Source organism: Novosphingobium mathurense, from assembly GCF_900168325.1.
GTDB lineage: Bacteria > Pseudomonadota > Alphaproteobacteria > Sphingomonadales > Sphingomonadaceae > Novosphingobium > Novosphingobium mathurense.
In genome coordinates, this window is the sequence record NZ_FVZE01000006.1 from 1 (window position 1) to 55,561 (window position 55,561).

Sequence of the window (55,561 nt, forward strand, 5' to 3'; positions counted from 1 at the left end):
ACGACCTGCTGCCATTCAACTTCGAAAGACACGACTGACCCGCCGACGTCGTTGCGGTGGCCTGTCTCGTCCAGCGTCAACTATGATGGCCGCACTGCCTCCGGAAGCAACGTGCTACGAAATGCGCGCTTACTTCCATTTTGCCTTCGGCGGCTTCTCGGATCCGCTGCGCGCCCCAGCACAAGTTCGAATCGTCCCACTTTATGTCCTGGCGGACCCGGACTGCGGCGTTGTAAAAACCTTCGCGTCGACGATGATATATCCATTCTCCAGGTGTCGGGTAATCGACACGAGGGACGCCGCGAAAGGCAGGGTCCCTGTCGGAGGCGAAGATTGCAGCATGATCGCCGTATTGCAGATCAATTCCGGCCGCTACGATAGGCGGGCTGGACTTTAGCATATCGTAGAGTTGCCGTTCGCGAATCGTCAGACAAGCATACTCTTCGCCCGTCGAAGTGAATTCGCTTGGGAAACTCGAAGCCTTGAAAACATGAGTACGTGATCCCCCCGAAAAATGTGAGTTGGAGGAGAGGATTGCACTTTGAGCCATAACGCCAATGGAGGTGAGATCGTCACGTAAGCCAATCTGCTCGTAGTCGTAGACCATCAGCAGATGATTCTGGCCGAAAGATAGACCGGCAAGCTCTGCAGCTTGCGTGAGGTTCCAACCTCGAGATCGACGAAATCGAAAGATTAGCCCTCTATTCAGCGCAGCGAGCTGCTGTACTTGGGCTCTTAATAGATTGGGGTCGTCAGCCCATTGCACTACCGGGATGCGACGCTCGTCACTTCGAATGAACTGACACCAAGCCTGGTATCCATTCGCGGGGTCGTGAAGTGCAGTGACTTCTGAGCGACCCAATGCGGCCCAGTCAGCACGATCCTGCCTTTTGTAAATCTTGTCAGACGGTGGGGCCGGCAGGGCGAGGTCCATTCCTATCTGGCGCTCTCCATAGGCCTGCGCCATATGATCGGTCGACCTTTGAATCGGACTGCCTTCCCCTTTTTTTGGATGGGGCCACGCTTGGACGCGAACGATTGGGAAGATCGAGTCCTTTATCGGCTCCGCCAGCCTGCTAAGCGCTTCGGCCTCGCTTTGTCGAATAGTCAGGCTCGGAAAATATTTTGCAGTAAACAAAAGGCACTCTCTCCAAGGTATTGCGGTCTTAGGTGAGCACGCCCAAGCGAATATTCATGGCCGCTGGAGAAACCTGCAACGCTTCTGCAAGTTTATTAACATCCCTTTCGCCGTCGCGCATAAGCTGGGTAATCAGATGCCACGGCATTAAGATTTCGGCTGCCAAGGCATTCGCCTCAAATTCTCGCCTTTCGGAGAGACCGCTCCGATAAAATGTATCATCGACCAATTCATTGCCAATGACATCCCTGTGGAGAACGTAATGCGCGATTTCATGGGCAATAGTAAAACGCTGTCGATTACGGTGCTCGTGCCGATTGACTTTGATAGTCCAAGTCTGGCGATCATCCTTATCCAAGACAAGCATTCCCGACACAGCAAGCGGCAGATCACTGATAACCACCTTGACGCCGAGATCATTTGCGATGGCCCCTAGTTTAACCGGTGCTTCCACTTGATGACGAGCGATCGCTTCGGCTGCATAGGGGGGCAGTTGGGGAATGCTCAGTCGCGCCATTCTTCATCTCGCACTTGATGTTCCGGGGCTGCGTCGGATTTCACGATCGACGCGCCCAAGGCATCTTGCACCGCATCCCGGGCGCGGGTTTCCATTGCTGCAGTGATGGCGGCGTCCACTCGCTGGGTAAAATTCTCCGATTTGAAATAGCTGTCGCTTCCACTCTTCGAGGTCTCAACTGAAATCTGTTCTGCTATGCTGCGAAGGGTCTGGAAGCCCCAGATAGCTGCGACGGCGACGATGAATCCAATAAAGGTCACTATTAGTGAAACGACGGTGAGGAGAATCGCGATCAGGTCCTTGTATTCCCAATCGCCAGGCCGAATGATCGACGCACCCTGAAGGTCGAGCAGCAATAGCAGCAGTCCAAACATGAGGACATTTGCCGCCAAAACAGTTCGCTTTAACCACCGCATATCTCTCGATAAGATACGACAGCGGCTTTGTCGATATGTTGGCGTTTATCCATTTCGGGTCAGGCTGCCAACGTATCCGTCCAATTCCCGCAGGGCACCATCGAGACTTTGCGATGACAATCGCTCGGATAGGAGCGCCGACGTATCGGCTTGTTGCTCCGGTTCTTGAGCAAGCTTCTCGCTCCAAGGCGTGATCTGGTCGATAATGGTCAGGATTTCTGCGAGCGCTATCCTAATGCGCGCTTTGCCCGGCACGCCGTTTTGATGGGGGCAAACCGAAATCGGTCTTATCTATACGTATTTGTCTGCTGCCTGGGCGATCAGTGCAAATGCCGCGAATGCTGCGCCCCATTTGCTCCATCGTGATTGATGACGCAGAGTCGCAATCAGATCATAGCGATGGTTATCGTCAAGAATTTGGATCCCCCCAAGGTCTGGTTCGACACCTTTACGGAGGGCTCGCTTTGTACGTCGCTTCAGTTCTGTTTCGCGAGACACACTCAGAGCTGAGTAGAACCAAAGTACTGCCGAAATGACGCCAAAGATCGCAGACAAATCCGAAAGATTGATGTTGCTCATGTGTCCCTTGTAACAGCCTCTGTTATTCTCATCGTGGACATCGCACCTTGCGAGTGACGAACCGACCAAACCGGGCTTCCGTCACATACGTGACGCATGCGAGTGTTCCCAGAATTTACCACTCTTGCGAACGGCCGGTTGTCCGGCCGCGGGCCCTCCGGTCTTGCCTTAAATCGAGTTCCAACTCTTTGGCTTCACCGAGGGCCCACAAACCTATGCGTCTGTCGTAGACGCAAGCACGACATTAATTGATGCGGCAATCGTCCAGCATGGCGGTGCCGACGGTTTCACTTACGCTCTGGCAAGTAAGCGATACCTGCTGACCCTTGGAGAGCGAAGCGGCCTTGGCCTGGCTTTCCTGATCAAGCTTGGCCTGGGGGCCCATGAACTGGTTCGTGCCTTCCAGAACAAGGAAGGGCTTGTCCGCGAAGTCCAGCTGGATGTTGGCGATGGTCGCGCTCACGTTCAGGACCCTTTTGCCGTACTTCAGCTGCGCAGCGGCTTCGTTGGCCTCGTACGCCTCGGCAAGTTCTTTCGCAGTGACCTCAAGTGCCGGCGTGTCCGCCGCAGCAACGTTGTCGGCTGATGCGGTCGAGGATCCTGACTTGTCATCCGGGCTCAGGATAGCGCCAAGAATTCCGAGGCCGACAATGGCGCCTACCACGATGAGGCAGCCTTTGCCCAAGCCCTTACCTTTCCCCTTTGCGGGGGTGCCTTCACTCATTCAATTTCCCCTGTGCGAAATTTCCGAGTGGTCGCTATGTGCGGTATAAACGGCTGTCCACATTGATTTTTCTGTGCGGCGCTGGATGCCGCTGTTGTGCGTTCAATGTGACAAGGTTTTAATCCGAACCAGGTCTCCCAAGGCCCTTTTGCCGGGGAAACCAAAATCATTTCACTTGCCCCTTTCCTACACGATCCGCTTCAGGCAGATGAGAACAAACAAGGAACAAAGAGGAAGTGAGTTGTGGGTCGCGATGTCATCCGTCTGACGCCTGGGTGCGAGTTTGGTTGCTTGCAGTGCCGAGTCAGGTGCGCGACCCTTGTTCGGCTTCGGGATGAGCTTTGGCGAGAACTTGAGGATCTGCTTCGCCAGCAATCGATACAGCCGCGACTGGATCGAGCAGAACAGGTCCGATCGCTGCGAGCCCAGATGGAAGCCGTCGAGCTAGAATTTCAGCGACTTCGTCCTTTGACGCCCCATCTGGAACCATCACCAGCAGACTGCGGAACATATCGCGCAGGGCAGCTTCACTAGGCAGAATAACTGGCAAAGTGACGCAAAATTGAGTTGGTTTTTGAGCTTCGATCTCTCGGGCTTCTGGTTCAACTTCGCCGTCCGTCAAGCCGGCCAGCTTCATGACCTCCGCAGGATCAACCTTATAATCGGACAGAACCGCAGCAACTCTGCGAGTGAAGTCCATGGGTAGAAACGGCTTTTTGTACCCGCCTTCGCTTTCGTAACGAGCGTAAGTCCCTAGGGGCATATCCAAAAGTTCCGCCATCCTCCGCACTGTGATGCGGGGGGCTGCTGACTTTCTTAACTCTCTCAGTTTGATCGTGACACTCGACATGCGCGCATTGTCCGAATTTCCCGAACACCGTCTCAATCTATTTTTGAGTTGATTATTGTTCCGAAAAGTGGAACAAGACCGACATGAATCTGAGTGAATCACTGTTCGAGTTGTTCGATGGAATCCGGCCCATGGCGCGAGCGTTGGGTGAAAGCCCGGCAACCGTTCACGGTTGGAAGCGTGAAGGGCGCATCCCGGCGTCGAAGCAGCCGCTGGTGCTGGAGGTCGGCCGTAAACTCGGCTTGCCTGTCACTGCAGAGCATGTCGTTTTCCCCCTTGGCCGCCCGGATCTCTCCGCTCCAGTTCTTGTAGCTTCCGAACGGCTCGCCGTCGTTTGCAATCGGCAGGCTGGATTGCAACGAAAGGGACGGCGTCGATGACCAAGGTCCGCGATCCCCTCACGTTCGCAGCGGCCATCAAGGGTGTGCTGGAGTATATCGGGAAAAGGGAGGCGTCACGCGTCACGAGGCGCGCCGGGCGCACGCTCGATCACTGGAGTGACAGCACGAACAAGGGGCTGCCCGCGCTCGACAAGGCTGTGGCTCTGGACCGCGCCTATCTGGCTGCTGGCGGCGGCTATGCTCCCATTCTGGAAAGCTACATTCGCCAGCTGGACGTATCGCTGGTGGAACTGATCGCCTGCCGCGCTGCCCTGGCCGATGACGTCGCCAACGTCTCGCGTGAGATCGGTGAGGCGATCAGCTTTTGCATTATGGCCGCGCAGCCCGGCGCGTCGCCCGCCGTGATCCAGCGCGCCATCGTAGAGACCGAGGAGGCTGACGCGCTGCTGCCGCGCCTGCTCGGTCGGCTGAAATCGTTCATGCCCGGCAATGGGGCCGCGCGCGAAACCATGGGGAATCATCGGTAATGTCAGGTCGCCCTGCGCAACTTCCACACGTCACCTGCCCGGCCTGCGGCGGGAAGGCGTTTGCCCGCTCGGTGGGCAAGAACACGCCGCTTTACCGGGAGATCTACTACCATTGCCGCAATCCGGATGCCTGCGGGCATCAGTTCGTGGTCGGCATGGAACCGATCCGCACGACCCGGCCAAGCCGCTTTCCCCGTCCCATTGCCGTGCTGCCCCAAAGCCAGTGGCACTCCGCGGCGAATGACCGCGCTGCCAATGACGACGGGCCGCCCACCGAACCTCAGGCCGGATCGATGAACGACCGATAGCCTGATCGCCGCCTGACCCACTGCCAGATCCGAAACAACAACCCGGCGCACCCCATCGCCGGGAACGCCCCCGCTTTGCCTTTTTCCACCCCCGTAACGGGAGATTGTCCATGCAGAATTCCAAGCAAGCAGTTGGCCGCAGCGCTCCTGTGCCGCCAGTGCGACAGTCGTTTTCGTTCACCTGCACCTGTTGCGAACAGACCGAGCTTCGGCCCACGCCCGAAGCGCCCGCCGACTGGTCCATCGAGTACATCGACGACAACGCCTACATCTTCTGCCCGCCCTGCGCGATCGACCTGCCCAGGGGGGATCTGCAGTGAGCGCGCCGCAGCACTTCCCGGTGCAAGACTGCACCGAGGTGGACCTGATGTGGGATGCCCGCAGGGGCCTCGTCTTTCTGGAACACGACTCGGAATGTGCCGCGTTGGCCGCGAAACTTGCCGCGCGAACGGCGCGCCATCGCTTCCTCTTTCCCCTCTGCCTGCTCGGCGCGGCGGTGTTCGGCGCTAGCTGCGTACTCGCCCAAGCCATGAAGTGGATCGCCCTGTGATTTCTGCCCGTGAGGAACAGATGACCATCCCGGTCCAAATCGAAGAATCGCGGCGACCGGTGGACGACCGCCTGCGGCTGCTGGTGGAGCGGATCGAGCGTCTCGAGGAAGAGAAGAAGGGCATCGGCGAGGATATCCGCGATGTCTACAACGAGGCCAAGGCGGTCGGCTACGATGTGAAGATGATGCGTCAGATCGTGCGCCTGCGGAAGATGAAGCCGGACGATCGCCGCGAGATGGACATGATCCTCGACACCTACCGTGCCGCGCTGGGGATCGACTGACCATGCGCCGCGCACCGAAGCCTGCCGTCCACCCGATGGACTGCCGTTGCCGCACTTGCGTGCCCGTACAGCGTGCAGCTCGGGCCGCCCCGGCGATCCGGGCTGCTACCCGCGCGCTGGTGCTGGTGGCGGCGCTGATCGCCGTTCCGTTCATCGTCGCCCACGCTCTGGCCTGCGCCAGGGCAGGGCGGGGATGATCCCCATTCCGTCAGCCGCCCGAACAAATGCAGGGCGGTGACTTACCGAAGGCGCAGCGCCCATCGTGCAGGGGCCATCGTCTTCCGAAGAGGAGCCCCGCGAAGATGACCCGCAGTGCACCATCCAGAAGCCGGTCCCTGATCCGGGAATCGGACCTGCGCCGATTCGCCCGCATATCGAGCGAGGAAGGGGTGACGATCCGCAGTCGCCTCGATCCCGATGGCGGGGTCACCATTACGATCAACCCTGCTGCAGCGGCCCCGGCCATCGCGTCCGACAGTCTGGACGCGCGCCTCGATGCGTTCGGGGCATCATGAAGCAGCGCTATCCCTACGTGACCTCGTTCCGCGATCGCCATGGCAAGCGCCGGTGGCGGTTCCGCAAGAAGGGCTGCCCGGCGCACTATTTCAAGGCGCCTTACGGCACTCGCGAATTCGAACAGGAATATGCCGCCTGCCTCAAGGCGGAGCCGCTGCCGATCGGCGCAAGCCGGATCAAGCATGGCAGCGTGTCGGACGTCATCGCGCGCTACTACACCGATAATGCCTTCCTCGATCTGAGGGGCACGACGCAGGTCGTCTATCGCGGTGTGCTTGAGCGGTTTCGCTCGGCGTTCGGCGATGATCCCATGCAGGAATTCGATGCCGAGCGAATCGCGCGGCTGATGGTGTCGATGCGCCACAAGCCGCATGCCGCCGCGCGCCTGCGCAAGCTATTGAACCAGCTCTTCATGGTCGCCCGGCGCGCGCGGCTCGTGCCGCCGGGCTTCGATCCGGTGAAGGACACGCGGGCCCCGAAGGCCGAAAGCGAAGGCTATCACCGCTGGACCGAGGTTGAGCTGGAGGCCTTCGAGGCCAAGCACCCCTTGGGCACCAAACCGCGCCTGGCGTTCGCCCTGCTGCTCTACGGCGCACAGCGCAGCGGTGACGTGCGCCTGATGACGCACAGGACGATAGAGGACGGCCGCATCCGCCTGGCGCAAAGCAAGACCAGCGCTGCCGTCGACGTGCCCGTCGTAGAGCCGCTGGCCAGGGCCATCGCTGCAGGCCCCCTCGGCGGAGAGACGATCTTGGAGAACAGCCGGGGCGAACCGTACTCGGCCAAGGCGTTCTACCAGATGATGAAGAAGGCCTGCATCGCAGCCGGCCTGCCGCACTGCTCGCCCCACGGCCTCAGAAAGTCCGCCGCCCGCCGCTGCCGCGAGGCCGGTTGTTCCAACGAAGAGGGCATGGCGATCACCGGTCACAAGACCGAACGAGAATACCTCCGCTACGCCGGCGACTCAGTCCGAGCCGCCCGCGCCGACGCCGCAATGACGAAGGTAATGGCTAACCATCGCAAAAGGTTAGTCACCGACCCCAGCGAAAACACCGGGAATTAGCCAAAATGTCAGGAAAAGTGGATGCCCCGCGAGGATTCGAACCTCGATAGACGGAATCAGAATCCGTAGTCTTACCATTAGACGACGGGGCAACGAGGGGGCGCCTCTAGCTTGCAGGTCCGGAAGGGTCAAGACCTCAATTCAAGGAAATTTTCGGTCGGGCCTATTTGCCGGTGAACTGCGGCGGGCGCTTTTCGAGGAAAGCATCGATGGCTTCCTCGTAGTCGGCCGTTTCATGGGCGAGCGCCTGCATCGCTGCGGACATTTCCAGTACTTCGTTGAGGCGCATGTTCTGTGCATCGGTAAGCAGGCGCTTGGCCAGACGCAGCGATCGGGCCGGGTTTGCCGCGATCTTCCCGGCCAGCGCCATGGCCTCATCCATCAGGGATTCATGCGGGACGACGCGCGAAACGAGGCCCATCGCCTTGGCGCTGTGCGCATCGAGCGTCTCGCCGGTGAAAAGCAGTTCGGCGGCATTGGCGAAGCCGACCGCGCGGGGCAGTGCCCATGCACCGCCATCGCCCGGGATCAGGCCCATCTTGATGAACCCGGCAGAAAATCGCGCCTTTTCCGAAGCAATGCGCATATCGCAAAAGCACGCAAGGTCGTTGCCGAGGCCAATGGCGAAGCCGTTGACCGCGGCGATCATCGGGACTTCGCAGTCCTGGAAGGCGCGCGGAATGCGCTGCACGCCGCGGCGGTAATTGACGCGCGTGGCGGTGGGCGAATCGAGCCGGCCGATGCCCTTGCGGTCCTTCATTGCCTGCAGGTTGCCACCGGCCGAGAAGGCCTTGCCCGCGCCGGTGAGGATGCCGACGCTGATGTTTTCGTCGGATCCCAGGTCCTCCAGCGCGGCGACGAAATCTGCGCAGTCCTCCAGTTCGCCGATCGCATTGAGCCTGTCGGGACGGTTCAAGGTCAGGACGGCAATGCGTCCTTTCTTCTCGATCTTGACGAAATCGCCCATGTTCAATCCTCTGCTCGTCGAATGCGGCACCCGAGCCCCATCGTCCGGTCGCGATGTTGGCAGAAGCGCGTGCTGCGCGCGATACCCCTTCTCGAAGCGCATCGCCTGTCGGAAGCATCCCTGGACAGGCCGGTCAGCGTGCCGGAGGCTGGCCCAGATTTGCTCGCGGCGACTGCCTCGGGGAAGCTCTCTTGCCCCTTTGGTTACGGCACGTTAGCATTGGCGTCAGGTGCCCGCCGGTTTGGCGGGAAGATATGAACGAGATTTGATACCATGGCGGAGCAAGATCCGCCGGCCGCGAAAGTCAAAGTGTCGGGTCGCCCGGGAAGGCGGCGAAAGGGACGTAAGGGCAAGTCACGCCCGAAAGTCGCCGGCACGGCCAAGGGGAAGGTGCGCCCACCGAGCGCACGCCAGCCCGAGGCAGGCGCAGCGCCGCGCGAAGAGAACGACAAGAACGAGCAGGCGTCATTGCGTCGGCAAACGGTGCGGCAGGTTTCCCAAAAGCCTCATCTCCAGCGTGCGTCCGGTCCCCGACCGGGCGGCGGACGCCAGTCCTATGCCGCCATCGATCTGGGGACGAACAACTGCCGCCTGCTGATCGCCCGTCCTTCGGGCGAGAACTTCACCGTGATCGATGCCTTCAGCCGCGTCGTTCGCCTCGGTGAGGGGCTGGCCCAGTCCGGCCGGCTCTCCGACGAGGCGATGGACCGGACTCTGGCGGCCCTGCGCGTCTGTGCCGACAAGCTCATGCGGCGCAACGTCTATCTCGCGCGTTCGGTCGCCACAGAGGCCTGCCGCCGTGCCGAGAACGGGCCGGAATTCATCGAGCGGGTGCGTGAGGAGACCGGCATCGCCCTCGACATCATCAGCGCGCGCGAGGAAGCGCGGCTGGCGGTGCTGGGCTGCCATGTCCTGCTTGAATCGGGGCTGGGCCCGGCGATGATCTTTGACATCGGCGGCGGCTCGACCGAGCTTGTCCTGATCGAGAGCACCGGCACCGTGCCGCGCATTCTGGACTGGCAGAGCGTGCCCTGGGGCGTTGTCTCGCTGAGCGAGAGCTGTGGCCCGGAAGGCACGAGCGAGGCCGATCGGCTCAACCGCTATCGGCATATGCACGGCCTTGTGGCCGAGAGCTTCGCCGGATTTTCCGAGCGCATCTCGGGCGCGCGCAAGTCGGTTGCGGGTAGCGGAGAACTGCGCCTGCTGGGTACCAGCGGTACCGTGACGACGCTGGCGAGCGTGCACCTGCAACTGCCGCAGTACGACCGGCGAATGGTCGATGGCCTGATCGTCCCGGCCGAATCGATGCGCGAGATCAGCACGCGCCTTTCGACCATGGCCGTCGAGGATCGCCGCGAGCTCAACTGCATCGGTCGTGAGCGTGCCGATCTCGTCGTTGCGGGCTGCGCCATTCTCGAGGCTATTCTCGATCTCTGGCCGGCGGCACGCCTGGGCGTCGCCGATCGCGGCATTCGCGAAGGCATCCTGCGCAGCCTGATTGCATCCAATGGTCATGGCGGCCCCCACGCGGGGCAGGTCATTGCCGCAAGTGAAGGAAACGTACAGCAAGTGGAAACCGGTCGATGAGCCGTTCGGGACGCGATCCGGGCGAAAAGCTGCGCACGGCGAAGAAGCGCTCGACGAGTTCGGCACGCTGGCTGCAGCGCCAGATCAACGATCCGTACGTCAAGAAGGCGAAGGCCGACGGCTATCGCAGCCGTGCGGCCTACAAGCTGATCGAGCTCGACGAGAAGTTCGGCCTGTTCAAGGGGGTGACCCGCGCGGTCGACCTCGGCATCGCGCCGGGCGGATGGAGCCAGGTGCTGCGGCTCAAGTGCCCCAAGGCCAAGGTCGTGGGCATCGACCTCCTGCCCACCGATCCGATCGAGGGCGTGACGATCTTCCAGATGGACTTCATGGCCGACGAGGCCCCGGCGGCGCTGGAAGGTGCGCTGGACGGCGCGCCGGAACTGGTCCTGTCCGACATGGCGGCCAACACTGTCGGTCACAAGCAGACCGATCACCTGCGCACGATGGGGCTGGTCGAGACGGCAGCCGACTTCGCGATCCAGACGCTGGCGCCCGGGGGCACTTTCGTCGCCAAGGTCCTCGCAGGCGGTACCGATACTGAGTTGCTCAACCTGCTCAAGCGCCACTTCACCAGCGTCAAGCATGCCAAGCCGCCGGCAAGCCGCAAGGATTCGTCCGAGTGGTACGTCATCGCCAAGGGCTTCAAGGGCTAAGGCGGCCCCCTCTCGTCATCCCCGCGACCGCGGATACCCTGCCGTTCTGCGGGAGCCCGGCAAGGCAGCGAGCCTCCGGATCAGGTCCGGGGGGCGACGGTTGCGAGGATGAGGGGCAGTCTCACCGCAATCACTGCGAGGCGTGCCCGGTTAGGCGCTGCCGTGTTCGTTAGCTGATTTTCCGGAGTCCAAAGACGGAAACGGCCCGAAGGCGACTCGGTGACGCCTGCGGACCGCTTCCTGCCGGCAATGCCGGATTCGTCAAATTTGGGATTATTCGGCTGCTGCCGCTTCGCCTTCCGCGGGAGCAGCGGCTTCCGCGCCTTCTGCCGGAGCGGCAGCGGCGTCACCCGCGGCCGGAGCTGCCTCGGCGGCGGGGGCTGCGGGCAGCGGCAGGTTCGAGCCCTGCGTGTTCAGATAGGCGATGAGGTTCGCGCGGTCTTCCGGCTTGGAAAGGCCCGCGAAGGTCATCTTGGTGCCCGGCGCGAAGGCCTTGGGGCTCTTCAGCCAGTCGTTGAGCTTGTCGAAGTCCCACTCGCCGCCCACGCTCTTGAGCGCATCGGAGAATGCGAAACCGCCGACGCCTTTGCCGATGGCTTCGCCTACCACGCCGTGAAGGTTCGGGCCGATGCCGTTGGCACCGCCGGCATTGACCGTGTGGCACGAAGCGCACTTGGCGAAAGTCGCTTCACCCTTGGCGACATCGGCACTGGCCAGAAGCGTTGCGATCGGCACTTCGCCGCCGCCTTCGCCTTCTTCCTGCACGCCCTCGATGGCGTATCCCATCGTCTCGGGACGATGCGGTTTGTCAGCCTTGAAATAGTGCGAGCTGATGGTCGTCAGGCCGAGCCCAACGATGCCTGCGAACAGCGTCCAGCCTGCAATGGTATTGAAACGATCGTCCATTCGAAGTTGCCCCGCCGGTGAATCTAGCCCATTCGGTTGCGCTGCGCTCTAGTGGCGGGCGTTGCTTAGTGCAAGAGCCATTGCGGATATCGCAGTTGCAGCCTAATCGCGCAGGCACCATGCATTCCTATCCCAAACCCGCCCTCGCCCTCGTGGCAGAGATGGAAGCCGCAGCGGCTTCGGACCCTTCGCGCGCCATGGCCCTGCAGGGCGCACCGGGCTGCAACGGACATCGTGCCGCCCTCGAATTCGACCCCGATTGCCTGCCGCTGCCCTGCTTTTCCTTCGAGGATGCGCTCGATGCGGTGAAGGAAGGAAAGGCCGAGCGGGCGATCATCCCGATCGAGAATTCGCAGCACGGGCGCGTCGCGGATATCCACTTCCTGCTGCCGGAAAGCGGGCTTTCTATCGTCGGCGAGTACTTCATGCCGATCCATCATGCGCTGATGGCGCTGGGCGACGGGCCCTTCAAGGCGGCCTACAGCCACCCGCAGGCGCTTGGGCAGTCGCGGCATTACCTGCGCGAGCGCGGGATCGTGCCGATGTCCTATGCCGATACGGCCGGTGCGGCCGCCTTCGTGCGCGAGCAGGGCGATGTGACCGCTTGCGCCGTGGCGCCCAAGCTGGCCGCCGAGCTCTATGGCCTCAAGATCATCGAGCAGAACGTCGAGGACGCTGAGGACAACACCACGCGATTCGTCGTGCTGGCGAAGGAACCGCTCGATCCGTTCTACCTCCAGGGCGAAACGGCGATGACGACCTTCATCTTCGAGGTGAAGAACATTCCTGCCGCGCTCTACAAGGCGCTGGGCGGCTTCGCCACGAACGGCGTCAACATGACCAAGCTGGAAAGCTACCAGATCGGGGCAAGCTTCGCCGCCACCACGTTCTATGCGGACATCGAAGGCGTACCGGGCGATCCGCGCGTCGACATGGCACTGCAGGAACTCGCCTTCCACTGCAAGTACGTGCGCCCGCTCGGCAGCTACCGGCAGGCCCGCGCGCGCGGCTGATCCTGCGCCGGTTGCGCCTGCGGCCAGTCGGATCGCGGTGCGGACTGAAAAATCGGGAATTTTCAGGTCCGCTTGCAGCATTATCACGAGGGCTACCGCTTGCGCGGCAGGGCGGCCCATGCCAATCAGGCCGACGTGACGGTTGGTGGGCCTCAGATTGCCGGTGCGGCCGCTGCCCGGGACGCCGCGAGCGACTGGGAGGCCGTGCGCGCCGCGTCCGACATCCAGTTCGCGCCGCTTCCCCCGATGCAGCAACCTCCCGTTTCCGAAGTGCCGGGCTGGCTGCGCGCCCTTTCCAGGCTGATGGAAGCCATTTTTGAACCCATCGGGCGCCTGCTGGGCATGTCCTGGCCGGTGTTCCAGTACGTCCTGATTGCACTGGCGGCGGCGATGGCGCTGTTGCTGCTCTGGCGGATTTTCGGTCCGGCCATGGCGGCCTGGCGCAATCGGCGCGGGCAGGAGGACGAAGCGGTCTGGGCGCCGAGCAGGGCCGAGGCGACTGCCCTGCTCGAGGATGCCGACCGGCTCGCCGCGCAAGGGCGCTTCGGTGAAGCCGCGCACCTCCTGCTCCAGCGCAGCGTCCACCAGATCAACCAGGCCCGGCCCGACTGGCTGATCCCGGCCAGCACCGCGCGCGAGATTTCCGTCCTGCCGATGTTGCCCGAGAGCGGTCGCCGCGCCTTCGCGACCATTGCCGACCGGGTGGAGCGCAGTCTGTTCGCGCTTCGCGACCTCGATGCGCAGGACTGGACGGCAGCCCGCGCCGCCTATGCCGATTTCGCCCGGCTGGAGCTGCGCGCATGAGCGGGGTCGCATTCGGTACGGGCCCGGTGGCCGGCACTGCCATACCCGTTGGCGCCAATCCGTTTTCCCGCCGCGCCGTCGTGGGCATCGTGCTCATCGGCTCGGCCCTGTTCATCGCGCTGCTGTGGATGATCGGGACCGGCAACGGCATGGGCACCGGCAACGACGGGCAGGCCCATGCGGCGGGCAAGGGCCTGAATGGCTATGCGGCCGTGGCCGACTTCCTCGACCGGCGTGGGTTTGCCGTGCGCAAGGTGAAGAACGAGGGCGCGCTTGCGAAGAAGGGGCTGCTGGTCCTGACCCCGCCGGCATTTGCCGAGGGTGAGGAGATCGACCGCATCGTCAGTGCCCGTCGCTACATCGGGCCGACGCTGGTGATCACGCCCAAGTGGATGGCAGGCCCCGTGGATCGCCAGCAGAAGGGCGCCCGGCGCGGCTGGGTTCGGATCATGGGAGCCTCGGGCCCCAATTGGCAGGGCTTTCTCGACGATGTCGGCGTCACCCTGTCGCCGATGGGCAAGGCCGGCGCGCCCGCGCGCTGGCATGGCATGGGCCTCGGCGGCGTGCTGCCCGAAGGCAAGCAGGTGCTTTCCGGGCAGGGTGAGCGGCTGGTCCCGCTGGTGGAAGGGCAGGATGGCCGGATCCTCGCGGCCATGCTCGACGACGGCGGCTACTATCCGGAGCTGGAAGACCACGCGCTTGCGCCGATGAAGACCGAGGTGGAGGACGACGACCTCTATCCGCTGGTGCTGGTGTTCGAACCGGACCTGCTCGACAATTACGGCATGGCGCGCCTGGAAAATGCGCGCCTTGCCGAGGCGCTGGTCCGGGCCGGCGGGATTTCGCCGGGCGATCCGGTGATCTTCGACATGACGCTCAATGGCTTTGGCCAGTCGCGCAACCTGCTCACGCTCGCTTTCACGCCGCCGTTTCTTGCCGCCACCCTGTGCCTGCTGCTGGCCGCGACCATGATCGGCTGGCGCGCCTTCCTGCGCTTCGGGCCGCCAGCGAGCACGGAGCGGGCGATCGCTTTCGGCAAGCGGGCCCTCGTCAGCAATTCTGCCGGCCTTGTGCGCCGCGCCCGGCGCCTGCACCTGCTCGGCGGCCCCTATGCCGACCGTATCCGCGAGCGTCTCGTGCGTGGGCTTGGCCTGCCGCGCTACCTCGATACCGTTCACGCCGAAGAGGCCATCGACCGCGCCCTTGCCGCGCGCGATCCCGAGGCCGAACCCTTTTCCGTTCTTGCCGCGCGCCTCAAGCGGGCGCGCAAGGCCCATGACCTCCTGAAAGCCGCGCGCGAACTCCATGCGCTCGAAAGGAAGCTGATCCGATGAGTGAGACCGAAACCCTCAGCCTGTCCGAAGTCGCGCATATCGCCGATGCGATACGCGAACAGGTCGGCAAGGCCATCGTCGGCCAGGTCGGGACCGTCGACCATATGCTGATCGCGCTGATGGCGCGTGGCCACGTCCTACTCGAGGGCCCGCCGGGAACGGCGAAGACGTTCCTCGCCCAGTGCTTCGCGGCGACGCTGGGGCTGGACTTCGGACGGATACAGTTCACGCCGGACCTGATGCCGGGCGACATCCTCGGCTCCAACCTGTTCAACTTCCAGACCAGCCAGTTCACCCTCACCCACGGGCCGATCTTCTGCGACCTGCTGCTGGCCGACGAAATCAATCGCACTCCGCCCAAGACGCAGGCGGCCCTGCTCGAGGCGATGCAGGAGCGCCGCGTCACGCTGGACGGTGCCGCCCATGCCCTGCCGCCGCATTTCATGGTTGTCGCCACGCAGAACCCGATCGAGAGCCAAGGCGTCTATCCGCTGCCCGAGGCCCAGCTCGACCGCTTCCTGTTCAAGCTGTTGGTCGACTATCCCAGTGCCGAGGAGGAAATCCGCATCGTCGCGCGCTATGGCGAGAATCGCGGCGCGCCTTCGCCCGCGGAATTGGGCATCGAGGCCGTCGCATCGCCGCAGGTGCTTTCCGCCGCGACCCGCGCCGTGGCAGGTGTGACCCTCGCCGATAGCGTGACCGACTACATCGTGCGGCTCGTGCGCGCCACGCGTGACAGCGCAGACCTTGCCTGCGGGGCGAGCCCGCGTGCGGCAGTGCTGCTGGCCGGTGCGGCCCGCGCCCGCGCCGCGCTGGACGGCCGCGACTACGTGGTGCCGGACGACGTGAAGGCACTGGCGACCGGCGTGCTGCGCCACCGCCTGCTGCTCAGCCCCGCAGCGGAGATCGAGGGCAAGCAGGTCGAGGCGCTTGTCGCCCAGCTCGTCGAACAGACCGAGGCGCCGCGCTGAACCGATGAGCACGCGGCTCGCCCCGATCGTTCCGACCGCGCGCGCCGTGGTGCTGCTGGCGCTTGGCGCGCCGGTGGCGCTTGTCATCGGTGCAACGCAGCCCGGCGCGTGGGTCATCGCGCCGCTGTTCGGGCTTGTGGTGCTGGTGCTGATCGTTGTCGACGGACTGTTGGGCGGGCGCCTCGAAGACTTGCAGGTGACCGTGCCCGGCGATGCCGAAGTCGGCGCCGAGACGCGGTTTTCAGCCCGGGCCTTGCTCCATGCCGGAAGGCCCTCGGCGGTCGAGATCGCGCTGGAATGCGATCCCCGGCTGTCGCCCGGCGGACGTTGCCAGTTTGCACTGCACCGCCGGGACGAAGACTGGCAAGGGCAGGTGCAGGTCAGCCCTTCGCGTCGGGGTACCGGCCAGGTCACGCGGTGCTGGCTGCGTTGGACCGGGCCACTGGGACTGGGTGCGCGGCAATTGCTGGGCGATCTCGATGAACAGGTCCGCGTCTGGCCGAACATCGCCGCCGTGCGTTCACCGGCCCTGCAGACCTTCCTCAAGGATGCGCAATACGGCCTCATTGCGCGGCGCATTCGCGGTGAGGGCACGCAGTTCGAATCGCTGGCCGAGTACGAGCCCGGAATGGATCGCCGCCGCATCGACTGGAAGGCCTCGGCCCGCCACGTCCATCTCTACGCCAAGGAATTCGAGACAGAGCGCAACAACCAGATCGTCTTCGCCTTCGATTGCGGGCAGGCGATGTGCGAGCCGATCGCCGGGATGCCCCGGCTCGACCGGGCTGTCTCCGCCGCGCTGGCGACTGCCTACGTCGCGCTCAAGGGTGGGGACCGGGTATCGCTGTTCGGCTTTGCCTCCCGCCCCGAAGTCTCGACACCCTTCATCACTGCCTCGCGCGACTTTCACCGGCTGCAGCGGGCCGCCGCCGGACTTGAGTACCGCGCCGAGGAGCCCAATTTCACGCTGGCTCTGGCGACCCTTGCCAACCGGTTGCAGCGGCGCTCGCTCATCGTCGTGTTCAGCGACTTTTCCGACCCGACCAGTGCCGAACTCATGATCGAGGGCATCGGCCGCCTCGTTTCGCGGCACGTCGTCCTCTTCGTGACGATGGAGGACGAGGAGCTAGAGGAAATGTCCGCCGCGCCGCCCGAGGATCTCGAGGTGCTGTCGATGGCCGTTTCCGCCGACCTGCTGCTGCGCCAGCGCGCGCTCGTCACCCGCCGCCTGCAGCAGATCGGCGTCGACGTCATCGAGGCGCGCTACGACCGGATCGGCACCCGCCTGCTCGACGCCTACCTTGCCATCAAGCGTTCCGGAGCGATCGGATGACCGCGACCCTTGATGCCATCGAAAGCGCCGCCTTGCGTTCGGACCGCTTCCGGCTTGAACGCGAGGCGGACTGGCAGCGGCTCGAGGCCATCGTCACACGCATGGAAAAGGGGCGGATCAGGGGTATTTCCGACGAGGACCTGCTGGCGCTTCCGGGCCTCTACCGCACCGTCGCTTCCAGCCTGTCGATCGCGCGTGAGACCTCGCTCGATGCGGCGACGCTCGCCTATCTCGAAGCGCTGGTCCAGCGCGCGTGGTTCGTCGTCTACGGGCCACGCACGAGCCTGTGGGAATGGTTCAGCGGGTTCCTCGGCGGCGGCTGGAGTGCGGCGGTGCGGGCGATCTGGGTCGATATTCTCATCGCCCTTACGGTGATGGTCGCAGGCACGGCGGTCGGTTGGCTGCTCGTCTCGCACGATCCGGAATGGTATTTCGCGCTGGTGCCCAAGCAGTTCGGCGACACGCGCGTGCCCGGGGCCAGTGCCGAAGTGCTCAAGGCCACGATCTTCGGCAATTCCGGGCAAAGCGGGATGAGCGTGTTCGCCGCCCAGCTTTTCAGCAACAATGCGCAGGTCTCCATCCTTGCCTTCGCGCTCGGCTTTGCTTTCGGCGTGCCCTCGCTGCTGCTGCTGGTGCACAACATGGCCGTGCTGGGCGCGATGCTCTGGCTCTACAGCGGGGCGGGGCTGACCCTCGATTTCGCCGGGTGGATCGCGGTCCACGGCACGACCGAGATCTTCGCGATCCTGCTGGCCGGGGCGGCGGGGCTGCACATCGGACGTTCGCTGGCATTCCCGGGCCGCAAGCCGGTGTTGCAGGCCACCGCGCAGGCCGGACGCCGCGCCGCGCTGGTCATGACCGGCGTCGTGCTCATGCTCGTCGTGGCAGCCCTGCTCGAAGGCTTTGCGCGCCAGCTTGTCGATGAGACGGCAGGGCGCTTCGCCATCGGCGGATCGATGCTGGCGATCTGGCTCGGTTATTTCTTCGCCTTTCGCGGCAATGACGGCCACGCGGCGAGCCGGGACGCTTCGCGATGAGCGCGATACCGACCCGTCTGCGCCGATCCTCGCGCGACCGTGTGCTGGTCACGCCCGAGGGGATCGCCTTGCCGGTTACCGTGGCCAGCCGCGGGGCGCGGGCCGGGGCGCTGATGCTCGACCTCGTTCTCATCTTCCTGCTGATCCTGGGTTCGACGATGGCGCTGTTCTCGATCGCCGGCGGGGCATCGGCGTTCATGCGCGAGATCGAGAGCGACACGGCTGCAGGGCATGTCCTGCAGTTCATCTTCATCGTCTGGATCGTGGTCCTGTTCCTGTTCCGCAACGCCTACTTCCTGTTCTTCGAACTCGGCCCGCGCGGCGCGACGCCGGGCAAGCGCATGGTGGGTATCCGTATTGCCGCGCGCGATGGCGGGCGGCTTTCGGCGGAAATGGTCATCGCCCGCAATCTCCTGCGCGATGTCGAGCTGTTCCTGCCGCTGGTCTTTCTCGCGTCCGCGGGCGTGGACAGCGGGGCGGCGTGGCTGGCCGCGACCGGCTGGTTCCTGATCTTCATGCTGTTTCCGATGTTCAACCGCGACGGCCTGCGCGCCGGGGACATCATCGCCGGAAGCTGGGTGCTCGAACGGCCGCGGCGGAAACTGGAGGCGGCCATGACGGTCGCCCGCGGCGCGGAGCCTGCCGTCGCAGCGGCGCAGCGCAAGTACCACTTCGAGGAGGCGGAGCTGTCGGTCTACGGAGAGTACGAGCTTCAGGCGCTGGAACGCGTGCTGCGCGACAAGCGGCATCAGTCCGTCGAATCGGTCTACCAGACGATCGCCGCGAAGATCGGCCGCAATGACGGCTGGAACGACGAACGCCGGTTCCTTGAGGCCTATTACACCCAGTTGCGCGCGCGGCTGGAGGCCGGCATGCGCATGGGGCGGCGCAAGGCCGACAAGTTCTCGGACGAAGGCTGAGGATCGAAACCCTGAGGATCGAGCCGGATGACCGTCGGGCGATCGGGTTCTGGCCCTGCTCGCAGTGGCGCACGAGCGCGGCTACATCCGCGTCAGCCCGGAGACCGGCAAACCAGAAGCCTTTCGCGTCGCAAAGACTTGCGCCCAATTGGGTACAATTGACGGGCGCGGGCAAGTGAACCAGGGAATGGCGATGGACTTGAGACTCGCCACGCCGGCCGATGCCGCAGCCCTTGCCGATCTTGGCGCGCGCAGCTTCGTGGAGAAGTTCGGGTACCTCTACCGGCCAGAGGATCTCTCTGCTTTTCTGGCTGAATCCCATTCCGAGGATGTCGTTGCGGCGCAGATCGCCGATCCGAAAATGCGGATCATGCTGGCGGTCGACGGGGCCCGTCTGCTGGGGTTCTGCAAGATTGTCATGGCCTGCGGCTGGCCGGACCATGCCCGTGGCAGCAAGGCGATCGAGCTCAAGCAGCTTTACACCGATCCCGAAGCGACAGGGCAGGGCATCGGCGCAAGGCTGATGGCCTGGGCGATGGACGAGGCGCGCGATTTCGGCGCGGACGAAGTCCAGCTATCGGTGTGGAGCGAGAACTTCGGCGCGCACAGGTTCTATGCGCGACAAGGCTTCGAAAAGGTCGCCGACATTCATTTCATGGTCGGGGAACAGCGCGACGAGGAGTTTCTCTACGCGCGCCTGCTGCAGGGCTGACCCTCAAAGGCGCTCTACCCGAACCATTTCCAGCGCCAGAACATCAGCAATTGCATCAGCAGGATCGCCACGCACATGGCGACGACCAGCCAGAAGGCGTGCGGGTCCGATGCACCGGGCATCCCGCCGACGTTGATGCCGAGCAGCCCGGTCACGAAGCCGAGCGGCAGGAAGATCGCCGCGACGATGGTCAGCAGGTAGCTGGTGCGGTTGGACTGGGCGACGGCGCGGGCGCGCAGGTCATCCTGCAGGACTACCGCGCTTTCCTTGCTGATGTCGAGATCGTCGATGTACCTGCGCATGCGGTCGATCGTCTCGGCGATCTCGCGGCGGTCGTGATCCTCGAACCAGGCCGGGGCATCGCGCGAGATGCGCTCCAGCGCGACGTGCTGCGGCGACATGTGGCGCTTGAGGGCAAGGCAATTGCGCCGGATCGTCGAGATCTTGTCGAGCATGCTTTCCGGATCGTCGTCGGGATCGGTGTCCTCGAGCTGGTCGATCACCTCGTTCATGTCGACGATGGAGCGGTTCATGCGGGCAATCATGTGCTCGACCAGCGAAGTGATGGCAGCGCCGGCATCGACCGGGCCGTGCCCGTCGTCGAGGTCGTGCATGATCGAATGCGGCGTCTGCAGCGGCCGCCGACGCAGCGTGATCAGCCGCTGCCCATCGCACCAGACCTGCATCGAGACCATGTCTTCCGGTTCCGCGCCGGGGTTGAAGTTGATCCCGCGCAGCGTCGCCACCAGCGCGCCGCGTTCGCTGAAGGCGCGCGGACGGGTGTCCTCGCTGGTCAGCAGTTCGGCGGTCGGTTCGGGCAGGCCCAGCGAATGCTCCAGCCAATCGGCCACGCCCGGACGGTCACGCCGCAAGTGCATCCACAGGACCTCGCCGGGCATGCCCGGCTGCCATGCGTTCGCCTCTTCCCAGGTGACGGGACGGGCGCCGCCGCGACCGTCGAGGACGCGTCCGAACAGCAGGGGCGTTTCGGCTTCGAGGTCGTCGGTCATGGTGTCGTCGAGCATCTGCGGTGCATGCCCGAAAATCCGCACGGGCAAAAGAGCGCCCTCGAATCCGCGGCTTGGCCCGGCAGAATGCAAACGTGCTTCAAACCGTCACGCCAAGCGCCTATAGGAGCGGCCATGTCTTCCATTCGACCCTGGCGCGATATCGAGCGCCGCAAGAGCCGCCAGATCATGGTCGGCAGCGTTCCCGTCGGCGGCGATGCCCCGATCACCGTGCAGACCATGACCAATACCCCGACCTCGGACGCGTGCGCGACGATCGACCAGATCCGCCGCTGCGAGGACGCGGGCGCCGATCTCATCCGGGTCTCGTGTCCCGATGTCGAGAGCACCGCGGCTTTCCGCGAAATCGCCCGCGCAGCTCAGGTTCCGCTGATCGCGGACATCCATTTCCACTACAAGCGTGCGCTCGAGGCGGCGGATGCCGGCGCGGCCTGCCTGCGCATCAATCCGGGCAACATCGGTTCGGACGAGCGCGTTGCCGAAGTCGTGCGTGCGGCCAAGGCGAACGGCTGCGCCATCCGCATCGGCGTGAACGCGGGCAGCCTCGAGAAAGACCTGCTCGAAAAGTACGGTGAGCCGTGTCCCGAAGCGCTCGTCGAATCGGCGCTCGATCACATCAAGTTGCTGCAGGACCACGACTTCCACGACTACAAGGTGGCGGTGAAGGCTTCCGACGTGTTCCTTGCGGTCGCCGCCTACCAGGGACTGGCCGATGCAGTGGACTGTCCGCTGCACCTCGGCATTACCGAGGCCGGTGGCCTGATCGGCGGTACCGTGAAGTCGGCCATCGGCATCGGCAACCTGCTCTGGGCCGGTATCGGTGACACCTTGCGCGTCTCCCTCTCGGCCGAGCCGGAAGAGGAAGTGCGCGTCGGCTTCGAGATCCTCAAGGCACTCGGCCTGCGCACCCGCGGCGTACGCGTCGTTTCGTGCCCGTCCTGTGCGCGGCAGGGCTTCGACGTGATCCGCACGGTCGAAGCGCTCGAAGCGCGCCTGCAACACATCAAGACGCCGCTCTCGCTTTCCGTGCTGGGCTGCGTGGTCAACGGCCCGGGCGAAGCGCGCGAGACCGACATCGGCATTACCGGCGGCGGCAACGGCAAGCACATGGTCTATCTCTCCGGGGTGACCGACCATCACGTGCAGAGCGACGACATGCTCGACCACATCGTTTCGCTGGTGGAAGCCAAGGCGGCAGAGATCGAGGCTGCCGAGGCGCAGGCCCAGGCCGCCGAATAGTAGCTGCCGCTTCGCTTCGCCGCGCACTTTACGCCGGTTTAAGCCTTTGGCGCATAGCCTGCGGGCCATGCGCAAGGGACCGATCATCCTACTCGTCGGGACGGCAGCCGTCGTCGGCTGGATCGCGCCCGGACTGGAGGCCGGCAATGGCCGGCGTCCTGCCGCCAGCGTGGACCCGGTCGAGGCGGCTACACGGCAGGTCCGGCAGGATCGCCGCGAGGCGTGGCTGGCCGGAGAGACCGTGCTGCCCAGAGAAGCCGACGGTCATTTCTACGCCGATGCCATGGTCGGCAATGCGCGTATGCACTTTCTCGTCGATACCGGTGCCAGCATCGTCGCTCTGACCGGCGCCGATGCGCAGGCGATCGGGCTCGAATGGAACGATTCGGATATCGTCGGTGTCGGGCGCGGCGCCGGCGGTCCGGTCTATGGCGTGCCGGTCCGGCTGGAACGCCTCGAACTGGGCGGGTTCGAAGCCAGGGACGTCGAGGCGGCGATCATTCCCGAGGGGCTCGACGTTTCCCTTCTGGGGCAGTCGTTCCTGTCCAAACTGAGCGGGGTGCGGATCGAGGATGACCGGATGGTCATCGGACCGGGAAGCTGATCCCGGACGCGATCAGGTGCCCAGCAGCGCTGCGGCGCCGCTGAACTGGGCGCTGAACTCCGCAAGGCCGGACCACACCGCGAAAGCCAGCATGGCAATCACCGAGGCGGCTGCCGCGCTGCTGACAGGGGACTCGTGGCGTTTCATCGGTTCCGGCCTTGCGAGAGCGGGGGGTAGCGCCTCTATGCCGCCGCGCCGGTCCGAAGGCCATGTCACCGGTCGAACCGGATATGTCGCCCGTCGAACCCGGGGCGGTTCCCGGCCGGACCCGGCTCGCGCGCCACTGGGTGGACAGGCGTGGAATTATGGTAGCCGATAAAGCAAAGGCCCCGCCGGATTGCTCCGGCGGGGCCCTGCTTGTCGCCTGTCAGGCTGGAGGGGTGAGGCTCAGGCCTCGCCTTCCTCGTCGCCCTTGATCAGGTATTCGCCCGCATCGGCGTCGGTGCCGTGGGTTTCGCCCTCGACTGCCGCCAGCGGATCGTCGCCGAGATCGTCAAGCGGGTCGCGCTTGAGCTCTGCTGCACGTTCTTCCTCGGCCGTGTTGGCAGCGATGAGCGCTTCCTGCATCTTGCGATAGGAAGCGCGCAGGGCTGCGTCGCGGCTCGACGCGGCAACGCGCACGCGGTTCATGCCCGCGCCGGTGCCCGCCGGGATGAGGCGGCCGACGATGACGTTTTCCTTGAGACCGATGAGCGAGTCCTTCTTGCCCTCGACCGCAGCCTGGGTGAGGACGCGCGTGGTCTCCTGGAACGACGCCGCCGAGATGAACGAACGGGTCTGCAGCGAGGCCTTGGTGATGCCCAGCAGCACCGGCTTGCCCTCGGCAGGCTTCTTGTCGCCCGTGAGCTTGCTGTTGACCTCGAGCATTTCCTCGAAGTCGACCTGCTCGCCCGGCAGCAGTGTGGTGTCGCCGCCGTCGGTGATCTCGACCTTCTGCAGCATCTGGCGAACGATCACCTCGATGTGCTTGTCGTTGATCTTCACGCCCTGGAGTCGATAGACTTCCTGGATTTCCGACACGAGGTATTCCGCCAGGGCCTCGACGCCGAGGACCTCGAGGATGTCGTGCGGATCCGGCGAGCCGGAGATCAGGTTGTCGCCCTTCTTGACGAAGTCGCCTTCCTGAACGTCGATCACCTTGCTCTTGGGGATCAGGTACTCGACGGGTTCGCCTTCCTCGGGAATGATCGCGATCTTGCGCTTGGCCTTGTAGTCGCGAACGAATTCGACGCGGCCCGAGACCTTGGCGATGACCGCGTTGTCCTTCGGCTTGCGGGCCTCGAACAGCTCGGCAACACGCGGCAGACCGCCGGTGATGTCGCGGGTCTTGGCAGCTTCGCGCGAAGCACGGGCGATGATGTCGCCGGCTTCGACCATCTGGCCGTCCTCGACCGAGAGCGTCGCGCCCGGCGCCAGCATGTAGCGCGCGGCCTCTCCCGATGCGTCGTCGAGAAGGGTGATGCGCGGACGCAGGTCTTCCTTCTTCTTCGAACGGCTGGACGAACGGTCTTCGGTGACGACGCGGCTGGTCATGCCGGTCGCATCGTCGACCTGCTCGGTCAGCGTGCGGGAGTCGATCAGGTCCTGATACTTCACTACACCTGCGGTTTCGGTGATGATCGGCAGGGTGAACGGGTCCCACTCGGCCAGGCGTTCGCCTTCCTTCACGGTTGCCCCGTCGGTGTGCAGCAGCACGGTACCGTAAGGCACGCGGTGCATTGCGCGCTCGCGGCCTTCGGTGTCGATCACCACGACTTCGCCGTTGCGGGCCAGCGACAGGCGACGACCGCGCTTGTCGAGGATCGTCGGGATGTCGCGATACTGCACGGTACCGTCGCAGATCGATTCCAGGTGGCTGGTTTCGTTGAGCTGCGCGGCGCCGCCGATGTGGAAGGTACGCATGGTCAGCTGCGTGCCCGGTTCACCGATCGACTGGGCGGCGATGACGCCGACCGCTTCGCCGATGTTCACCGGCGTGCCGCGGGCGAGGTCGCGACCGTAGCACTTGCCGCAGACGCCCTGGGTCGCTTCGCAGACCAGCGGCGAGCGAATGCGGGCCGCCTGTACGCCAGCGCCTTCGATCGCCTTGACGCCCGCTTCGTCGAGCAGGGTGCCGTTGGCGACGACGACGTTGCCTTCCTTGTCGACGATGTCCTCGGCCAGGGTACGGCCCAGGATGCGCTCGGCCAGCGAGGCGATGACCGAACCGCCCTGAACGATCGCGCGCATTTCCAGCGCACGCTCGGTGCCGCAGTCCTCGACGACGACGACGCAGTCCTGCGACACGTCGACCAGACGGCGGGTCAGGTAACCCGAGTTCGCCGTCTTGAGCGCGGTGTCGGCCAGACCCTTGCGGGCGCCGTGGGTGGAGTTGAAGTATTCAAGGACGGTCAGGCCTTCCTTGAAGTTCGAGATGATCGGCGTTTCGATGATCTCGCCCGACGGCTTGGCCATGAGGCCGCGCATACCGCCAAGCTGCTTCATCTGCGCCGGGCTACCACGCGCACCCGAGTGGCTCATCATGTAGATCGAGTTGATCTGTGCCTGACGGCCGGTTTCGGGGTCGACCGGAAGGGCCTTGAGCTCTTCCATCATGGCGTTCGCGACCTGGTCGCCGCAACGGCTCCAGGCGTCGATCACCTTGTTGTACTTTTCCTGCTGGGTGATGAGACCGTCCTGGTACTGCTGCTCGTAGTCGGCAACCAGTTCCTTGGTCTCGTTGACCAGCGCGACCTTCGATTCCGGAATGATCATGTCATCCTTGCCGAAGGAGATGCCCGCCTTGAACGCGTTGCGGAAGCCGAGCGTCATGATGGCGTCGGCGAACAGCACCGTGTCCTTCTGGCCGGTGTGGCGGTAGACCTGATCGATGACGTCGCCGATTTCCTTCTTGGTGAGAAGGCGGTTGACGACTTCGAAGGGCACCTTGTGGCTCTTGGGCAGGCATTCGCCGATGAGCATGCGGCCCGGCGTGGTCTCGAACCGCTTCATGTACTGGTTGCCCTGCTCGTCGGTCTGCGGCACGCGGGCCTCGATCTTGGAGTGGAGGGTCACGGCGCCGGTGAACAGCGCCTGGTGCACTTCGGCCATGTCGCCGAACTTCATGCCTTCGCCCGGGTCGCCGGTGCGATCCATCGACAGGTAGTACAGGCCGAGGACCATGTCCTGCGAAGGAACGATGATCGGCTTGCCGTTCGCGGGCGAAAGGATGTTGTTGGTCGACATCATCAGCACGCGCGCTTCCAGCTGGGCTTCCAGCGAGAGCGGAACGTGGACGGCCATCTGGTCACCGTCGAAGTCGGCGTTGAAGGCCGAGCAGACGAGCGGGTGCAGCTGGATCGCCTTGCCCTCGATGAGGACCGGTTCGAAGGCCTGGATGCCCAGACGGTGCAGCGTTGGCGCGCGGTTCAGGAGAACCGGATGCTCGCGGATCACCTCGTCGAGGATGTCCCAGACTTCCTTGCGTTCCTTCTCGACCCACTTCTTGGCCTGCTTCAGGGTCATCGAAAGACCCTTGGCATCGAGGCGGGCGTAGATGAACGGCTTGAACAGCTCGAGCGCCATCTTCTTGGGCAGGCCGCACTGGTGCAGCTTGAGTTCCGGACCGGTCACGATGACCGAACGGCCCGAATAGTCGACGCGCTTGCCGAGCAGGTTCTGACGGAAGCGGCCCTGCTTGCCCTTGAGCATGTCGGACAGCGACTTGAGCGGACGCTTGTTCGCGCCGGTGATGACGCGGCCGCGGCGGCCGTTGTCGAAAAGCGCGTCGACGGCTTCCTGCAGCATGCGCTTTTCGTTGCGCACGATGATGTCCGGCGCGCGCAGCTCGATCAGGCGCTTGAGGCGGTTGTTGCGGTTGATGACGCGACGGTAGAGGTCGTTGAGGTCCGAAGTCGCGAAGCGGCCGCCGTCCAGCGGGACCAGCGGGCGCAGTTCCGGCGGAATGACCGGCACGACTTCAAGGATCATCCACTCGGGACGGTTGCCCGAATCGATGAACGATTCGACGACCTTGAGGCGCTTGATGATCTTCTTGGGCTTGAGTTCCGACTTGGTCGTCTCAAGCTCCTGGAGAAGGTCGGCACGCTCCTGTTCGAGGTCGAGCTCCATGAGCATCTGCTTGACCGCTTCGGCACCGATGCCGGCGGAGAAGGCGTCTTCGCCGTACTCGTCCTGGGCGTCGAGCATCTCGTCTTCGGTCAGGAGCTGGTACTTCTCGAGCGGGGTCAGGCCCGGCTCGATGACGATGTAGCTCTCGAAGTAGAGGACGCGCTCAAGCTGCTTGAGCTGCATGTCGAGCAGCAGGCCGATGCGCGAAGGCAGCGACTTGAGGAACCAGATGTGCGCGACCGGCGCGGCCAGTTCGATGTGGCCCATGCGCTCGCGGCGCACCTTGGTGACGGTGACTTCGACGCCGCACTTTTCGCAGACGACGCCCTTGTACTTCATGCGCTTGTACTTGCCGCAAAGGCACTCGTAGTCCTTCACGGGGCCGAAGATGCGCGCGCAGAAGAGGCCGTCACGCTCGGGCTTGAACGTGCGGTAGTTGATGGTTTCCGGCTTCTTGATCTCGCCGAAGGACCAGGAGCGGATGCGCTCGGGGGAGGCGAGACCGATCTGGATCTGATCGAAGGTCTCGGGCTTCGCCATCTGGTTGGTGAATTTGGTCAGGTCGTTCATAGTTCAGTCCCCAACAGGGTGAATTCTCTTGGCGGGTGGAGAGGGGAGGGCGAAGCGCGATGGCCCCGCCCGATCCCGTTACTCCGCCGCTTCGGCCAGGCCGTCGTCGTCCTCGTCGTCGTGGCTCTTGAGCTCGACGTTGAGGCCCAGCGAGCGCATTTCCTTGACGAGAACGTTGAAGCTCTCGGGGATGCCCGCCTCGAAGGTGTCGTCGCCCTTGACGATCGCTTCGTAGACCTTGGTGCGGCCGACCACGTCGTCCGACTTCACGGTGAGCATTTCCTGCAGCGTGTAGGCTGCACCGTAGGCCTGGAGTGCCCAGACCTCCATCTCACCGAAGCGCTGGCCGCCGAACTGCGCCTTACCGCCCAGCGGCTGCTGGGTGACGAGCGAGTAGGGGCCGATCGAACGGGCGTGGATCTTGTCGTCGACAAGGTGGTGCAGCTTGAGCACGTACTTGTAGCCGACAGTAACCTTGCGGTCGAACGCCTCGCCGGTGCGGCCGTCGAGGAGCGTGACCTGGCCCGATTCATCGAGCCCGGCGAGCTTCAGCATGGCCGAGACGTCGGCTTCCACCGCGCCGTCGAACACCGGGGTACCCATCGGCACGCCGGCACGCACGTTCTGCGCCAGTTCCACGATCTGCTCGGGAGTGCGCGCTTCGATCTCGTCGGCGTAGTTCTCGCCGTAGATCTCCTTGAGCACTTCCTTCACGGCTTCGGGCGGCTGTCCGGCAACCGGATCGGGGTTGGCGGCACGCCATGCGTCCAGCGCCTCGCCGACCTTGCTGCCCAGGCCGCGCGCGGCCCAGCCCAGGTGCGTTTCGAAGATCTGCCCGACGTTCATGCGCGAAGGCACGCCCAGCGGGTTGAGCACGAAGTCGACCGGGGTGCCGTCCTCGAGGAACGGCATGTCTTCCTGCGGCAGGATGCGGCTGATGATACCCTTGTTACCGTGACGGCCGGCCATCTTGTCGCCCGGCTGGAGCTTGCGCTTCACCGCAACGAAGACCTTGACCATCTTGAGTACGCCCGGAGCCAGTTCGTCACCGCGCTCGAGCTTCTCCTTGCGATCCTCGAATTTCTCCTGGATCGCCTTGACGGTCGCGTCGTACTGGGCCTTCACCGCTTCGAGCTGCGACTGCATGTGGTCGTCGGCAACCGCGAACTTCCACCATTCGTGCTTCTCGACTTCGCCGAGCACGGTTTCGTCGATCTCCATGCCCTTCTTCACGCCCTTGGGAGCGGAAGCGGCCACCTGGCCGATCAGCATTTCCTGCAGGCGGTTGTAGGTCGCACGGTTGAGGATGGCGCGTTCGTCCTCGCGGTCCTTGGCGAGGCGTTCGATTTCCTCGTTCTGGATCGCGCGGGTACGGTCGTCGATCTCGATGCCGTGGCGGTTGAAGACGCGCACATCGACGATGGTGCCCGAAACGCCCGGCGGCAGGCGCAGCGAGGTGTCGCGAACGTCGGAGGCCTTTTCACCGAAGATGGCGCGCAGGAGCTTTTCTTCCGGCGTCATCGGGCTTTCGCCCTTCGGCGTGATCTTGCCGACGAGGATGTCACCCGGGTGCACTTCGGCGCCGATGTAGACGATGCCCGCCTCGTCGAGGTTGCGCAGGGCTTCCTCGCCGACGTTCGGGATGTCGCGGGTGATGTCTTCCGGACCCAGCTTGGTGTCGCGGGCCATGACCTCGAACTCGTCGATGTGGATCGAGGTGAAGACGTCGTCCTTCACGATCCGCTCGGAGATGAGGATGGAGTCCTCGTAGTTGTAGCCGTTCCAGGGCATGAACGCGACGAGCACGTTGCGGCCCAGGGCCAGTTCGCCCAGTTCGGTCGAAGGGCCGTCGGCGATGATGTCGCCGGCCTCGACGACGTCGCCCACCTTCACCAGCGGACGCTGGTTGATGCAGGTCGACTGGTTCGAGCGCTCGAACTTCTGCAGGCGGTAGATATCGACGCCCGACTTGCCGGCCTCGATGTCACCCGCGGCGCGGATGACGATACGGGTGGCGTCGACCTGGTCGATCACGCCGCCGCGCTGGGCGGAGATCGCGGCGCCGGAGTCGCGGGCGACGGTTTCTTCCATGCCGGTGCCGACGTAAGGCGCATCGGCCTTGACCAGCGGCACGGCCTGACGCTGCATGTTCGAGCCCATCAGTGCACGGTTGGCGTCGTCGTTTTCCAGGAACGGAATGAGCGAGGCGGCAACCGAGACGAGCTGCTTGGGCGAAACGTCCATCAGCGTGACCTGGTCGCGCGGGCTCATCACGAATTCGCCGTTCTGGCGAGCCGAGACGAGTTCCTCGACGAACGAACCGTCGGTGTTCAGTTCGGCCGAAGCCTGCGCAACGGTGTGCTTCTGTTCTTCCATCGCCGAGAGGTACACGACCTCTCCGGAGACCTTGCCGTCCACGACCTTGCGGTACGGGGTTTCGATGAAGCCGTACTTGTTGACGCGGGCGAAGGTCGACAGCGAGTTGATCAGACCGATGTTCGGGCCTTCCGGCGTTTCGATCGGGCAGATGCGGCCGTAGTGGGTCGGGTGAACGTCGCGGACTTCGAAGCCGGCGCGCTCACGGGTCAGACCGCCCGGGCCAAGCGCCGAGACGCGGCGCTTGTGGGTGACTTCCGAAAGCGGGTTGGTCTGGTCCATGAACTGCGAGAGCTGCGAGGAACCGAAGAACTCGCGAACGGCAGCCACGGCGGGCTTGGCGTTGATGAGATCGTTCGGCATCACGGTCGATACGTCGACCGAGCTCATGCGCTCCTTGACGGCGCGCTCCATGCGCAGCAGGCCGACGCGGTACTGGTTTTCCAGCAGCTCGCCCACCGAACGCACGCGGCGGTTGCCGAGATTGTCGATGTCGTCGATCTCGCCCTTGCCGTCCTTGAGGTTCACCAGTTCCTTGACCACGGCGAGGATGTCCTCGGTGCGCAGGGTGGTGACGGTGTCCTCGACCTCGAGGCCGAGGCGCATGTTCAGCTTGACGCGGCCGACGGCCGAAAGGTCATAGCGGTCGCCGTCGAAGAACAGGCCTTCGAAGAGGGCTTCGGCGGTTTCCTTCGTCGGCGGTTCGCCCGGACGCATGACCTTGTAGATGGCCTCGAGACCCATGTCGCGGTTCTCGGCCTTGTCCACCTTCATGGTGTTGCGGATCCACGGACCGGTGTTGACGTCGTCGATGTCCAGCAGGTTGAGCTGGTCGATGCCGGCAGCGTCGATCACCTCGAGGTTTTCCGGCGTCACTTCGTCGCCGGCCTCGATGTAGATGCGGCCGGTGGACTCGTCGATCATGTCCTCGGCGATGTAGCGACCGAAGATTTCCTCGGTCGGGATGAGGAGTTCCTCAAGACCGTCCTTCTGCGCCTTGTTGGCGGCACGCGGGCTGATCTTGTGACCGGCGCCGAACACGACTTCGCCCGACTTGGCGTCGACGATGTCGAAGGCCGGCTTCAGGCCGCGCCAGTGCTCGGGGGTGAAGGGCAGGCGCCAGCCGCCTTCGCCGCGCTTCCAGGTCACGGTGTTGTAGAAGTGGTCGAGGATCTGCTCGCTGTCGAGGCCCAGGGCATAGAGCAGCGAGGTGACCGGCAGCTTGCGCTTGCGGTCGATACGCACGTTGACGTTGTCCTTGGCGTCGAACTCGAAGTCGAGCCACGAACCACGGTACGGGATCACGCGGGCAGCGAAGAGGAACTTGCCCGAGGAGTGCGTCTTGCCGCGGTCATGGTCGAACAGCACGCCCGGGGAACGGTGCATCTGCGAAACGATGACGCGCTCGGTGCCGTTGATGAAGAAGGTGCCGTTCTCGGTCATGAGCGGCATGTCGCCCATGTAGACGTCCTGCTCCTTGATATCGAGCACGGAGCGGGTCTCGGTTTCCTGGTCGACCTCGAACACGATCAGGCGCAGCGTGACCTTCATCGGGGCCGCATAGGTGATGCCGCGCTGGCGGCACTCGGTCACGTCGTACTTCGGCTCTTCCAGTTCGTAGTGCACGAAGTCGAGTTCGCTGGTGCCGGCGAAGTCGCGGATCGGGAACACCGAACGCAGCGTCTTTTCCAGGCCCGAAACGTAGCCGACCGAAGGATCGGAACGCAGAAACTGTTCGTAGCTCTCGCGCTGGACCTCGATGAGGTTGGGCATCTGGACGACTTCGTGGATGTCGCCGAAGATCTTGCGGATCCGCTTCTTCGCGGAGCGGCGGTGTTCGAGGGGCTTGGTCGCCATGTGGGGTTCTTGCCTCTTCGCTTCTCAAAAGGGACCGATTCGCAGTGAACGGTCCGGAAAAATTTCGTCTTCGCGAGGACGATTTCCGCCTGTTGGACGGATCACCTGAAACACCAAAAGGCCGCTCGGCATGCCCGGAATCCCTTGCATCGGGGTCCGAAGCGGCCTGCAGCCTCTGCGTCAGATGAATACCCGGATCGCTTCCTTCCTGGACGTGTCCCCGCGCATGGACCCGCCTTGCTCGAAGCGCCGAGCGAACGGTGCATATAGGAGTGGGGTCCCGCGCTGTCAAACGTTCCCACGCCCGCCGCGCGCACCGGTCGCGAGGGTCGAAATGGGGCGGCGCGCTTGCGGCTAGAGGATCGCTCAGGGCGTTGATCCTGCGGTATATTCATGGGTCCCGGGACGATTTTCGGTGAACGCCAAATGAACGCGCTGTTGTGCGCCGACAAGGCAAATACAGCGCCGGGATGCCCAAGTATCGGTTCGTCGCATCGGGGCTGTCGTCTTGTCCTGTATTGGCGGTAGCGGCGGTAACTCTTTCGGGTCGACGCGCATTATACCGGGCATGACACAAGCACTCACACGTTCGCCTCGCGCCCTGACGGCGATTGCTGCCGTCCTGGCGATTGGTTCCACGCCGGTCCTGGCACAGGACAGTGGGGCGTCCGCGCCTGCGCTGACCTTGCCGCAGGACGTGAACAGCGGCTCGCCTGTCGAAGCTTCGAGGTCGGCGGCCCCGGTCACGAACTCCGCCGAGCAGTCGACCGCGGTTCAGCCGAGCATCGTACCCCCGCAGGCGCAGCCGACACAGGATGCAACCGTTTCGCAGCCGGTCGTCATGTCGGTGGCGCCCGTGGTTCAGTCCGAAACCTCGGCCGCTACATCCAGTTCCGCCTCCCCTTCCGCGAGCAATCCGACGGGTTCCGCCCCCGCAGATCGCAGTCGGAGCGAGCGCTCGCCCGCACGTGCAAAGCCTGCACGTGAAGCGCCTACACCTGGAGCGACCAGCCGCCGTGCTGCAGAGCCTGTCGTCGTACCCAACGAATCCGGGGCCGGTACGGCCGCCGATGGCGCACTTGCGCAGGGCGATGTCGCGGACCCGGTGCCAGCCTCGCCGCTCAGCACGGTTCCGCCTGCCGATGCGGGCGCCGACGTTGCGGCCGACGCGCCTCCGGCCGATGATGGCAGCGACCTGCCCATCGAGGGTATCCTCGGTCTGCTTGCCGCTGCAGGCATAGCCGGGGCGGGGATTATGGCCATGCGCTCGCGCCGCAAGCGGGTGCGTCAGCCGCGTTCGCGTCAGCCGCTGCCCGGCACCTACAAGCCCGCTGCCACCTATAGTCCGGTTCGGGCGTCCGCTGACGCTTCGGCTTCGCGTGCCCCCGCGGCTGCGCCCATGCCGGCAGGTGGCTCGGCGGCCATGGCAAGCACTGCCGCGCAGACCCCGGCACGTCGCGCGCCGGAGCGCAAGGTTCGCGCGCCGGTCACCGACAGCGGGCCGGTGCCGACCGGAGAGGAGCGCCATGCACTGCTGGAGCGAATGGTCGCCGCACCGCCCGATCCCGGCAATCCCTTCACCTCGCGCAAGGCCCGCATGCGCCGGGCGCGGATCCAGCTCCAGCATCGCGAACACCTGCAGAAGCAGGGCATGGCCCAGTCCTTCGACTGGCGCAGCTACCGGCCTGCGACCAAACCCTCCACCCCTACGCCCCCATTGGTCGAGGCCTGATCGCCAGCCGCCACCCCCTCGGGCGGCAGGTGACGACGGGGCGACCCCAGCGGGTCGCCCCGTTTTTTCGTGCTCTCCTGATTCACTGCCTGATGCGCCCGAAGGAGATGCTCCATTTCCCGATGATGCCGAGTTCCCATGTCCGGCGCAGCAGGACTTTGCTTGACTCTGCGGCGCATTTCCGCCAATGGCCCGCTCCGACCGGCAGGCCTTGGGTCTGTCGTTCATCCGTCCGAGACAGTTGGTGCCGTTTTGCGGCTTAATTTCCAGCCTAGACGGGGAACAGGAAATTTTCCGGCCCCTCGCTCCTCGCAGCGCGGTGCCACTCTCGCGTTTCGGCGCGATACTCCTTCCCCATCGAACGGACTCGCCCGTGGTGCATCAGCGCCATGGTCAAACGTAGCCGGCCGTGCGGGGCGAAACCCCCAAGCGGTCACATGTGAAGGAGTAAGGCATGGATCGTTCGCAGAAAGCCGAATCGGTCGCCCAGCTCAACGCGGTCTTCAACGAGGTCGGCGTGGTGGTCATCACCCGCAACCTCGGCATGTCGGTGGCCCAGTCCACCGAACTGCGCAACAAGATCCGTGAAGCCGGCGCGACCTACAAGGTTGCGAAGAACCGTCTTGCCAAGCTTGCCATCGCGGACACCGACTATGTCGGTATCGGCGACTTCCTGACCGGCCCGACGGCCATCGCCACTTCGGTGGACCCCGTCGCAGCCGCCAAGGCCGTCGTCGACTTCGCCAAGACGACCGACAAGATCGAGATCGTCGGCGGCGCGATGGGTTCGCAGGTTCTGAACGCGGACGGTGTCAAGGCTCTCGCCTCGATGCCCTCGCTCGACGAACTGCGCGCCAAGCTCATCGGTCTCGTCCAGGCTCCGGCCACGAAGATCGCCCAGCTCTCGACCGCTCCGGCGGCCAAGCTGGCCCGTGTCTTCGGCGCCTACGCCGCCAAGGACGCTGCCTGAGCCAAGCCTCGGTAATACGATTCGAAACGATTTATCCCGGTTGGTTGCATGAGGCGCCCCGGGACCACAGATCAGGAGTGAAGTACAATGGCCGATATCGCCAAGCTTGTTGAAGAACTGTCGCAGCTGACCGTCCTCGAGGCGGCTGACCTCGCCAAGGCCCTGGAAGAAGCATGGGGCGTTTCCGCCGCTGCTGCCGTGGCCGTTGCTGCCCCCGCCGCTGGCGGTGCTGCTGCCGAAGCCGCTGAAGAGAAGACCGAATTCGACGTCGTCCTGACCGGCGACGGTGGCAAGAAGATCCAGGTCATCAAGGAAGTCCGCGCCGTGACCGGTCTGGGCCTCGCTGAAGCCAAGGCTCTCGTCGAAGGCGCTCCGAAGGCTGTCAAGGAAGGCATTTCCAAGGCTGAAGCCGAAGAAATCAAGAAGAAGATCGAAGAAGCCGGCGGCACCGTCGAGCTCAAGTAATCTTCTTTCCGGATTTTTCGGAACGAAACAGGGAAGGGCGGCTCCATCGGGGCCGCCCTTTTCTTATGCGCGCTGCTCTGCCCGCAGTCCCGGCAGGCTTGCCGCGCGCGACAATGGTGAACCATTGTTTCCCTTTTGGCATAAACGTTGGCATGGTCGCGCCCCGCAGGCGCGGCAGCTCGAGGGACGCATGGCCTACCGCTTCAAAGCCAGGGACAGCTCGGTGGAGCATGCCGTGCGCCGTATCGCGCGTGAGCAGGCGGCCCGTGCGCTGAGTGCGATCGAACACGAACCCTCGGCCATCGCCACGCACGAGGTGCGCAAGTCCTGCAAGAAGATCCGCGCGCTGATCCGCCTCGTGCGGCCGGCGTTTCCCGACTATGCGGCCGAAAATGCCCGTTTTCGCGACATGGCCCGGCTCATGGCGGGCTCGCGCGATGCCAAGGTCGTTGTCGACACCTGCAGGCTGCTGATCGATGATGCCCGTGGGGATCTGGGAGAGGACTTCTTCGCACCCTTGCTGGATGAACTGGAAGCGGCCGGCAGCGGCCTCGTTCAGGGCGAGGTCGAAGATGCCCATCTCGAGAAGGTGCGCGTCCTGCTGGAAGAAAGCCGCGAGCGGGCCGCCGACTGGTCGGTCGAGGACAGGGGCTGGGGCGCGATCGGCGCAGGGTTGGCCAAGGTCATCTGCCGCGCCGGCAAGGCGGCGACCGTGGCGGCCGCCGATCCGAGCGCGGCGAACTTTCACGAGCTGCGCAAGCGCATGAAGTACCACTGGTATCACGCGCGCCTGCTGGTGCAGATCTGGCCCGAAGTCATGAAGGCGCGGGCAGATCAGCTCAGCCTGCTGGCCGATAACCTCGGGCTCCATCACGACATTGCCGTATTCGAGCAGCGGCTGACCGATCTCCATGCCGGCGGCGCGCATCCCCATGCGGTGGCCTGCCTGCAGTCTCTCGCCCTGGAGCGCCGCGAGGCGCTCGAACGGACGAGCAAGCCCCTGATCGAGCGGATCCTCGCGCAATCTGCCGAGGACCTTGAGGGGCATTGGGGGAAGCTGTGGCAGATCTGGCGCGCTGGCACCGCGCACAAGAGGGATTGAGCCGGGCATGGCCATCGAGATCGAGCGCAAGTTCCTCGTCGAGGGTGACGGCTGGCGTAGCGCGGTCGCCGCGAAGAAGCGGATCCGCCAGGCCTACCTGTCGAATGGCGGGAAGGCGGGGGTGCGGATCCGCATCATCGACGAGGAGAGGGCCAAGCTGACGATCAAGTCGCGGGGCAAAGGGGGTGGCAAGGCCCTTTCACGCTCCGAGTTCGAATACCAGGTGCCGATCGAGGATGCGCGGGCGATGCTGGAACTGCGGCGCGGCCTCGTCATCGACAAGGTCCGTCACCTCGTCCCGGCGGGCGGCGGGCGGACTTGGGAGATCGATGTCTTTGCGGGCGAGCACGAGGGGCTTGTCCTTGCCGAGATCGAGCTGGGCAGCGCCGACGAGGCGGTGGACCTGCCGGAATGGATCGGGCGCGAGGTGACTTCGGACCCGCACTACAGCAACGCGGCGCTCGCACAGGGCGGCTGAACATCGGGTAATCTGCGGTTCAGGTTGAGGGGATAGGTTTCGGCTTCGCAACGGCTTGAGTCACAGGAGATCCCTCAATGCGAATTGCCCCCCGCAACTGTGTGATCGGTGCCGCGATCCTGGCGGTGCTTGGCGCCGGCGCAGCCGAAGCCGCCGCGGCAAGTCTTCACACGATGAAGGTCGATGCGCCGGATGGCGCAGTCGTCCACGTCCAGTACACCGGCGACGTCGTGCCCCGGGTGGAGTTCGTCCCGGTCGATCAGGTCGTCTCAGCCGATCGGGCCGATCCGGCGATGATGCTCATGGCCGATCCCTTCGCCGGCATGGAGCGCATCTCGGCCATCGTGGATGCGCAGATGAATGCGATGATGCAGCGTGTCGCGCTCATGCAGCAGCAGGCCGCGCAGATGCAGGCGCAGGCAGCGGCCACTCCGGCAGTAGCCGGCAATGCCGCCCCCGGCTTCACGATGGTCGGTAACGTGCCGCAGGGCATGCACGTGACCTATTACTCTGCCACGACGAGCGCAGACGGCTGCACCCGCACCGTATCCTACAGCTCCGACGGTTCGGGCGCCGCGCCGAAGATGGTCGAGGCCGCATCCGATGTCTGCGATGCCGCCGATGCGAACCGTTCGGCGATGCCCGCCGCGATCCCCGCCAAGGCCGAGGTTCCGGCCAAGGTGCCGGAAGGCCCCGGCCAGAAAGTCTGAAATCCCCCGCAAGAAGTCCCCTGCAAGTAACGTGTCCCGACTGAAAAGGGGCGGCCCGGATCCCTTCCGCGCCGCCCCACTTTTCGTATCGGTCCGCGCGCAGTTTCCGGTCGGACAACTGGGGGTTCCCCGAGGCCCCGACAGGGAGGGGGTGGGGCCAAGGGTCGCGCAAATGCGCGGCGTATGACGCCCGGACGGGCGCCTGCGCGTGAAGTGCCTACTTCAGCGTTTCGAGGTAATCGATGATTTCCTTGCGCTTGGCGGCATCTGGCTGGCTGATGACCATCTTGGTGCCGGGAACCATCTTGAGCGGACCCGCCAACCAGGTGTCCAGCGTACTGCGGTTCCAGGTGATCCCGGACTTCGCCAGTGCAGGCGAGAAGTTGTAGCCCGCGACCTCACCGGCCTTGCTGCCGACGATGCCGGAAAGGGTCGGGCCAACGCCGTTCTTGCCGGGTTCGACCGCGTGACAGACCTTGCACTGCATGAATGAGGGCGGCGGTGCGGCGGGCGCCGCGGCTGCAGCCGATACCATCTTGGCGGCAGGCGCAGCCGCGGTTGCCTTCGCTTCGGCCTGCGGCTTGGCCGTTTCTGCCACTTCAGGGGTGGAAACTTTCTGCATGGCAGCGTCCGGCGTCGCAGCGTCCGGTGTTGCGGAAGCGGTAGCCGCTTCCTCGCTCGATGCCTGTTCCGCCGGCTCGCTACCGGCATCCTGCGTTGCGGTATCGGTCGTGGCCTCGGTCTCGGAGCCGCCGCATGCGGCGAGCAGCGTCATGGGGGCAAGGGCAAGCAGGAAGCTGGAACGCATCGAAATTTCTCCTTCGCGGGCATTCGTATCGCACTGATCCGGGGAATGAAAGCGCGCGCAAGCCGGCGCGAGAATCCCTTGCCATGGGAAATCGCTTCCGTTGTTCCGCCACTCGGCCTATCGCGCCGCTCCGCAATGACGAAGACTTTCCGCCCCTCGACTCTGCGCGGCGAACTGCGCGCCACCCTGCGTCTTGCGGGACCCTTGGCGTTGGCCAACCTGCTGCAGATGGCGGTCTTTGCCACCGACGTCATTTTCGTGGCGCGGCTGGGCCAGCAGGCGCTGGCTGCATCGAGCCTTGCCATCGCCCTGATCGCGGTGATGATGATGGGGCTGAACGGCGTCACCAGCGCCGTCGCCCCGCTGATTGCCGCCGAACTGGGGCGGCGCAGCAACGCGGTGCGCGAAGTGCGTCGCTCGACGCGCATGGCGCTGTGGGTGGCGGTCATTCTCGGCATCGCCGCATTCCTTGTCAGCCTGAAGGGTGAGTGGCTGATGCTGGCGACCGGGCAGGACCCCGAAGTCTCCGCACTCGCGAGCCACTTCCTTGTCATCGTCTCGATCGCGATAACGCCGATGGCGGTCTCCAACGTCCTGCGCACGTTCGTCTCGGCGCTGGGACGGCCGATATTCGCGACGCTCATCACGGCACTGTCGATTCTCGTGAACGCGCTGGGCAACTACACGCTGGTCTTCGGCAATTTCGGTGCGCCGGCGCTGGGGCTGACGGGTTCGGCGCTGTCGAGCATCATCACCGCCTGCACGGCTGTGCTGGCCTACTCCACCGCAATCGCGCGGGACCGCAACCTGCGGCGCTTCCACATCTTCGGTCGCTGGTGGCGCCCGGAGTGGAGCCGCTTGCGCCAGATCCTTGCGCTCGGCCTGCCGATCGCGCTGACGCTGGTCGCGGAAGGCGGCCTGTTCAGCGGAGCGGCCTTCCTGATGGGCCGCATCGGCGAGGCGCAACTGGCCGCGCATACCCTTGCGCTGCAGATCGCTTCCTTCGCTTTTCAGGTGCCGTTCGGAATCGGCCAGGCCGCGACGATCCGGGTCGGTTATCACTACGGTGCGGCCAATCGCCTCGCCATCGGCCATGCCGGCTGGGCGGCGATCATCATCGGTCTGGCGTTCACCTCGGCCTCGGCCGGCGCGATGCTGGCGTTCCCGAAGCTGATCCTCTCGGCCTACATCGACGTGTCGGCGCCCGCCAACGCGGCGCTGATCGCCTTTGCCCTGCGCTACCTGTTCGTCGCCGCGATCTTCCAGCTGACCGACGGACTGCAGGCGGTGGGCGCGGGGGCGCTGCGCGGCATCCAGGATACCCGGGTGCCGATGACGATCGCCATCTTCGGGTATTGGGTGGCAGGGTTCGGCGTGGCCGTGGTCCTGGCGTTCTGGACCCCGCTGGAGGGCGTCGGCGTCTGGGTCGGCCTTGCCGTCGGCCTGACGGTGGCGGCGATCCTGTTGCTCGCGCGCTGGCACTGGCGCGAACGCTTCGGCCTCCTGCCCGGGTAAGGCGCGCAACAGGGCGCGGCCTCGCTCGGTGCGTCCGATACCGGAACCGCCCTGCAAATTTTTTAGCATGGAGCCGCTTGACGCCTTCGGGGTGCAAGACCATATCCCCGCCGTTGGCACTCTCAAAGCGGGAGTGCCAATTTCAGATTCTTGCTCATAGGATTAGGGAGTATCCAATGACTTTCCGCCCGCTGCACGACCGTGTTCTCGTGCGCCGCGTCGAGGCCGAGGAAAAGACGGCCGGTGGCATCATCATCCCCGACAGCGCCAAGGAAAAGCCCGCAGAGGGTGAAGTGGTCGCTGCCGGCAACGGCGCCCGCGCCGAAAACGGTACGGTTACCCCGCTCGACGTCAAGGTTGGCGATCGCGTGCTTTTCGGCAAGTGGTCCGGCACCGAAGTCAAGGTCGACGGTGAAGACCTGCTGATCATGAAGGAAAGCGACATCCTCGGCGTCATCGCCTGAGCCTGTTCGCAATCATCCATCTGATATTCTAAAAGGAATTCTACAATGGCAGCTAAGGACGTAAAGTTCTCGCGCGACGCCCGTGAGCGCATTCTCGCCGGTGTCGACACCCTCGCCAATGCCGTCAAGGTGACCCTGGGCCCCAAGGGCCGCAACGTCGTCATCGAGAAGAGCTTCGGCGCTCCGCGCATCACCAAGGACGGCGTCACCGTCGCCAAGGAAATCGAACTCAAGGACAAGTTCGAGAACATGGGCGCGCAGATGATCCGCGAAGTGGCTTCGAAGGCCAACGACGCGGCCGGTGACGGCACCACCACCGCCACCGTTCTTGCCCAGGCGATCGTTCGCGAGGGCATGAAGTCGGTTGCCGCCGGCATGAACCCGATGGACCTCAAGCGTGGTATCGACCTCGCCGTGACCAAGGTCGTCGAGAACCTGAAGAGCCGTTCGAAGGAAGTCTCGGGCACTGCCGAGATCGCCCAGGTCGGCATCATCTCGGCCAACGGTGACACCGAAGTCGGCGAGAAGATCGCCGAAGCCATGGAAAAGGTCGGCAAGGAAGGCGTCATCACCGTCGAAGAGGCCAAGGGTCTCGAATTCGAACTCGATGTCGTCGAAGGCATGCAGTTCGACCGCGGCTACCTTTCGCCCTACTTCGTCACCAACCCGGACAAGATGACGGTCGAACTCGAAAACCCGTACATCCTGATCCACGAGAAGAAGCTCTCGAACCTGCAGTCGATGCTGCCGATCCTCGAAGCCGTGGTGCAGTCGGGCCGTCCGCTCCTCATCATCGCCGAGGACATCGAGGGCGAGGCTCTGGCCACCCTCGTCGTCAACAAGCTGCGTGGCGGCCTCAAGGTCGCTGCCGTCAAGGCTCCGGGCTTCGGTGACCGTCGCAAGGCCATGCTGGGCGACATCGCCACGCTGACCGCCGGCGAGATGATCTCGGAAGACCTCGGCATCAAGCTCGAGAACGTCAGCCTGAACATGCTTGGCGAAGCCAAGAAGGTCACGATCGACAAGGACAACACCACCATCGTCGATGGTTCGGGTTCGGCCGAAGAGATCAAGGCTCGCGTCGAGCAGATCCGTGCGCAGATCGAAGTCACCACTTCGGACTACGACCGTGAAAAGCTGCAGGAGCGTCTTGCCAAGCTCGCTGGCGGCGTTGCCGTGATCAAGGTCGGCGGCGCTTCGGAAGTCGAAGTGAAGGAGCGCAAGGACCGCGTCGACGACGCTCTCCACGCGACCCGCGCTGCGGTTGAGGAAGGCATCGTCCCCGGCGGCGGTACGGCTCTCCTCTACGCCACCAAGGCTCTCGAAGGCCTCAAGGGTGCCAACGACGACCAGACCCGCGGTGTGGACATCATCCGCCAGTCGATCATGGCTCCGGTTCGCCAGATCGCGACCAACGCCGGCTTCGACGGTGCGGTCGTCTCGGGCAACCTGCTGCGTGAAAACGACGAGACGCAGGGCTTCAACGCTGCTACCGACACCTACGAGAACCTCGTGGCTGCCGGCGTTATCGACCCGACCAAGGTCGTTCGCACTGCCCTGCAGGACGCGGCTTCGGTCGCAGGCCTTCTGATCACCACCGAAGCGGCGATCAGCGAAGCCAAGGAAGACAAGCCCGCCATGCCGATGCCCGACATGGGCGGCATGGGCGGCATGGGTGGCATGGGCGGCTTCTAAGCCAGCCCGGCCATCGGCCGAACGAAAACGGGCCGGGAGGAGCAATCCTCCCGGCCCTTTTCTTTGGCCGGGCATGACGGCACTGAGGCTCGATCGGGACCTTTATGGGCCCCGCTCTCAGCCGTCCGGCAACATTTCCCCCAGATGAACGAATCCGTCGTGCAAACGGCGAAAAACTGCGGCTTTGCGCAACTACTCGCAGCATCCCGGCAATTCATCGCGAATGGCTGGCGATTCGCCGCCATTTCCTTCATATTTCAGGAACTGGGACGCTGTAGGCTTCAAGAGATATGACCGGGTCTAGCACATTCATCGCAAGGTGCCTGCGTGGCGCCACTCGCCTGACCGCCGTTGCCGCGATGGCGCTGGCGGCGATGACGCCGATTGCGCCTGCCCATGCGGGCGATACCGTCACTGCCGAGAACGTCGGCGACGTTCGCCAGACTTTCGATTCCGTGTTCGGTACCGAGCTTCGCGGCCCGCCGACATATGCGACGCAGTTCGAGAAGCAGCTCGCATCGGTGGCCGAAGCATCCAAGGGCCGCATTGGCGTGGCTGCAGTGGATCTCGCCACCGGACGCACGATAGAAGTGCTGGGCGACCAGCGCTTCCCGATGGCCAGCACCAGCAAGATTGCCATCGCTGCAACCTTCCTCGCCGGTGTCGAAAAGGGCAAGTGGAGCCTCACCAGCGAATTTCCGCTGATGGTCCCGGTCGCCTCGGCGCCGTTCTCCAGCCCGGTCGCGCCGGTTCGTCCCGGCGCCTATCTCTCGGCGCGCGAACTCATCGAGCAGATGATCACCCGCTCCAACAACTACGCGACCGATGCGTTGCTCAAGGTCGTGGGCGGGCCCAAGGCAGTCAACGACTGGGTGCACAACGTCGCCGGTATCGAGGACTGGCACCTCGATCGCGATATCGCCACGCTGGTGCGCGACGACGGCGCGATCGATCCGGCGCAAGTGATCGACAAGCGCGACAGCGCCACGCCGCTCGCCATGGTCAAGCTGCTGAACGGCATCTACGACGGCAAGTGGATGAAGGCGGAAAGCCGCGACGTGATCCTCGGCGCGATGAGCCGCTGCCGTACCGGTCGTCGCCGCATTCCGGCGATGATGCCCGACGGCGTGACCGTCTCGCACAAGACCGGTTCGCTCAACAACACTTCCAGCGACGTCGGCATCATCCAGACCCCGGAAGGCCATGCCTTTGCCGTGGCCATCTATGTCACCGGGCAGGGCAGCCGCCCCAACCGCGAGGCGCGCATCGCCCAGATCGCCCGCGCCGTCTATGACGGCTACCTGACCGAAAGCTCCAGCTACCGCCGCACAGCTTCGCGCTGAGGCGCAGCAGGTCGCAGGCCCGGCCCGGTCGCACCGGGTTTCGCCTTCGCGCGAGCCGTGCCCGCGTCGATCGGACGTTCCAGGCAAAAGCAAAGGCCCGCCGGACCGAAGTCCGGCGGGCCTTTGCCGTCACTCCAGACTGAGCGGTCGGGCTCAGTTGGTCTGGTTGTCCATTTCCGCTTCTGCGTCCTTGGCAGCCTGTTCGGCGCTCGAGGCGGCGTCCCCGGCAGCGTCGGCGGCATCGGCGCCAGCTTCCTTGGCGGCATCGGCAGCGTCGTTCGCAGCACCGGCCATCGCGTCGCCCGCGTTGTCGACCGCACCGGCGGCGTCGGTCGCCATGGCGCTCATGTCATCGGCAGCGGAGGACGCTGCGGCTTCGGTCGCATCCTGGGTCTGTTCCGAGCAGGCGGCGAGCGAAAGGGCCGCAACGGCGGCAGTGGTTGCAATAACGATCTTGCGCATCTTTTGGTAATCCCTCGTTGGCAAGTTGAACCCCGATGGCGAAAGCCACGAAGCAGGCCCGGCACCTTGGTCCGGACCGGTCCCCCATGGATTAGGAGGGGCCGCGCGGCGTTTCAAGCACTCGGGCCAAAACGCATTTCGCAGCATCGGGTTCCCGAGAAAGTTCACGACCTTCGTCGACCTGCCTGCTGACGCCTTGCTCCCGCGCTGCTAGGGGACTGTCCATGGATCCCAAGCAGCACCTCTACCTCGTCGATGGCTCGGCCTACATTTTCCGCGCCTATCACCGCCTGCCGCCGCTGACGAACCCGGAAGGCACGCCGGTCGGGGCGGTCTACGGCTACACGACGATGCTGTGGAAGCTGGCAGACGATCTCAACAAGGCCGACGGTCCCACGCACCTGGCCGTCATTCTCGATGCCGGGAGCAAGTCCTTCCGCAACGACATCTACGAGGAATACAAGGCCAACCGTCCGCCGCCGCCGGAAGACCTGCGCCCGCAGTTTCCGCTGATCCGCGATGCGACCCGCGCCTTCTCGCTGCCTTGCATCGAGGAGCAGGGTTTCGAGGCCGACGACCTCATCGCCTCCTACGCGCGCGCCGCTGCCGAGCAGGGGTGGAACGTCACCATCGTATCTTCGGACAAGGACCTGATGCAGCTTGTCGGCACCTGCGAGAAGGGCGGCGGCAAGATCGACATGCTGGACACGATGAAGAACCAGCGCATCGACATCGATGAGGTGGTCGAGAAATTCGGTGTGCCGCCCGAAAAGGTCGGCGACGTGCTGGCGCTGATGGGTGACTCGGTGGACAACGTGCCCGGCGTCTATGGCGTGGGGCCCAAGACCGCGACCAAGCTGATCCAGGACTACGGCGATCTGGAATCGGCACTGGCTGCCGCGCCCGGGATGAAGAAGTCGAAGCTGCAGGAACGCCTGATCGAGCAGGCCGAGCAGGCCCGCCTGTCCAAGGTGCTGGTTACGCTGAAGGAAGACTGCAACCTGCCGATGCCGCTAGAGGACTTCAAGCTCGACGCGATCCCGCCCGAACCGCTTGCCGAATTCCTCTCCACGCATGGCTTCACCAGCCTTCTCAAGCGCCTCAATGGCGGTGCCGGTAGCCCGGAGCGCGCGACGCAGCTCCACCCGTCCAAGCCGGTAGCGGCGGGCGCCGCTCCTGCCGAAGGCGCCGCGCGCCAGTCGCTGCCGGAATTCCCTGCGCTCGACTATGCCGCCTATGAATGCGTGCAGACGCTCGAGGCGCTGCGGGCCTGGGTGGACAAGGCAGCGGCGGCGCATCTCGTCGCGGTCGATACCGAGACTTCCGCGCTCGATGCCATGCAGGCCGACCTGACCGGCGTCAGCCTGGCGATCGGGCCGAACGATGCCTGCTATATTCCCCTTGGGCACGGCGGCAGCGACATGTTCGCCGAAAAGCCACAGCAGGTGCCGCTCGACAAGGCGATCGAGGTGCTCAAGCCGCTGCTGGAAAGCGAGGCGGTGCTCAAGGTCGGGCAGAACATCAAGTACGACCTGAACGTGCTGGCGCGCTATGGTATCGCGGTTTCACCGGTCGACGATACGATGATCGAGAGTTTCTGCCTCGATGCCGGTCGATCGATCGACGGGATCGGCGGCGGCCACGGGATGGACGAATTGTCCGAGCGCCACCTCGGCCACAAGCCGATGGCGTTCAAGGATCTATGCGGCACCGGCAAGAAGGCGATTCCCTTCGGCGAAGTCCCGCTGGACAAGGCGACCCATTATGCGGCGGAGGACGCCGACGTTACCTGGCGGCTGCACACCCTGCTCAAGCCCCGCCTGTCCGAGGAAGGCGGCACCCGCATCTACGAACGGGTCGATCGCCCGCTGATCCCGGTCGTTGCGCAGATGGAGCGCCACGGCATCAAGGTCGACCGTGAAAAGCTGGCAGGTCTTTCCAGCCAGTTTGCCGAGGCGATCGGCGCGCTCGAAGCCGAAATCCACGAGGCCGCGGGCCAGGAATTCACCATCGGCAGCCCCAAGCAGCTCGGCGAGGTGCTGTTCGACAAGCTGGGCTACAAGGGCGGCAAGAAGGGCAAGTCGGGCCAGTATTCCACCGACCAGTCGGTGCTCGAGAAGCTTGCCGGCGAGGGCGCTGAAGTCGCGACCAAGGTCCTCGAATGGCGCCAGCTTTCGAAGCTGCGCTCGACTTATACCGAGGCACTGCAGGCGGCGATCAACCCGAAGACGGGCCGCGTCCACACCAGCTATTCGCTGGTCGGCGCGCAGACCGGACGCCTGTCCTCGACCGATCCCAACCTGCAGAACATCCCGATCCGCACCGAGATCGGCCGCCAGATCCGCGACTGCTTCGTCGCCGACAAGGGCAATGTCCTGCTCGCGGCCGACTACTCGCAGATCGAGTTGCGTCTGGCGGCGTACATGGCGGACGTGCCGAGCCTGAAGGAAGCCTTCGCCAATGGCGAGGACATCCACGCGCGCACGGCGCAGGAGATGTTCGGGACGGTCGACCGCGATACCCGCGGCCGGGCCAAGACGATCAACTTCGCGATCCTCTACGGCATTTCGCGGTGGGGCCTTGCGGGTCGCCTCGGCGTCGAGGCGGACGAGGCGCAGGCCATGATCGACCGCTACTTCGAACGCTTCCCCGGCATCCAGCGCTACATCGCCTACACGCTCGAGCAGGTGCGTGAGCGTGGCTATTCGGAGACGCTGTTCGGCCGCAAGACCTGGTTCCCGCGCATAACCTCGAAGAACCAGGCTGAGCGGCAGGGCAGCGAACGCGCCGCGATCAATGCGCCGATCCAGGGCACCTGCGCCGATATCATCAAGCGCGCCATGGTGCGCATGCAGCCCGAACTGGAAAAGGCGGGCCTGGGGCATGTACGCATGCTGCTGCAGGTGCATGACGAACTGGTGTTCGAACTGCCCGAAGCCGACGTCGCAGCCGCCTCGAAGGTCATCGAGCGGGTCATGGCGAGCGCGGCGGAGCCGGCGGTAAAGCTGGACGTACCGCTGGGTGTCGAGATCGGTTCGGGATCGAGCTGGGGCGCCGCGCACTGATCGCCCGCGTCGGGCTGCGTGAATTTACGGCCTTGATTATGCTGCGATGCGGCATAACCTCTTGCGCATGATCCGGTTCATCGACCGCAACCTCGTTGCCCTGCCGACCTGGGCGGAGCAGCCCCTGCTTGCCGGGATCGCCGCTGCCATCGGCATTGCCGTGGCACTGGCGGTTCATTGGTTCGTCTTCCGCCTCCTGCGCCGGGTCGCCCGGTCGAGCAGCACCGATTCCGACGACATCGTCGTCAAGCGGCTGGCGCGGCCGACCCGTTATGCCTTCGTGGCCCTGGGCATCGTTCTGGCCGCGCGCGAGATGCCGGTGCTCGAGGCGGTCTGGTCGCGCTTCTCGGGCTTCGTCATGCCGCTGCTGACCGGCTGGATCGCGGTCGCGGTGCTACGCGCCTTCGTCGAAGCAATGATCCTGCGCAACGACATCTCGGTAGAGGACAACCACAACGCCCGGCGCCGCCGCACCCGGCTGGCGATCTTCAGTCGCATCGGCACGTTTTTGATCGTCTTCCTGACGGTGGCAGGCATGCTCGCCTCGATTCCCGGGGTGCGCGAGATCGGGGTGACGCTCATGGCCTCGGCCGGCCTTGCCGCCCTGGCTGTCGGCGCGGCGGCGCAGCCTGCGCTCAAGGCCCTGATCGCCGGTTTCCAGATGGCGCTGACCGAACCCATCGCGATCGATGATGTGGTGATCATCGACGGCGAATGGGGCCGGATCGAGGATATCCGCACGACTTACGTGATCGTGCGCGTCTGGGATGACCGCCGATTGGTCGTGCCGTCCAACCGCTTCCTCGAGGATACCTTCCAGAACTGGACCAAGACCAGCTCCGAACTGCTCGGTACGGTCATGATCTACCTTGACCACGGGGCCGACATTGCGCCGATCCGCGCGGAATATACCCGGCAGATTACCGCGCACCGCCTCTGGGACAAGCGCGCGCAGGTGCTGCAGGTCACGGATTGCGACAACGAGGCCATCGAAGTGCGCCTGCTGATGAGCGCGAAGGACGGACCTGCGTTGTTCGACTTGCGCTGCGAAATCCGCGAATCGATGCTCGACTGGATCCGCCGCGAAAAGCCCGAGGCCCTCGTCCGCCGCCGCACCCTGCCGGTCGCTCCGGTGGAGTTGGCCGCTGGTCCGTCGGTGGCCGAAGCCATGGCTGGCGAAGGCAAGGGCGCCGTTTCGCCCTAGGCGGAGCGGGAACTGGCCCCCAACGAATAAGCCCGGCCGCAAAGGGCCGGGCTTTTCTATGGTATCGAGCCGGGACCGATCAGTCCCCGTGCTTCCTGTCTCTTGTCGATTCCACCATGCCGGGCGTGATGAAGCCGATCGGCGCCACTTCCATGGCGCGCTTCTTCAGCTCGCCCTTCATGCGGGAATACTCGTTTTCCATTTCCTCGGTCACCGTGGCGCGGCTGTCGTCCAGGGCTTCCTCGAAATCGGCCATGCTGACCGACCGGACATCGGCGCCACCCTTGCGGATGGCAATGAGACCGGCCCGGCGCACCACGTCTTCGAGATCGGCACCGGTGAAACGCTCGGTCCGCTCCGCGATGTCGGCCAGCGAGACGTCCTCGGCCAGCGGCATCTTCGAAGTGTGGATGCCCAGGATATGCTCGCGACCGGCCGTATCGGGCGTGCCCACATAGACCAGTTCGTCGAAGCGGCCGGGACGCAGCAGGGCCGGATCGACGAGGGTCGGGCGATTGGTGGCGCCGATCAGGACGACCGACTGCAATTCTTCCATCCCGTCCATTTCGGCAAGGATCGTGTTGACCACGCGGGCCGTGACCTGCGGCTCGCCGAAACCGCCGCCCGAACCGCGTGCGGGCACCAGGCTGTCGATCTCGTCGATGAAGATGACGCAAGGTGCAACCTGGCGGGCGCGGGCGAAAAGCCGGGCAATCTGCTGTTCGCTTTCGCCGTACCATTTCGAGAGCAGGTCCGATGACTTGATCGAGATGAAGTTGGCCTCGGCTTCCTTGGCGACGGCCTTGGCCAGCAGCGTCTTGCCGGTGCCCGGCGGCCCGTAGAGCAGGAAGCCCTTGGCCGGCCGGATGCCCAGCTTGTGGAACGCCTCGGGGTTCCTCAGCGGCAGCTCGACGCCTTCCTTGAGCTTGAGCTGAGCTTCATCGAGCCCGCCGATATCGGACCAGCCGATATTGGGGACCTGCACCATGACCTCGCGCATGGCCGAGGGCTGGATGCGCTTGAGCGCCTCGATGAAATCCTCGCGGGTGACCGAGAGGTTCTCCAGCACTTCGGGCGGGATCGTGCGCGCTTCGAGGTCGATCTGCGGCATGATCCGGCGCACGGCTTCGATCGCGGCCTCGCGGGCGAGGGCGGCGATGTCGGCGCCGACGAAGCCATGCGTAGTGCGCGCCAGTTCCTTGAGGTCCACCTTGTCGCCCAGCGGCATGCCGCGGGTGTGGATGGCCAGGATCTCTCGCCGCCCGCTTTCGTCAGGCACGCCGATGACGATTTCGCGGTCGAAGCGGCCGGGGCGGCGCAGCGCCTCGTCGATCGCCTCGGGCCGGTTGGTCGCGGCGATGACGACCACGTGCGCGCGGCTGTTGAGGCCGTCCATCAGCGTGAGCAGCTGGGCGACGAGGCGCTTCTCCGCCTCGCCGTGGACCTGGCTCCGCTTGGGCGCGATCGAATCGATCTCGTCGATGAAGATGATCGCCGGGGCAGCCTTGGTCGCCTCGTCGAACACCTCGCGCAGGGCCTTTTCGCTGTCGCCATAGCCCGAACCCATGATCTCGGGCCCGTTGATCGAGAAGAAGTTGGCCTCGCTTTCGTTGGCGACGGCCTGCGCCAGGCGGGTCTTGCCGGTTCCCGGCGGCCCGTGGAGCAGCACGCCCTTGGGCGGCGCTACACCGAGTCGGGTGAACAGCTCGGGATAGCGGAGCGGCAGCTCGACCATTTCACGCAGCTGGCGGATGGTATCGCCCATGCCGCCCACGTCGTCGTAGTTGATGTCGCCGCGCCGGGCTTCGGCTTCCTCGAAGACCTCGCGCAGTTCGACTTCGGTATTCTCGTCGATGTGGACGATGCCGCGCGGCGTGGTCGAAACGACGTTCAGGCGGATCTGCGTCAGGGCATAGGCAGGCGCATTGAACATGCGGCGCAGTTGCGGGGGAATGTCGGCCACCTGCTGCTGACCGGTCGTGGCGACGAGATCGCCCTGGACCATCGGACGGCCCGCGAAGTTGCGCTTGAGCGCGGCGGAGGGGCCCTGCAGGCGCATTTCCTTTTGCGCGGGCGCGAAGACGACCCGCTGGGCCGGACGCGATTCGCCCTTGCGGACCGTGACGTGATCGCCCGAACCGACTTCGGCATTGACGCGCTGGAGACCGTCGAGCCGGATGACTTCCAGCCCTTCGTCTTCGGGATAGGCCAGAACGGCCTGAGCCACCGTTACCGATTTGCCGGTGATTTCCAGCACATCGCCTTCCATCGCGCCGATCGCCGAAAGCGATGCGCGCGACATGCGGGCAATGCCCTGGCCGCTCTCTTCCTGCCGGGCGGCCGCAACCTGCAGCCTGACCGTCCGTTCGTCCACCTGGGGTGGGGCGTCCGCCATGTGATTCCTTTCCTTCGCCCAATTCCCTCATGTGCCGCGCGTCGACATCGCGACTTTCTTGGGAGTGACCTTGAGCTAGGTATCGCCCCGAGGGATTTCAAACGAACGGTGATGGCAATCTCAAGTTCCCGCGCGCGTGGGCAGCGCTGCGGAGCGCCATTTCATGATAACGCTCACAGATTGCGGACAAAAAAAGGCCCGGACGTTGCCGACCGGGCCGTGGAAGTTTTGGGAGAGGATGCCTGAAAGGCAGTTTGGTTATGACTCCAGTCGCCTTTTTGTGCAAGTGCGAAATGCGATTTCTGGAGATGCAAAAAAATCAATTACAGTTGCGATTAGGCCAAGAGATCCGTCGAAATCTCCGAAATCCGCCGGAAATTCCCCTAGTCCATAGTCGAATCAGGTTTCATATTTCATTGTAATACTTGCAGGTTTTGGCTGCGGTGCCGGGTGCGCGGAGTGATCCTGCTGCGACGCGAAATCTCCTAAGCTAGCTCAGGACCTTATTGCCATAGCGTTCAGCTTATCGCCTCGCTGGACTGCATTGGGAGGGGAATTCGGTCAAATCCGATGCGCAAATCAAGCAGCGACTCGCCAACCGTGCCGGGCCCCTGAGGCTCGACTCGGTTCGCGATCCGTCTTCGACATCCGACGCACCGGTTGCGGCGGGGGCAGGATCAGAGTTACGCGCCCGCGCCCGGCAGCCCGGATCGGCACCGGGGCGCGGTCATGTGGTGAAGCGGACGCCCGGCTTGAGCGGTCAGTGCACCAGCAGCAGGGCCGGCGATTTTGCTTCATTGAGGAAGTAGGCGGTGACGCCGCCGAACAGGAACTCGCGCATCCGGCTCTTGCCGTAGGCTCCCATCACCAGAAGTTCGGCGTGGTTCTGCGCCACGGCAGCGGCGAGCGTCTCTTCGGTCGAGCCGCGACGCTGGTGCTCCTCGAACTCGGCATGAATGCCGTGGCGCGAGAGATAGCGCAGCGCTTCGGTGCCCGGATAGCCGCCCGGCTTCTCGGCAACGGAGATCACTTTCACCATCTGGCAGTCGGCCAGCAGCGGCACCGAGGCGCGCAGCGCGGCCGCGGCCTGTTCCCCGCCGTCCCAGGCGATGCAGGCGCGGCGGATCGGGATTTCCAGCCCCTTGCCGTCTGGCAGGGCGAGAACCGGAGTGCTGGATATCAGGGCCACTTCGCCGGCCAGTCCGCCTGCGCGCGATACGATCACGAGATCGGACAGGCGTGCCGCCCCGGCCAGGGCGTTGACCGGGTCGTCTTCGCTGCGCAGGACATTGAACGCCACGTCGTCGCGCGAAAGGCGGGCCTCGATCGCTTCGGCGGCGGCATCGTCTTCACCGCGCGCCTGTTCCAGCGCATCGGAGATCACATAGCTGCCGCCCATGGGATCCATGGCGATGTAGCGGGTTACCGGCGTATCGACGAGAACGGTGACGTGACCGCCGGTTCGTCGTGCGAGGTCGAGCGCGGTGTTGATCCGGGCTTCGCTGTCCGGCTTGCGGTCCGCATTGACGAGAATCGAGCGCATGTCCATTTCTCCCACTGATTTTCGAACCTTAGCGAGAGGGTACGCCCCCGCCATGACCGAGATCAAACATTAATCGCGTTTGTTGCCGCGATCGGGTGTCTGGTCTCATTTCAAAGCGTTCAATGCGCGGCCTGTTCCGGATGGGCGTCGATCGAGAGCCGGGCCGCTCTTTCGAACAGCTCGAGAATGACCGGTTCGCGTTCACGCGTGCGAATCGCGGCTTCGAAATGTACCTTCTGTTCCGGCCGGGGCAGGATTTCGACTAGGGATCCTGTGTGCAGATGCTCTCTTACCATGGTTTCGGGCAGAACCGCAGCGCCCTGGCCGCCGCTGACGATCTCGATCATGGTGCGCACGTTGTTGCAGGTGTGCACCGCCCGCGGCGAGAGGCCGTGAACCGCCAGAGTGCCGATGGCGACGGCGTGGATCGGCGAGTGATCGGGCAGCGACCAGACCGGCAACGGCTGCGCGAACCCGCCTGCGCGCGCCACCGCAGGGCCGGCCACCCAGACGAGGTCGACCGAGCCGATCGGCGCCGTGCGAATGCCGGGGCTGGCCACCGGTCCGGCGAGAAAGACGATGTCGCGCGTGCCCGACAGGAGTTGCTGAAGCAGGCGCGCGGTCAGGTCGAGCTCGATTTCCATGGTGACGCCGGGCCGCTCGCGCTCGATCGCGCCGATGAAGGCGGGCAGGCAGCTTGCCGCGGCGATCTCGCCCGATCCGATGCGCACCGCGCCCGTTGCGCCGGCGAAGTCGCTCGCTTCCAGCAGCACCTGCTCCAGCCCGCTGCGCAGCGGTTCGCAGGCCTGCACCAGCCTGCGTCCACGCGCGGTGAGAACCATCCGGCGCCCGTCGCGTTGGAACAGCGAGAGGCCCAGTTGCTCCTCGATCTCGCGCACCCGGGCGGAAATCGCCGGCTGGGTGGTGTTCAGCCGCTGCGCCGCTGCGGCGAAAGTGCCCAGGCGGTCGATCCACATGAGCGTTTCCAGATGATAGAGCGCGATCCGTTTCATAAAACTTTCTTATCGAAACAGATAAAAAACAATCGCTATTCGTAATGTCAATGCATGTCTAGGGTATCGCGCAAGCGAGAGGAGATCTGATGAACAAACTCTATCCCAGTGCAGACGCCGCCCTCGACGGGCTGCTCAAGGACGGCCTGCTGATCGCCGCGGGCGGTTTCGGCCTTTGCGGCATTCCCGAGCGCCTGCTCGACGCCGTGCGCGACAGCGGGGTCAAGGACCTGACCTTTGCCTCGAACAATGCCGGCATCGACAACGAGGGCATCGGCAAGCTGCTGCGCACGCGGCAGGTGAAGAAGATGATCTCCTCCTACGTGGGCGAGAACAAGGAGTTCGAACGCCAGTTCCTTTCGGGAGAGCTGGAAGTCGAATTCTGTCCGCAGGGCACCCTGGCCGAGCGCATGCGCGCCGGCGGCGCGGGCATCCCGGGCTTCTACACCAAGACCGGCGTCGGCACCCAGGTTGCCGAGGGCAAGGAAACCAAGGTCTTCGCCGATTCCAACGGGGTGGATCAGGAGTACGTGCTCGAGCGCGGCATCTTCGCCGATCTTTCGCTGGTCAAGGCGTGGAAGGCGGACGAGAGCGGCAACGTCGTGTTCCGCAAGACCGCCCGCAACTTCAACGTGCCCGCCGCGACCTGCGGCAAGGTCTGCATCGTCGAAGTGGAAGAGATCGTGCCGACCGGCGCGCTCGAACCGGATCACATCCACCTGCCGGGTGTCTACGTCCAGCGCCTCGTGCTCGGCGCCCCCTACGACAAGAAGATCGAATTCACGACGACCCGCGAAAGGGAGACCGCCTGATGTCCGAGGAAACCAAGAAGGGCTGGGATCGCAACCAGATGGCCGCCCGCGCGGCGCAGGAACTGGAAGACGGTTTCTACGTCAACCTGGGCATCGGCATCCCGACGCTGGTCGCCAACCACGTGCCCAAGGGCGTGACCGTCACCCTGCAGTCGGAAAACGGCATGCTCGGCATCGGGCCGTTCCCCTATCCGGACGAGGTCGATCCCGATCTCATCAACGCCGGCAAGCAGACGGTCAGCGAACTGCCGCAGACCGCCTTCTTCGACAGCGCCACCAGCTTCGCGATGATCCGCGGCGGGCATATCGACCTGGCCGTGCTGGGCGCGATGGAAGTGGCCGAGAACGGTGACATCGCCAACTGGATGATTCCGGGCAAGATGATCAAGGGCATGGGCGGCGCGATGGACCTCGTGGCTGGCGTGAAGAAGATCATCGTCGTCATGGAGCACACCTCCAAGAACGGCGATCCCAAGTTCATTCCCGAATGCACCCTGCCGCTGACCGGCAAGAACGTGGTTGACATGATCGTCACCGACCTGTGCGTGTTCCAGCGTGCGGACCACAATTCCCCGTTCAGGCTGGTCGAACTCGCACCCGGCGTCACGGCTGAGGAAGTGGCGGCCAAGACCACGGCCAAGTACGAGGTCTGAAGACAATTGGGCTGCCCGCTCCTCCGGGCGGCCCAAAGCCCCGGCTGACTTGCAGCGGTCACGCCGGGGCCACATATTCTCCGTGCCAAAGCAAAGACTCAGGAGAATTCGGAGATGACCGACCTTGCTGCCATTCCGCTGACGCGCATCGACGGTGCTGGCGACAGCCTCGCCAACCACGAGGGCAAGGTCCTGCTCGTGGTCAATGTCGCTTCCAGGTGCGGCCTGACCCCGCAATACGAGGGACTGGAAAAGCTCTACAACGCATACAAGGACAAGGGTTTCGAAGTCCTCGGCTTTCCGGCCAACGATTTCGGCGCACAGGAGCCGGGCAGCCATGAGGAGATCATGGAATTCTGCTCGCTCAACTACGGCGTCTCCTTCCCGCTTTTCGCCAAGGCCGACGTCACCGGTGAGGGCAAGCAGCCGCTCTATGCCGCGCTGATCGAGGCACAGCCGGAAAAGGTCGGCCCTGCTGAGGAATTCCGCGAAAAGCTCAAGGGTTTCGGCATGACGCCGACGCAGGACCCCGAAGTGCTGTGGAACTTCGAGAAGTTCCTGATCGCCCGCGACAGCACCGTTGCCGGTCGCTTCGCTCCGGGTGTCGAACCGGGCGCGCCCGAACTTGTCGGCGCGATCGAAGCCGAACTCGCAAAGTAGCTTGCCAAGCGCTCATGCCCCGGCAAAGCATGCCCGGGCATGAGCTACGTCCTGATCACCGCGAATCGCAACTATTCCAGCTGGTCACTGCGGCCCTGGGTGCTGATGAAAGCCCTCGGCATCGCTTTCGAGGACCGCATCGAACCGTTCACCAGGCCGGTGAACTTCGATGAATTCCGCAGCTTTTCCCCCACCGGCCAGGTGCCGGCGCTGATCGATGGCGAACGCACCGTCTGGGATTCGCTGGGGATCACGCTCTATCTTGCCGACCGTCACCCCGGCATCTGGCCGCAGGATGAGGCCGCGCGCGCTTTCGCGCAGAGCATCGTCGCCGAAATGCACGGCGGCTTTGCTGCCCTTCGCAACGACTGCACGATGAACGTGGGCGTGCGCGTCCGGCCGCGTCCGATGTCCGAAGCGTTGCGCCGGAACGTCGAACGCCTGCGGGAGATGTTCGAGCAAGCGCTGGCGCGCTTCGGCGGACCGTGGCTTGCCGGACCCGATTTCACCGCCGCCGATGCCTTCTACGCGCCGGTGGCCTTCCGTATCCGCACATATGGCCTCGACGTCGGCGGCGGACAGGCATGGGTCGATCATGTGCTCGACCATCCGGCCATGCGGCAATGGGAAGCCGA

The 55,561-nt window shown here is 64.5% G+C and carries 54 protein-coding genes and 1 tRNA gene (1 of these 55 cut by a window edge); 37 read left to right on the forward strand and 18 right to left on the reverse strand.

Annotation, left to right across the window (positions count from 1 at the left end; genetic code table 11):
- Positions 1–76: 76 nt before the first annotated feature.
- The 6 genes from B5483_RS16440 to B5483_RS16465 all read right to left on the reverse strand — a co-directional run bounded on the left by B5483_RS16440 (position 77) and on the right by B5483_RS16465 (position 4,224).
- Positions 77–1,138: a beta family protein gene (locus tag B5483_RS16440; protein WP_176168086.1), complete on the reverse strand. Its 1,062-nt coding sequence runs from the start codon at positions 1,136–1,138 to the stop codon at positions 77–79.
- 28 nt (positions 1,139–1,166) lie between these two features.
- Positions 1,167–1,655 carry an ImmA/IrrE family metallo-endopeptidase gene (locus B5483_RS16445; protein ID WP_079731201.1) on the reverse strand — a complete coding sequence of 163 codons (489 nt, stop codon included), beginning with the start codon at positions 1,653–1,655 and terminating at the stop codon, positions 1,167–1,169.
- Positions 1,643–2,029 carry a hypothetical protein gene (locus B5483_RS16450; protein WP_079731202.1) on the reverse strand — a complete coding sequence of 129 codons (387 nt, stop codon included), beginning with the start codon at positions 2,027–2,029 and terminating at the stop codon, positions 1,643–1,645. Before B5483_RS16450 ends, B5483_RS16445 begins: the two co-directional genes overlap by 13 nt.
- A gap of 333 nt (positions 2,030–2,362) precedes the next feature.
- A complete protein-coding gene (locus tag B5483_RS22925; RefSeq protein WP_139384043.1) occupies positions 2,363–2,650 on the reverse strand; it encodes a hypothetical protein in 288 nt (95 codons plus the stop codon).
- A 244-nt stretch (positions 2,651–2,894) separates the two neighbouring features.
- Entirely contained in the window at positions 2,895–3,374 is a 480-nt protein-coding gene (locus B5483_RS16460; protein WP_079731204.1) for an OB-fold protein, read from the reverse strand.
- 304 nt (positions 3,375–3,678) lie between these two features.
- Complete coding sequence (locus B5483_RS16465; protein ID WP_079731205.1) at positions 3,679–4,224, reverse strand: hypothetical protein; 546 nt, start codon at positions 4,222–4,224, stop codon at positions 3,679–3,681.
- Positions 4,225–4,307: 83 nt separating this feature from the next.
- On the opposite strand from B5483_RS16465, the gene B5483_RS22930 reads away from it, so the two are divergent.
- The 9 genes from B5483_RS22930 to B5483_RS16500 all read left to right on the forward strand — a co-directional run bounded on the left by B5483_RS22930 (position 4,308) and on the right by B5483_RS16500 (position 7,813).
- Positions 4,308–4,604 carry a carph-isopro domain-containing protein gene (locus B5483_RS22930; RefSeq protein ID WP_139384044.1) on the forward strand — a complete coding sequence of 99 codons (297 nt, stop codon included), beginning with the start codon at positions 4,308–4,310 and terminating at the stop codon, positions 4,602–4,604.
- Entirely contained in the window at positions 4,601–5,092 is a 492-nt protein-coding gene (locus tag B5483_RS16470; RefSeq protein WP_245829323.1) for a hypothetical protein, read from the forward strand. Before B5483_RS22930 ends, B5483_RS16470 begins: the two co-directional genes overlap by 4 nt.
- Positions 5,092–5,400, forward strand: coding sequence for an ogr/Delta-like zinc finger family protein (locus tag B5483_RS16475; protein WP_079731207.1), 309 nt, complete (start codon positions 5,092–5,094; stop codon positions 5,398–5,400). Before B5483_RS16470 ends, B5483_RS16475 begins: the two co-directional genes overlap by 1 nt.
- 110 nt (positions 5,401–5,510) lie before the next feature.
- Positions 5,511–5,720, forward strand: coding sequence for a hypothetical protein (locus B5483_RS16480; RefSeq protein WP_079731208.1), 210 nt, complete (start codon positions 5,511–5,513; stop codon positions 5,718–5,720).
- Positions 5,717–5,950 (forward strand): hypothetical protein, encoded by a 234-nt coding sequence (locus tag B5483_RS16485; RefSeq protein WP_079731209.1) that lies wholly within the window; start codon positions 5,717–5,719, stop codon positions 5,948–5,950. The genes B5483_RS16480 and B5483_RS16485 overlap by 4 nt, the downstream gene beginning before the upstream one ends.
- A gap of 20 nt (positions 5,951–5,970) precedes the next feature.
- Positions 5,971–6,234: a DUF2312 domain-containing protein gene (locus B5483_RS16490; RefSeq protein WP_079731210.1), complete on the forward strand. Its 264-nt coding sequence runs from the start codon at positions 5,971–5,973 to the stop codon at positions 6,232–6,234.
- Between the two features lie 2 nt (positions 6,235–6,236).
- Entirely contained in the window at positions 6,237–6,431 is a 195-nt protein-coding gene (locus tag B5483_RS22935; protein ID WP_139384045.1) for a hypothetical protein, read from the forward strand.
- A gap of 105 nt (positions 6,432–6,536) precedes the next feature.
- Entirely contained in the window at positions 6,537–6,749 is a 213-nt protein-coding gene (locus B5483_RS16495) for a hypothetical protein (protein WP_079731211.1), read from the forward strand.
- Positions 6,746–7,813 carry a tyrosine-type recombinase/integrase gene (locus tag B5483_RS16500; RefSeq protein WP_079731212.1) on the forward strand — a complete coding sequence of 356 codons (1,068 nt, stop codon included), beginning with the start codon at positions 6,746–6,748 and terminating at the stop codon, positions 7,811–7,813. Before B5483_RS16495 ends, B5483_RS16500 begins: the two co-directional genes overlap by 4 nt.
- Positions 7,814–7,831: 18 nt before the next feature.
- Here the strand turns inward: B5483_RS16500 and B5483_RS16505 are convergent.
- Positions 7,832–7,905, reverse strand: a tRNA-Gln gene (locus B5483_RS16505).
- Positions 7,906–7,976: 71 nt separating this feature from the next.
- Positions 7,977–8,780 carry a crotonase/enoyl-CoA hydratase family protein gene (locus tag B5483_RS16510; protein WP_079731213.1) on the reverse strand — a complete coding sequence of 268 codons (804 nt, stop codon included), beginning with the start codon at positions 8,778–8,780 and terminating at the stop codon, positions 7,977–7,979.
- A gap of 273 nt (positions 8,781–9,053) precedes the next feature.
- Between B5483_RS16510 and B5483_RS16515 the strand changes: the two genes are divergently transcribed.
- Positions 9,054–10,367 carry a Ppx/GppA phosphatase family protein gene (locus B5483_RS16515; protein WP_054946922.1) on the forward strand — a complete coding sequence of 438 codons (1,314 nt, stop codon included), beginning with the start codon at positions 9,054–9,056 and terminating at the stop codon, positions 10,365–10,367.
- On the forward strand, positions 10,364–11,023 hold the full coding sequence (locus tag B5483_RS16520; RefSeq protein ID WP_054946921.1) for an RlmE family RNA methyltransferase: 660 nt from the start codon (positions 10,364–10,366) through the stop codon (positions 11,021–11,023). The genes B5483_RS16515 and B5483_RS16520 overlap by 4 nt, the downstream gene beginning before the upstream one ends.
- Positions 11,024–11,296: 273 nt before the next feature.
- Here the strand turns inward: B5483_RS16520 and B5483_RS16525 are convergent, their stop codons facing one another.
- Complete coding sequence (locus B5483_RS16525) at positions 11,297–11,929, reverse strand: c-type cytochrome (protein ID WP_054946920.1); 633 nt, start codon at positions 11,927–11,929, stop codon at positions 11,297–11,299.
- Between the two features lie 119 nt (positions 11,930–12,048).
- Here B5483_RS16525 and B5483_RS16530 point away from each other — a divergent pair, with 119 nt between their 5' ends.
- The 8 genes from B5483_RS16530 (at position 12,049) to B5483_RS16565 (ending at position 20,053) form a co-directional block, all read left to right on the forward strand.
- The gene (locus B5483_RS16530) at positions 12,049–12,942 is read left to right on the forward strand and encodes a prephenate dehydratase (RefSeq protein ID WP_054946919.1); all 894 of its coding nucleotides are present in this window, start codon (positions 12,049–12,051) and stop codon (positions 12,940–12,942) included.
- Between the two features lie 72 nt (positions 12,943–13,014).
- On the forward strand, positions 13,015–13,746 hold the full coding sequence (locus B5483_RS16535; protein WP_425435054.1) for a hypothetical protein: 732 nt from the start codon (positions 13,015–13,017) through the stop codon (positions 13,744–13,746).
- Positions 13,743–15,080 carry a hypothetical protein gene (locus B5483_RS16540; protein ID WP_079731214.1) on the forward strand — a complete coding sequence of 446 codons (1,338 nt, stop codon included), beginning with the start codon at positions 13,743–13,745 and terminating at the stop codon, positions 15,078–15,080. The genes B5483_RS16535 and B5483_RS16540 overlap by 4 nt, the downstream gene beginning before the upstream one ends.
- Positions 15,077–16,051: an AAA family ATPase gene (locus tag B5483_RS16545; RefSeq protein WP_079731215.1), complete on the forward strand. Its 975-nt coding sequence runs from the start codon at positions 15,077–15,079 to the stop codon at positions 16,049–16,051. Before B5483_RS16540 ends, B5483_RS16545 begins: the two co-directional genes overlap by 4 nt.
- Positions 16,052–16,055: 4 nt before the next feature.
- The gene (locus tag B5483_RS16550; protein ID WP_079731216.1) at positions 16,056–17,384 is read left to right on the forward strand and encodes a DUF58 domain-containing protein; all 1,329 of its coding nucleotides are present in this window, start codon (positions 16,056–16,058) and stop codon (positions 17,382–17,384) included.
- Positions 17,381–18,421, forward strand: a complete 1,041-nt coding sequence (locus B5483_RS16555; RefSeq protein ID WP_079731217.1) for a stage II sporulation protein M — start codon at positions 17,381–17,383, stop codon at positions 18,419–18,421. The genes B5483_RS16550 and B5483_RS16555 overlap by 4 nt, the downstream gene beginning before the upstream one ends.
- The gene (locus tag B5483_RS16560; protein ID WP_079731218.1) at positions 18,418–19,341 is read left to right on the forward strand and encodes an RDD family protein; all 924 of its coding nucleotides are present in this window, start codon (positions 18,418–18,420) and stop codon (positions 19,339–19,341) included. Before B5483_RS16555 ends, B5483_RS16560 begins: the two co-directional genes overlap by 4 nt.
- A 193-nt stretch (positions 19,342–19,534) precedes the next feature.
- Positions 19,535–20,053 (forward strand): GNAT family N-acetyltransferase, encoded by a 519-nt coding sequence (locus B5483_RS16565; RefSeq protein ID WP_079731352.1) that lies wholly within the window; start codon positions 19,535–19,537, stop codon positions 20,051–20,053.
- Between the two features lie 14 nt (positions 20,054–20,067).
- Here the strand turns inward: B5483_RS16565 and B5483_RS16570 are convergent, their stop codons facing one another.
- Positions 20,068–21,078, reverse strand: coding sequence for a zinc transporter ZntB (locus B5483_RS16570; RefSeq protein ID WP_054946913.1), 1,011 nt, complete (start codon positions 21,076–21,078; stop codon positions 20,068–20,070).
- Between the two features lie 117 nt (positions 21,079–21,195).
- Here B5483_RS16570 and ispG point away from each other — a divergent pair, with 117 nt between their 5' ends.
- On the forward strand, positions 21,196–22,320 hold the full coding sequence (ispG, locus tag B5483_RS16575) for a flavodoxin-dependent (E)-4-hydroxy-3-methylbut-2-enyl-diphosphate synthase (RefSeq protein ID WP_079731219.1): 1,125 nt from the start codon (positions 21,196–21,198) through the stop codon (positions 22,318–22,320).
- A 67-nt stretch (positions 22,321–22,387) separates the two neighbouring features.
- The gene (locus B5483_RS16580) at positions 22,388–22,924 is read left to right on the forward strand and encodes a retropepsin-like aspartic protease family protein (RefSeq protein ID WP_054946911.1); all 537 of its coding nucleotides are present in this window, start codon (positions 22,388–22,390) and stop codon (positions 22,922–22,924) included.
- A gap of 12 nt (positions 22,925–22,936) precedes the next feature.
- Here B5483_RS16580 and B5483_RS23695 read toward each other — a convergent pair whose 3' ends face one another.
- The 3 genes from B5483_RS23695 to rpoB form a co-directional block, all read right to left on the reverse strand.
- Positions 22,937–23,071 (reverse strand): hypothetical protein, encoded by a 135-nt coding sequence (locus B5483_RS23695; protein ID WP_255352301.1) that lies wholly within the window; start codon positions 23,069–23,071, stop codon positions 22,937–22,939.
- Between the two features lie 240 nt (positions 23,072–23,311).
- Complete coding sequence (rpoC, locus tag B5483_RS16585) at positions 23,312–27,604, reverse strand: DNA-directed RNA polymerase subunit beta' (protein ID WP_054946910.1); 4,293 nt, start codon at positions 27,602–27,604, stop codon at positions 23,312–23,314.
- A gap of 78 nt (positions 27,605–27,682) precedes the next feature.
- A complete protein-coding gene (rpoB, locus tag B5483_RS16590; protein WP_079731220.1) occupies positions 27,683–31,837 on the reverse strand; it encodes a DNA-directed RNA polymerase subunit beta in 4,155 nt (1,384 codons plus the stop codon).
- 568 nt (positions 31,838–32,405) lie between these two features.
- Between rpoB and B5483_RS16595 the strand changes: the two genes are divergently transcribed.
- The 6 genes from B5483_RS16595 (at position 32,406) to B5483_RS16620 (ending at position 37,294) form a co-directional block, all read left to right on the forward strand.
- Positions 32,406–33,569, forward strand: a complete 1,164-nt coding sequence (locus B5483_RS16595; protein ID WP_079731221.1) for a hypothetical protein — start codon at positions 32,406–32,408, stop codon at positions 33,567–33,569.
- A 454-nt stretch (positions 33,570–34,023) separates the two neighbouring features.
- Positions 34,024–34,539, forward strand: a complete 516-nt coding sequence (gene rplJ / locus B5483_RS16600; RefSeq protein WP_054946973.1) for a 50S ribosomal protein L10 — start codon at positions 34,024–34,026, stop codon at positions 34,537–34,539.
- 87 nt (positions 34,540–34,626) lie between these two features.
- Positions 34,627–35,004 carry a 50S ribosomal protein L7/L12 gene (gene rplL, locus B5483_RS16605; protein WP_054946972.1) on the forward strand — a complete coding sequence of 126 codons (378 nt, stop codon included), beginning with the start codon at positions 34,627–34,629 and terminating at the stop codon, positions 35,002–35,004.
- A 190-nt stretch (positions 35,005–35,194) separates the two neighbouring features.
- Entirely contained in the window at positions 35,195–36,106 is a 912-nt protein-coding gene (locus tag B5483_RS16610) for a CHAD domain-containing protein (protein WP_079731222.1), read from the forward strand.
- A 7-nt stretch (positions 36,107–36,113) separates the two neighbouring features.
- Positions 36,114–36,584, forward strand: coding sequence for a CYTH domain-containing protein (locus tag B5483_RS16615; RefSeq protein WP_054947228.1), 471 nt, complete (start codon positions 36,114–36,116; stop codon positions 36,582–36,584).
- Positions 36,585–36,661: 77 nt separating this feature from the next.
- Positions 36,662–37,294: a hypothetical protein gene (locus B5483_RS16620; RefSeq protein WP_245829325.1), complete on the forward strand. Its 633-nt coding sequence runs from the start codon at positions 36,662–36,664 to the stop codon at positions 37,292–37,294.
- A gap of 217 nt (positions 37,295–37,511) precedes the next feature.
- Here B5483_RS16620 and B5483_RS23535 read toward each other — a convergent pair whose 3' ends face one another.
- Positions 37,512–38,102: a c-type cytochrome gene (locus tag B5483_RS23535; RefSeq protein ID WP_245829327.1), complete on the reverse strand. Its 591-nt coding sequence runs from the start codon at positions 38,100–38,102 to the stop codon at positions 37,512–37,514.
- A gap of 135 nt (positions 38,103–38,237) precedes the next feature.
- Between B5483_RS23535 and B5483_RS16630 the strand changes: the two genes are divergently transcribed.
- The 4 genes from B5483_RS16630 (at position 38,238) to B5483_RS16645 (ending at position 43,119) form a co-directional block, all read left to right on the forward strand.
- The gene (locus tag B5483_RS16630) at positions 38,238–39,617 is read left to right on the forward strand and encodes an MATE family efflux transporter (RefSeq protein WP_079731355.1); all 1,380 of its coding nucleotides are present in this window, start codon (positions 38,238–38,240) and stop codon (positions 39,615–39,617) included.
- 176 nt (positions 39,618–39,793) lie between these two features.
- On the forward strand, positions 39,794–40,081 hold the full coding sequence (gene groES / locus B5483_RS16635) for a co-chaperone GroES (RefSeq protein WP_007012467.1): 288 nt from the start codon (positions 39,794–39,796) through the stop codon (positions 40,079–40,081).
- A gap of 45 nt (positions 40,082–40,126) precedes the next feature.
- The gene (gene groL / locus B5483_RS16640) at positions 40,127–41,776 is read left to right on the forward strand and encodes a chaperonin GroEL (RefSeq protein ID WP_054947226.1); all 1,650 of its coding nucleotides are present in this window, start codon (positions 40,127–40,129) and stop codon (positions 41,774–41,776) included.
- Between the two features lie 359 nt (positions 41,777–42,135).
- A complete protein-coding gene (locus tag B5483_RS16645) occupies positions 42,136–43,119 on the forward strand; it encodes a serine hydrolase (RefSeq protein WP_054947229.1) in 984 nt (327 codons plus the stop codon).
- A gap of 153 nt (positions 43,120–43,272) precedes the next feature.
- Here the strand turns inward: B5483_RS16645 and B5483_RS16650 are convergent, their stop codons facing one another.
- Positions 43,273–43,581, reverse strand: coding sequence for a hypothetical protein (locus tag B5483_RS16650; RefSeq protein ID WP_054947146.1), 309 nt, complete (start codon positions 43,579–43,581; stop codon positions 43,273–43,275).
- 224 nt (positions 43,582–43,805) lie between these two features.
- On the opposite strand from B5483_RS16650, the gene polA reads away from it, so the two are divergent.
- Together polA and B5483_RS16660 are read left to right on the forward strand one after the other, a co-directional pair.
- A complete protein-coding gene (gene polA / locus B5483_RS16655; protein ID WP_079731223.1) occupies positions 43,806–46,646 on the forward strand; it encodes a DNA polymerase I in 2,841 nt (946 codons plus the stop codon).
- A gap of 67 nt (positions 46,647–46,713) precedes the next feature.
- Positions 46,714–47,850, forward strand: a complete 1,137-nt coding sequence (locus B5483_RS16660; RefSeq protein ID WP_079731356.1) for a mechanosensitive ion channel family protein — start codon at positions 46,714–46,716, stop codon at positions 47,848–47,850.
- Positions 47,851–47,929: 79 nt separating this feature from the next.
- On the opposite strand, the gene B5483_RS16665 is transcribed toward B5483_RS16660, so the two are convergent.
- The 3 genes from B5483_RS16665 to B5483_RS16675 form a co-directional block, all read right to left on the reverse strand.
- Entirely contained in the window at positions 47,930–50,245 is a 2,316-nt protein-coding gene (locus B5483_RS16665; RefSeq protein WP_054947144.1) for a CDC48 family AAA ATPase, read from the reverse strand.
- A gap of 760 nt (positions 50,246–51,005) precedes the next feature.
- Positions 51,006–51,788, reverse strand: a complete 783-nt coding sequence (locus B5483_RS16670; protein ID WP_054947164.1) for a universal stress protein — start codon at positions 51,786–51,788, stop codon at positions 51,006–51,008.
- A gap of 119 nt (positions 51,789–51,907) precedes the next feature.
- Positions 51,908–52,801: a LysR family transcriptional regulator gene (locus tag B5483_RS16675; protein WP_079731224.1), complete on the reverse strand. Its 894-nt coding sequence runs from the start codon at positions 52,799–52,801 to the stop codon at positions 51,908–51,910.
- 89 nt (positions 52,802–52,890) lie between these two features.
- Between B5483_RS16675 and B5483_RS16680 the strand changes: the two genes are divergently transcribed.
- From B5483_RS16680 to B5483_RS16695, 4 genes are all read left to right on the forward strand, one after another.
- A complete protein-coding gene (locus tag B5483_RS16680) occupies positions 52,891–53,613 on the forward strand; it encodes a CoA transferase subunit A (RefSeq protein ID WP_176168087.1) in 723 nt (240 codons plus the stop codon).
- Positions 53,613–54,266: a CoA transferase subunit B gene (locus B5483_RS16685; RefSeq protein ID WP_079731225.1), complete on the forward strand. Its 654-nt coding sequence runs from the start codon at positions 53,613–53,615 to the stop codon at positions 54,264–54,266. Before B5483_RS16680 ends, B5483_RS16685 begins: the two co-directional genes overlap by 1 nt.
- 114 nt (positions 54,267–54,380) lie before the next feature.
- A complete protein-coding gene (locus B5483_RS16690) occupies positions 54,381–54,926 on the forward strand; it encodes a glutathione peroxidase (RefSeq protein WP_079731226.1) in 546 nt (181 codons plus the stop codon).
- Positions 54,927–54,965: 39 nt separating this feature from the next.
- Positions 54,966–55,561, forward strand: the 5' portion of a protein-coding gene (locus B5483_RS16695) for a glutathione S-transferase family protein (protein ID WP_054947139.1). It continues 88 nt past the right edge of the window; the window shows 596 of its 684 coding nt (coding positions 1–596); the start codon lies at positions 54,966–54,968; the stop codon falls past the right edge of the window.

What these genes read in the sequence shown, in the direction of transcription:
- B5483_RS22925 (WP_139384043.1), bottom strand. Translation starts at nt 2,650, where the DNA reads ATGAGCAACATCAATCTTTCGGATTTGTCTGCGATCTTTGGCGTCATT.
- B5483_RS16530 (WP_054946919.1), top strand. Translation starts at nt 12,049, where the DNA reads ATGCATTCCTATCCCAAACCCGCCCTCGCCCTCGTGGCAGAGATGGAA.
- B5483_RS16645 (WP_054947229.1), top strand. Translation starts at nt 42,136, where the DNA reads ATGGCGCTGGCGGCGATGACGCCGATTGCGCCTGCCCATGCGGGCGAT.
- B5483_RS16545 (WP_079731215.1), top strand. Translation starts at nt 15,077, where the DNA reads ATGAGTGAGACCGAAACCCTCAGCCTGTCCGAAGTCGCGCATATCGCC.
- B5483_RS23695 (WP_255352301.1), bottom strand. Translation starts at nt 23,071, where the DNA reads ATGAAACGCCACGAGTCCCCTGTCAGCAGCGCGGCAGCCGCCTCGGTG.
- B5483_RS16555 (WP_079731217.1), top strand. Translation starts at nt 17,381, where the DNA reads ATGACCGCGACCCTTGATGCCATCGAAAGCGCCGCCTTGCGTTCGGAC.
- B5483_RS16490 (WP_079731210.1), top strand. Translation starts at nt 5,971, where the DNA reads ATGACCATCCCGGTCCAAATCGAAGAATCGCGGCGACCGGTGGACGAC.
- B5483_RS16630 (WP_079731355.1), top strand. Translation starts at nt 38,238, where the DNA reads ATGACGAAGACTTTCCGCCCCTCGACTCTGCGCGGCGAACTGCGCGCC.
- B5483_RS22935 (WP_139384045.1), top strand. Translation starts at nt 6,237, where the DNA reads ATGCGCCGCGCACCGAAGCCTGCCGTCCACCCGATGGACTGCCGTTGC.
- B5483_RS16650 (WP_054947146.1), bottom strand. Translation starts at nt 43,581, where the DNA reads ATGCGCAAGATCGTTATTGCAACCACTGCCGCCGTTGCGGCCCTTTCG.
- B5483_RS16620 (WP_245829325.1), top strand. Translation starts at nt 36,662, where the DNA reads ATGCGAATTGCCCCCCGCAACTGTGTGATCGGTGCCGCGATCCTGGCG.
- groL (WP_054947226.1), top strand. Translation starts at nt 40,127, where the DNA reads ATGGCAGCTAAGGACGTAAAGTTCTCGCGCGACGCCCGTGAGCGCATT.
- B5483_RS16525 (WP_054946920.1), bottom strand. Translation starts at nt 11,929, where the DNA reads ATGGACGATCGTTTCAATACCATTGCAGGCTGGACGCTGTTCGCAGGC.
- B5483_RS16570 (WP_054946913.1), bottom strand. Translation starts at nt 21,078, where the DNA reads ATGCTCGACGACACCATGACCGACGACCTCGAAGCCGAAACGCCCCTG.
- B5483_RS16465 (WP_079731205.1), bottom strand. Translation starts at nt 4,224, where the DNA reads ATGTCGAGTGTCACGATCAAACTGAGAGAGTTAAGAAAGTCAGCAGCC.
- rplJ (WP_054946973.1), top strand. Translation starts at nt 34,024, where the DNA reads ATGGATCGTTCGCAGAAAGCCGAATCGGTCGCCCAGCTCAACGCGGTC.
- B5483_RS16500 (WP_079731212.1), top strand. Translation starts at nt 6,746, where the DNA reads ATGAAGCAGCGCTATCCCTACGTGACCTCGTTCCGCGATCGCCATGGC.
- B5483_RS16660 (WP_079731356.1), top strand. Translation starts at nt 46,714, where the DNA reads ATGATCCGGTTCATCGACCGCAACCTCGTTGCCCTGCCGACCTGGGCG.
- B5483_RS16685 (WP_079731225.1), top strand. Translation starts at nt 53,613, where the DNA reads ATGTCCGAGGAAACCAAGAAGGGCTGGGATCGCAACCAGATGGCCGCC.
- B5483_RS16565 (WP_079731352.1), top strand. Translation starts at nt 19,535, where the DNA reads ATGGACTTGAGACTCGCCACGCCGGCCGATGCCGCAGCCCTTGCCGAT.
- B5483_RS16580 (WP_054946911.1), top strand. Translation starts at nt 22,388, where the DNA reads ATGCGCAAGGGACCGATCATCCTACTCGTCGGGACGGCAGCCGTCGTC.
- B5483_RS16665 (WP_054947144.1), bottom strand. Translation starts at nt 50,245, where the DNA reads ATGGCGGACGCCCCACCCCAGGTGGACGAACGGACGGTCAGGCTGCAG.
- rpoC (WP_054946910.1), bottom strand. Translation starts at nt 27,604, where the DNA reads ATGAACGACCTGACCAAATTCACCAACCAGATGGCGAAGCCCGAGACC.
- B5483_RS16520 (WP_054946921.1), top strand. Translation starts at nt 10,364, where the DNA reads ATGAGCCGTTCGGGACGCGATCCGGGCGAAAAGCTGCGCACGGCGAAG.
- B5483_RS16680 (WP_176168087.1), top strand. Translation starts at nt 52,891, where the DNA reads ATGAACAAACTCTATCCCAGTGCAGACGCCGCCCTCGACGGGCTGCTC.
- B5483_RS16610 (WP_079731222.1), top strand. Translation starts at nt 35,195, where the DNA reads ATGGCCTACCGCTTCAAAGCCAGGGACAGCTCGGTGGAGCATGCCGTG.
- B5483_RS16480 (WP_079731208.1), top strand. Translation starts at nt 5,511, where the DNA reads ATGCAGAATTCCAAGCAAGCAGTTGGCCGCAGCGCTCCTGTGCCGCCA.
- B5483_RS16460 (WP_079731204.1), bottom strand. Translation starts at nt 3,374, where the DNA reads ATGAGTGAAGGCACCCCCGCAAAGGGGAAAGGTAAGGGCTTGGGCAAA.
- rpoB (WP_079731220.1), bottom strand. Translation starts at nt 31,837, where the DNA reads ATGGCGACCAAGCCCCTCGAACACCGCCGCTCCGCGAAGAAGCGGATC.
- polA (WP_079731223.1), top strand. Translation starts at nt 43,806, where the DNA reads ATGGATCCCAAGCAGCACCTCTACCTCGTCGATGGCTCGGCCTACATT.
- B5483_RS16450 (WP_079731202.1), bottom strand. Translation starts at nt 2,029, where the DNA reads ATGTTTGGACTGCTGCTATTGCTGCTCGACCTTCAGGGTGCGTCGATC.
- B5483_RS16670 (WP_054947164.1), bottom strand. Translation starts at nt 51,788, where the DNA reads ATGCGCTCGATTCTCGTCAATGCGGACCGCAAGCCGGACAGCGAAGCC.
- rplL (WP_054946972.1), top strand. Translation starts at nt 34,627, where the DNA reads ATGGCCGATATCGCCAAGCTTGTTGAAGAACTGTCGCAGCTGACCGTC.
- B5483_RS16495 (WP_079731211.1), top strand. Translation starts at nt 6,537, where the DNA reads ATGACCCGCAGTGCACCATCCAGAAGCCGGTCCCTGATCCGGGAATCG.
- B5483_RS16515 (WP_054946922.1), top strand. Translation starts at nt 9,054, where the DNA reads ATGGCGGAGCAAGATCCGCCGGCCGCGAAAGTCAAAGTGTCGGGTCGC.
- B5483_RS16615 (WP_054947228.1), top strand. Translation starts at nt 36,114, where the DNA reads ATGGCCATCGAGATCGAGCGCAAGTTCCTCGTCGAGGGTGACGGCTGG.
- B5483_RS16550 (WP_079731216.1), top strand. Translation starts at nt 16,056, where the DNA reads ATGAGCACGCGGCTCGCCCCGATCGTTCCGACCGCGCGCGCCGTGGTG.
- B5483_RS22930 (WP_139384044.1), top strand. Translation starts at nt 4,308, where the DNA reads ATGAATCTGAGTGAATCACTGTTCGAGTTGTTCGATGGAATCCGGCCC.
- B5483_RS16540 (WP_079731214.1), top strand. Translation starts at nt 13,743, where the DNA reads ATGAGCGGGGTCGCATTCGGTACGGGCCCGGTGGCCGGCACTGCCATA.
- groES (WP_007012467.1), top strand. Translation starts at nt 39,794, where the DNA reads ATGACTTTCCGCCCGCTGCACGACCGTGTTCTCGTGCGCCGCGTCGAG.
- B5483_RS23535 (WP_245829327.1), bottom strand. Translation starts at nt 38,102, where the DNA reads ATGCGTTCCAGCTTCCTGCTTGCCCTTGCCCCCATGACGCTGCTCGCC.
- B5483_RS16475 (WP_079731207.1), top strand. Translation starts at nt 5,092, where the DNA reads ATGTCAGGTCGCCCTGCGCAACTTCCACACGTCACCTGCCCGGCCTGC.
- B5483_RS16560 (WP_079731218.1), top strand. Translation starts at nt 18,418, where the DNA reads ATGAGCGCGATACCGACCCGTCTGCGCCGATCCTCGCGCGACCGTGTG.
- ispG (WP_079731219.1), top strand. Translation starts at nt 21,196, where the DNA reads ATGTCTTCCATTCGACCCTGGCGCGATATCGAGCGCCGCAAGAGCCGC.
- B5483_RS16510 (WP_079731213.1), bottom strand. Translation starts at nt 8,780, where the DNA reads ATGGGCGATTTCGTCAAGATCGAGAAGAAAGGACGCATTGCCGTCCTG.
- B5483_RS16675 (WP_079731224.1), bottom strand. Translation starts at nt 52,801, where the DNA reads ATGAAACGGATCGCGCTCTATCATCTGGAAACGCTCATGTGGATCGAC.
- B5483_RS16445 (WP_079731201.1), bottom strand. Translation starts at nt 1,655, where the DNA reads ATGGCGCGACTGAGCATTCCCCAACTGCCCCCCTATGCAGCCGAAGCG.
- B5483_RS16690 (WP_079731226.1), top strand. Translation starts at nt 54,381, where the DNA reads ATGACCGACCTTGCTGCCATTCCGCTGACGCGCATCGACGGTGCTGGC.
- B5483_RS16595 (WP_079731221.1), top strand. Translation starts at nt 32,406, where the DNA reads ATGACACAAGCACTCACACGTTCGCCTCGCGCCCTGACGGCGATTGCT.
- B5483_RS16470 (WP_245829323.1), top strand. Translation starts at nt 4,601, where the DNA reads ATGACCAAGGTCCGCGATCCCCTCACGTTCGCAGCGGCCATCAAGGGT.